This window comes from Microbispora sp. H10885, assembly GCF_014161415.1.
Taxonomy (GTDB): Bacteria; Actinomycetota; Actinomycetes; order Streptosporangiales; family Streptosporangiaceae; genus Microbispora; species Microbispora triticiradicis.
Map to the genome: position 1 here is coordinate 357,368 of NZ_JABBWY010000006.1, position 56,321 is coordinate 413,688.

Genomic DNA, 56,321 nt, shown 5'->3' on the forward strand with positions numbered 1-56,321 from the left:
GCCCTGCGGTTCCTTCCGGTCCTTCGGGACCTTCTGGTCCTTCGGGCCCCCGGGGGCCTTCAGGTCCGGGTGGCCCCTGCGGCCCTCGCTCGCCGGTCTCCCCCGCGGGTGCGGCCACGCCTCGCTCCCCGGACGAGCCGGACGGGGCGAACGGGACAAACGGACCGGACAGCCCGGGCGGCGCGGACGGCAACGGCCAGATGGCGCGGCCCGACTCGCGGGACCCGCCGTCGTCGTCCCACAGGGGCACGACTCCCGCGGGTCCGGCCGGCCGGACCGGCGCGGCGGCCCCACCCGAAGCCGCGGGCCGCGAAGCGGCCGCGGGGCCGTCTCCTCCGGCCGCGTCGTCCCAGGACCAGGGCGGCGCGGCGGTCCCGGCGCCGGCTCCTCCCCGCGCGCCTGCACCGTTCGTCGCGCGTGCGCCGCGCGGCGTGCACGGCCGCTTCCTCGCCTTCTTCACGCCGCGATCCGCCGGGCCGTGCGGACGCCCGGGGGCGCATTCCGTGTCCGTCTTCGGCCCTCGCGGGCCGTGGCTCGCGGACGCGGTCCCGCCCGCCGCGAAGCGCGCGACTCCCGCGCCGGCCGGGGCGGCCAGAGCGGCCGGGGCGACCGGCGCCACACCTCCGCCGGCGACCACGCCGGAGACCACCGTGGCGACCACGGTGGCTCCCACAGTGCCTCTCACGGTGGCTCCGACAGCGACTCCCACACCGGCGACGGCACGCCGCAGTGCGCCCGCCCCCATGGGCGACCGCGACGCCGCTCCACTTTCCCGATTCACGCGAACCCGTCCTTCCAGCGAGAAATCCAGCTTCTGACGCCCGCTCCCGGGCCGCCGCGAAATCCCGGCCAAATCTTTTCCCCGGGTAAACCGCGGCACGGGTGTTCCGGCGGCCGTGCGGCGGGAGGCGTGCCGATTCCACACCCGTTCCCTGTCCCGCTCTTCCACGGCGCTTTACCCGGGCCCGCGCCGGCGGCGCCCACCGGGCGCGCGAAATGCGAAACGGTGTCCGCCCTGCCGGGAACTCGCCGCTTCCGCGCATGCCGCCGGGCGATATTCGGTCCCCGCTAGCCTTCGCTAGCCGTCCTCGGCTTAAGGCGTTCCGCCGCGCGAACCAGAGGTTGTACATGCCAGGCGAATGGAAAACAATCGGCGCTGCCCGGAAAACAGGATTTCCCCGCACCGCGCGTATCTTCGGCACCATGCTGACGGCCGCGGCCGTTCTGCTCGCCACCGCCTGGGCTCCGGTGCCCGCCGAAGACCTGGACCAAGGTGACGTGAGGATCGTAAGCACGAGCCCCTCCGGCTCGCCGCAGGGCACGCCCACCCCCGACGCCAAGGTTTCCCCCGGTGGTTCCACAGGCGTTTCCACAGGTGCCGCCGGGGACGGTCACGCCCCGGCGACCCCCACCCCGCCCGGCACGCCCGGCGGTCCCGCCGGACCCGTGGCGCCCGATCCGCCCGGGACCGTGCAGTCCGCCGACGCGGCCGAGGCGATTCCCACGGCGGACGCGCGGGCCGCCCGCCTCGGCGGCTGGCGGCACCTGCGGCTCGGCCACCGCCGGGCGTCCCGTCAGACCTGCCCGCCGACGTCGATCATCTGCATCGAGAACAGCCTGCCGGGCAGTCCGCCCTCCGAGTGGGACGTGCCCGGTGCGGGCAGCCCGACGATCACCGGTTTCGCCACCCAGATGAGCGTCAACGCGGGGCAGACCCAGCAGTTCAAGGTGAACGCCCCCTCGATCACCTCCTACCGGATCGACATCTACCGGGTCGGCTACTACAGCGGCCTGGGCGCGCGGAAGATCGCGACCGTCAACCCCTCGGTGCCGCTGCCGCAGTCGCAGCCGGCCTGCCTCAACGACACGACGACGGGACTGGTCGACTGCGGCAACTGGAGCCTCTCGGCCTCCTGGGCGGTGCCGGCCGACGTCGTCTCCGGCGTCTACCTCGCGAACTTCGTCCGTACGGACGGCACCAGCGGCGTCAGCCAGAACATCTTCGTCGTCAGGAACGACGCACGTAACTCCGACATCCTCGTGCAGACCTCCGACGCGACCTGGCAGGCGTACAACACGTACGGAGGCAACAGCCTGTACAAGGGCCTGCCCGTGGGCCGCGCCTTCAAGGTCAGCTACAACCGCCCGGTCATCACCCGCGCCGGATGGCCGGAGACCTATTTCTTCAACGCCGAATACCCGATGATCAGGTGGCTGGAGTCCAACAGCTACGACGTGAGCTACAGCAGCAGCGTCGACACGGTGACCAGCGGCGCGCAACTTCTCAACCACAAGGTGTTCTTCTCCTCCGGCCACGACGAGTACTGGTCGCAGGAGTCGCGCGACAATGTCATCAACGCCAAGAACAAGGGCGTCAACATCGCCTTCTTCACCGGCAACGAGATGTTCTGGAAGACGAGGTGGGAGAGCAGCATCGACCCCTCGGCGACCCCGAACCGGACGATGGTCTGCTACAAGGAGACCGTCGCCAACATGAAGATCGATCCGAGTCCCACCTGGACCGGAAGCTGGCGGGACCCGCGTTTCGCCCAGCCGCCCAACGGCGGCTATCCGGAGAACGCCATGACCGGGACGCTCTTCATGATCAACGGCAACGTCAACAACGCGATCACCGTTCCGGCGGAGTACGCCCCGATGCGCCTGTGGCGCAACACCTCGGTCGCGAACCTGCAGCCCGGGCAGGTCGCCACCTTCCCCAACGGGACGCTCGGCTACGAATGGGACGAGGCGCCGGACAACCCTTTCACTCCGGCGGGGCTGGTGCTGTTCTCCAAGACCACCGTGGCCACCACCACCAAGTTCCTGCTCGACTTCGGCGCGACGTACGGCGCCGGGATCGGCACGCACAGCCTCGTCCTCTACCGCGACCCGAGCGGCGCGTACGTCTTCGGCGCGGGGACCATCCAGTGGTCGTGGGGGCTGGACGCGGTTCACGACCGGCCGGGCACGCCGACCGACATCCGGATGCAGCAGGCGACGGTCAACCTGCTCGCCGACATGCGGACGCAGCCGGCCACCCTGCAGGCGGGCCTGGTCCCGGCCACGCCGTCGACCGACACCGCTCCCCCGACCTCGACGATCACCACCCCGTCGAGCGGCGCCTCGGTGCCCGGCGGCACCACCGTGACGGTCGCCGGAACCGCCGCCGACACCGGGGGCGGCGTCGTGGCGGGGATCGAGGTGTCGGTCGACGGCGGCACCACGTGGCACCGGGCGACCGGCCGGACCGCCTGGCAGTTCGCCTGGACGACGACGAGCGGCCAGGGGCCGGTCACGATCATGTCCCGGGCCGTCGACGACATCGGCAACGTCCAGCGGACCCCGGCCGGCAGATCGGTGACCGTCAACGCGGGCTGCCCCTGCTCCATCTGGTCTCCCGACACCGTGCCCGCCAACGTCACCAAGGACGACAACAAGGCCGTCGAGGTCGGCGTCCGGTTCCGGGTGCGGAGCCCCGGCTACATCTCCGGGATCAGGTTCTACAAGGGCCCGCTGAACACCGGCACGCACGTCGGCAGCCTGTGGACCAACACCGGCCAGCTGCTGGCGCAGGCGACCTTCACCAGCGAGACGTCGACGGGCTGGCAGCAGGTGAACTTCTCGACGCCCGTGCCGGTGAACAACGGCGTCAGCTACGTCGCCTCCTACCACACCAACACCGGGTTCTACTCGGTCAACCGGGACTACTTCGTCACGCAGTACTCCAACGGCCTCATCACCGGGCTGGCGGACGGCGCGGACGGCGGCAACGGGCTCTACACCTACAGCAAGACGAGCACGTTCCCGACCAGCACCTACCGGGCCAGCAACGCCTGGGTCGACGTGGTCTACTCGCAGGCGACCACGCTGTGGGACGAGTCGGCGACGCCGGACGTCGTCGCCCAGCCCGACACCAAGGCGGTCACGCTCGGCGTCAAGTTCCAGTCCTCCGTCTCGGGCGCCATCCGGGGGATCCGGTTCTACAAGAGCACCCAGAACACGGGTGTCCACGTCGGCAGCCTGTGGACCGTCGACGGGCAGTTGCTGGCGAACGTGACGTTCACCAACGAGACGCCGTCCGGGTGGCAGCAGGCGCTCTTCTCCACACCCGTGAACATCACCCCGGGCACGACGTACATCGCGTCGTACTTCACGCCGACCGGGTTCTACGCGCTGGACCGGTTCTACTTCACCACGCAGTACAGCCGGGGCCCGCTCACCGCTCTGGCCGACGCCGCGTCCGGGGGCAACGGCGTCTACACCTACGCCGGGACGAACACGTTCCCGACCGCCACCTACCGCGCCTCCAACTACTGGGTGGACGTACTGTTCGACCCGGTCCAGACGCAGGCCGCCGCGCGCCGGGCCCTGCGCTTCGGGGCCGACCGGGCGTACGGGAACCCGGTGCCGCGCTCGCTTCCGGGGCGGCGGCCCGCGGCGCCGTACGCGCCGGCCCCGCTCGTGCGAGGGACCGGCCGGACGCAGCGCGCCGCCGCGCGGGCGCCGATGCTGGAGAGGTTCCCCTACCTGGCCCGGCCCCCGCGGTCCGCGGGGTTCCGCCCGGGCGGCCGGCACGCGCGGCATCCGGGCGGCGGTCGGCCGGGCTCCCGGCCGTGAGCGGTCAGCCGCGCGCGGTCGCGGGGCTGGACCGGGAGCCGCACGCCGGTTCACCGGCGCGGGCCGCCTCGTACCAGTCCTCGATGACGGCGGCCGTGCGCGGCCAGTCGAGACCCGAGACCGCCCGCCGCCCGCGCTCCGCCATCCGGGCGCGGGCGGCGCCGGCGCCGAGCGCCCACCGCAGGTGCGCCACCAGGTCCTCGGCCGACCCGCTGCGGAACACCCGGTAGGCGTCCCGGTCCGCTATCACCGGTCCGAGGGTGGCGTCGGAGGACACGACGACCGCCGTGCCCAGGGCGAGAGCCTCCAGGGCGGCCGTCGGGATCCCCTCACCGATGGACGCGAGCCTGCGGGAGGCGAGCACGAAGACCTCCGCCCGGCTCACCAGCGCGTGGACGTCGTCTCCGGACAGCTGCCCGGCGAACTCCACGCCCGCCCCGGCGAGCCGGCCGAGCCGGGCGCGCTCGGGCCCCTCCCCCGCGATGACGAGGCGCACCCCCGGGCGTACGGCCCGCAGCCGATGGAAGGCCTCGATCGTCAGGGCGTGGTTCTTCACCGGCACGAGGCTGCCCACGCTGACGATCAGGCCGGGTTCCACGACCGCCCGCGCCCTGATCGCGTCCAGGCGGGGCAGGTCCAGACCGCTCGACATCGTGCGGATCGCCTCGGCCGGGACACCGGCCGCGCGCAGGTCGGCCGCCGGCCGGGCGCCGATGGCGACGAACCCGGCGGCGTGGCGGAAGGCCCACGGCATCACCGGGCGCTGCCCCATCGCGAGCGCGCCGTGGACGGTGATCAGCAGCGGGACCCGCAGCCGCCGGGCGGCGGGGCCGAGGAAGAGCGCCTCGCGGTGGTCGCCGTGCAGGTTGACGACGTCCACCGGCCCCAGGCCGGGGAGCGCCGCCGCGCACTCCAGGGCGAAGGCGACCGTGCCGGACCTGCGGGCGGCGAGGCGGCCGAGGCGGGTCGGCGTGAGCGTCACGGCCTCCACCCCCGGCGGGACGTCGCCGCGCCGCCGCGCGACCAGCACCTCGTGCCCGCGCAGCACCTGCTCGCGCGCGAGACGCGCGATGTAGCGCTCCTTGCCTCCGGGGTCCGGGGGCAGCCGGTATCCGATGTGCAGAATTCTCACGTCATCCTCCCCGAGATCGATCTCTCCGCCCCGCGCGAGGCGTGCGGAGCGCCGCGCCGCCGCCGCAGCGCGGCGGCGGCCGCCCATCGGACGTCGCGGGCGCCGGGCAGCAGATCACGGGCGCCCAGCCCGGCCACCCGGGCGAACCATCCGAGTTCCACCACGGCCATGGCGCCGTAGCTCACGGTGGAGGCCAGCGCCGCCCCGGCCGGTCCCCACAACGGGATGGTCACGGCGTTCAGCGCGACGTTCGAGGCGAGGGCTCCGGCGGCGACCGCGGTCATCGCCATCGGGCGGCCCAGCCGCACCAGGTACTGCTCGACCGGCCGCAGCAGGGACCACGCGACGGTCCCCGGCGCGAGCGCGAGCAGCGGGAGCACGCTGCCCGTGAAGGCCGCGCCGTACAGTCCCGGGATCAGCAGCGGAGCGGCGCACGCGAGCACGCCGACGGCGGCCGACGAGAGCATCAGGTTGAGCCGGACGGCGTGCGCCGTGACCGCCCGGGCCCCGGACTCGTCCCGCACCGCCTGGCGGGACAGCACGATCTGCGCCAGCGCGTCGGTGGGCACCCTGGACAGCGACAGGAACGACGTCGCCACCGTGTAGAGGCCCGCCTCGGCCGGCGCCGCCCACGCGCTCAGCAGCAGGACGTCCACGGTCAGCAGCAGATGGAACGCCACCGTCCCCAGGTGATACCGGCCCGACAGCGCCAGTTGCCTGCGGGCGAGGACCGCCTCCCCGCGTACCGGCAGCCCGAGCGGGCGGGCGAACACCACGAACGGCAGGATCGTGGAGACGGCCCAGCAGGCGACCACCGAGGTGAGCGTGAGCCGGCCGGCCACCGCGAGCAGCAGGATCGGGACGTACAGCGCCACGGCGGACAGCACGACCGCCCGGTTGGCCAGCCCGACCCGCGATTCCAGCAGCGCGATCCCCCTGAGGTTGACCGCCGCGACGCCGAACGGAACGGCGAGCAGCGCCACGACCACCAGGTGGGTGGCGGCGGTCAGGGCCAGGGCGTGCACCGCACCCAGCGTCAGCAGGGCGGACGCGGCGCCGAGGACCAGCCCGAGAACGGCGGCGTTGCCGGCCAGGGACCGGTGACGCTCCAGGACCGGCCACAGCGCGATCTGCGACCTCCCGACCGACAGGTGGCCCGCCACGGTCGCGATCCCGGCCGTGGTGGTGATCGTCGCGTAGACCCCGCGCCCCTCCGGCTGCAGGCAGCGGGCGAGGAACACGCCCGCCACCGCGGCCAGGACCAGCGGAACCGCCTGGCTGGCCATGGTCTGCAGGAGGGTCCTGACGCCCGTCCTCATCGGGCCTACCTCCCCCGGCGAGCCGCGAGCAGCCGCCGGTACAGGCCGAGGTGCTCCTCGGTGACGGCCTCCATGTCGAGGTTCTTCCACGCCCACGCCCGCGCGGCCGCGCCCAGCGACGCGGCGAGCGCGGGGTCGTCGAGCAGCCGGGCGATGCCGTCGGCCAGCGCCTCCGGAGCCGCGGGCGGCACCAGGACGCCGCGGTCCTCAAGCAGCTCCGGGGTGCCGCCCACGGCCGTGGCGACGACCGGGCGGCCCGCCGCCATCGCCTCCATGACCGCGTTGCTCAGGCCCTCCTCCGTCGACGGGAGCGCCACCACGTCGGCGCGGGCCAGCAGTCCCGCGTTGTCCTGACGGAAGCCGAGGAACCGCACGTCGACCCCGGCCTCCTCGGCCTGCCGCTCCAGCCCGCCACGCTCGGGGCCGTCCCCGACGAGCACGAACGTGCAGGGCCGGCCCCGCCGGGCGAGCAGCGCCGCCGCCTCGACGAGGAACCGCTGCCCCTTGTTCCCGCTCAGCCGGGCCACGCACGCGACCACCGGCAGCGCGCCGCCGACCGGCTCGGGCCCGGCCCGGTCGAAGGCCGACGGCGCGAGCCCGTTGTAGATCACGCTCACCTTGCCGGCGGGCACGCCCTCGACCTCGCGCGTGCCCTGCGCGATGGCCGTGGAGTTGGCCACGACGTGGTCGGTCATCAGGTTCACCAGGTGCTCGAACGCGGCCGTCCAGGGCGCCTTCGGCCTCAGGTACCCCTGCGTGCGCCGGGCGGTGACGACCACCGGGACCCGGGCCAGCCGCGCGGCGGGCGTGCCCAGCAGGTAGCTCTCGTAGAGGAAGCCGTGCACGATCTCCGGCCGCAGCCGGCGCAGCGTCCGCACCAGGCGGGCGAACGCCAGGAGGTTGCCCGCCGGCGACCCGGCGCCCCGGGAGAAGCCGAGCCGGCGCACCGGGATCCCGGCCGCGCGCAGATCGTCCTCGTGCGGCCCGCCTCTGGACAGGACGAACACGTGGACCTCGACGCCGCGGTCACGGAGCCGTTCGGCGAGCAGGCACAGTTGCCGCTGCGCGCCCCCGAGTCCCAAATGCCCGATGAGGAGCACGACCCGCCGCACCTTGCACGCGTCCGTGCCGTCGTCCGCGATTGCCATACGAGGGACCTCAGGTTCTGTGTACGAGTGAGTCGGAGGGCCGGAGGCCGGCGGACCCGCCGCCCCGCGGCGTCCTGGTCCACGCGACCGCGGCCGGCAGGCTCGCGATCATCACGATCGGCATGCGCTGCCGGAAGATGAGACCGATGTTCGACATGGTCGTGGCGTACGCGAGGGAGCCGGGGACGACGAACAGCAGGATGATCAGGAGCATCCGCCGGTCGTGCCGCCAGAGCCGGCGCGCCCCGAGCACGGCGCAGCCCAGCAGCCAGTACCACAGGAGCGTGTCTATCTTCCCGAGCTGGAGCGCCAGACTCCCGCTCATCCACGGGAAGGGGGACAGCAGCGTGTAGACGAGCTTCGGTCCGAGGGCGTTCCAGGCGCTGCCCTCGTCGTCGAAGACGACGCCCGAGCCGCCCTCCGCGTTCGCGAGCCGGGTGTGCTCCGACTGCCCGCGGTCGAGCTGCTCCTGCACCGCGCCGAACGGCCCGCTCTGGTCGGCGCCCCCGTCGGCGCCCTGGTCGACGCCCTGCAGGAGCAGGAGGACCGGGATCAGCAGCGCGGCGAAGGCGACCAGGCCGCGGCCGGACAGCGCGCGCCTGATCCGGGCGACGCCGACCAGCAGCGGCAGGGCGCACATGAACACCATGTACGGCCGCACGTTCCACAGCGCCCACAGCAGCGGAGCCAGGGCGATCACCTTGCGCGGGTCGAAGCGTTGCATGTTCGACGCGCCGAGACCCAGGCAGGCCACCACGAGGAACGCGTTGAATCCGTCCTTGAAGGTGTCGGAGGTGTGCAGCAGGAAGCCGGGCAGGAACGCCGTGATGACCAGCAGCCGGAACGCCGCCCGGTCGTCGGCGCCGACGACCCGGGCGAACCGGTAGAGGACCACGCACGCGGCGCAGGCGACCAGCGCCACCACGGCGGTGCAGGCGAGCGTGGCCGGTCCCCCGCACAGGTACATGACGAGCGCGAAGACGTGACACGGCACCGCCACCCCGTAGACGGAGCCCAGCTCCTCGGAGGTGATGTAGTGGATCCCGCTGTGCCGCCACAGTTCGACGATGCCGAGCGCCCTGGCCTCGTAGGAGAGGTTGTCACCGCCGTACCCGAAGCCGCCCGAACGCAGGACGAGGACGTGGACGGCCAGCCGTAGCGCGAAGGCGGCGAGCAACACGGGCAGCGCGCGCCGCGCCACCGGCGGGGCCAGAGTCGTGTGCGTCATCACGACCAGCAGCACCGCGACGGTGATGACGACGATGTACTCCACCCGGGATCACCCGGGGTTTCCGGCGCACGCCTCGGCGTACAGCGCCTCGAACCACTCCGCGGCCCGCCCGATGTCCACCAGGCCGGCGCTCTCCCTCGCTCCCGCCCGGAGCCGGGCCAGCGTGCCGGGCCGCATCGCCCGCAGGATGCCCTCGGCGAGCGCCTCCGCGCTGCCGGGCGGGGTGAGGATGCCGTTACGCCCGTTCTCGACGAGGTCGGGCACGCCTCCGACGGCGGTGGACACCACGGGCACCCCGGCCGCGAGCGCCTCCATGACGACGACCGGCAGCCCCTCGTACGAGGAGCTGAGGACGAGCAGGTCGGCGGCGGCGATCAGCCGTCCCGCGTCGGGCACGTGGCCGGCGATCCGGACGGCGGCGCCGAGCCCGAGCGCGGCGACGCGGCGGCTCGTCGGCTCCAGTTCCGGGCCGGAACCGGCGAGCAGGAACACGGCGCGCGGATCGGCCGCCACGACCCTGGCGGCGGCGTCGACCAGCAGACCGTGGTTCTTCTGCGGCCGGAAGTTCGCGACGTTCACGATGAGGAAGGCGTCGCCGGGGACGCCCCACTCCCGACGGGTCTCGGCGGCCAGCGTGACCCGGTGCCGCTGCTCGGCCACGCGCACCCCGTGGACGCAGGTGTCCGGGGCGCGTCCGCGCCTGCCGGTGCGCGCCCGGGCGACCTGGGGCGAGACCGCCACGGTGCGGCTGTCCAGCCATCCGGTGAGCCGGTCCAGCAGCATGGTGAGCGGGCGGTAGCGCACGTTGTGCACCGTCGAGACCAGGGCCGGCCGGGGTGTCCAGAGCCGGGACACCGGCCGCAGCAGCGCCCCGGGCAGCGGCGAGTGCAGGTTGACGACGTCCGGCCGCAGCCGCCTGACCTCGCGGAGCAGGCGGGCGAGCCGCAGCGGCCGCGGGCAGGCGGTGAGGTCCACGACCTCGATCCCCGCCGACCGGAGCCGCCCGGTCAGCTCGCCGGTGGACGCGCTCAGGCACACCACCGTGTAGCGGTTCGCCGGTCGCGGCGTGGCCAGCAGGCGTTCGACGAGGAGCACCTCGGCCCCGCCGACGTCGAGCGTCTTGATCACTTCACAGACATGGACACCGCGCATCGCGCTCGATCCCCTCGAAAGGCGTTCCACGGGAGTGCTAGCGGCGCTCGACGGCCCGCAGCCCGGAGCCCGTGACGCCGATGTACTTGCCCTCGTAGGCGAAGACGCGGAAGAGCGGCTGCCGCTCCGCGTACTCCCGGAAGACCAGGTCGTCCTGGATGTCGTCCATGACCATGACCTGCCTGCCGGTCAGATGGGGCCGTGTCCGCCGGAGGAAGAACTCCCGCCCGGCCCTGGTCTTGTCCGAGTCGTAGTGGACGAGATCGACCATCGTGTCCGGAGACAGGAACTCCTCGAGATTGCGGCGGTCACCCTTGATCCGCAGGGACCACCGGCTTTTCAGGTCGTTAGGAACGACATATCCGATATAACGCTCCGGGTCGGCCAGCCGGAAGAACGGGAAATCACTGGACATCAATCGTCCGGTCCCGTTGGCCCGCATCGCGGCGAGAATCGCCGCGGTGGACCAGCCGGCCGCCACTCCCGTCTCCAGGGCGAGCGCGGGCCGGACGACCCTGGTCAGCAGGTAGAGCAGTTCCACGCCACCGGCCCCGCCGAGGTCCACCCCCGCGGCGGCGAGCGCCTCCATGCGCGGCCGGACGCGGTCCGCGAGGGACTCGGCGAACTCCCTGCCCTCCCGCCACAGGACCGGGTCGACGGCGTTCCCCCACGCGTTCATGTCCTCCGCGTGTTCGGCCGCCCAGGCGCGGGCGGCGGCCCGCTCCCGGTCGTGCCCGTGGCTCAGCCGCGACCATATTTTCCGCGTCATCACGGGGAGATAAGCGGGACGGGCGGCATTCCTGGCGACGACGCGAATATCCATAATCGAATGCTACGAGCGCCGTTCATTTCACCTCGGGAGCGCCACCGGAATATCTCGGAAAACGGAGCGGAGGAAAAATTCACCGAAGCCGGTAGACCGCGTAGTCGCCGGAGCGGTACACCGGCGCCGCGCCGGCCGGCGCGCCCGGGTCTCCCGGCCGCCGCTCGGACACCAGCCACCGCACGCCGTACCCGTCCCGCAGCAGCCGGGCCTCCGGAGAGGCGGGATCGCGGACCGCGGTGTCGTTGTCCCGCAGCAGCCGCCGGTCCCGGAACGGGATGTCCTGCACCCGCACGCCGGGGCGCCAGCGCGCCATGTTCGCCGAGGTGTACGTCCAGCCCTCGACCAGCACCCGCCGTTCGGCCAGCGCCGCCAGCCAGAAATGCCGGCTGTCGCACGGGCTCTCGTGGCCCCATCGGCAGTGGGCGTCGGTCGCGACCAGGTCGCCGGGGCTCGAATGGGCCCGCAACCATCTGGCCGTCTCCATCGTCCCCTCCGGGACCCTCCCCGCCGACTCCCCGGACTCCGCAGCCTCGGCGGCGGCCTCCCCCGCGCCGCCCGGGGGGGCGCCGCCGCTCGGGAGGGCCCTGGTGACCCACGCGGCGGGCAGGCCGAGGGCGCCGACCAGGAACACCGTGCAGGCCCACAGGCGCGCGCCGCGCCATCCCCTGAGCGTCAGGACGCCGACGACCAGGGCCACGGCCAGGGCCAGCACGCCGTACGGCAGGTAGAGCAGCGCCTCCGGCCGCCCGGCCTCCAGGGGAACCCGGACGCCGCACAGCCACCGCACCAGGACCTCGATCAGCACCCCGGCCACGACCGCGACACCCGCGGTGCGGTACGGCAGCCCCGCCCGGGCCCGGGCCGCGGACAGCCCGCGCGCCGCGACGACCGTCAGGTAGGGATAGGACCCGGCCAGGAAGTAGATCTGGCTCATCTGGCAGTGCCCGAGCAGGAGCACCGCGCCGAGGCCGGACCCGCCCATGCCGAGCATGAGGAGCGTGCCCGGCGGCGTCCGCGTGCCCGGCCGGCCCGCGAGCAGCCCGAGGACGCCGAACCAGATCAGCGCCCAGCACACCGCGTACAGGGCGGCGACCCCGAGCAGCGAGGCGGTCCCCGGACGCGCGCCGCTCCGGCCGGTCAGCTGGCCCCAGGTGACGCGCACCAGCGAGAGGGGATCCACGACGACGCCGTTGCGCGCGCCGCCGAACAGCACGAACTGCGCGTAGAGCAGGCACACCCCGGTCATCGCCGCCACGGCGAGCAGCGCCGGGGAGACCCGGCGGCGCCTGACCGCCCCGGCCGCGCCGACCGTCGCCAGCCCGGCGGCGAGCAGCGGCAACTGGGTGGCCTTGGCGCCCATCACCCCGACGAGGAGGACACCGAGCATGATCCACCGGCCCGCGCCGCCGCGCCCTTCCAGGAGGTCGGCCACGAGCAGGACGACGGGCGCGAACAGCAGCGCCCCGAACGTCTGGGACGGGCTCGTCCACGACTCGGCCCTCCAGGTGAACACGCCCGTGCCCGGCCCGAGGTAAAGGCTCGGCGCCACGACGAAGAACGTGCCCGCGACGGCCGCCAGCGCGCCGGCCCGGGAGCCCGCGCCGCGCCTGGCGACCATCCCCAGCAGGACGACGAGCGCGGCCAGCACGGGCAGCATGCCGAGCCGGAAGAGCAGCACCAGCGGCTCGACGCCGGTGATCCAGCTCGCCGCCGCGAGGTGGGCGTACACGAACCAGTGGTAGAGCAGCGGCTCGCCCGCGACCATCGGGGTCGCGGGCGGCATGTGGTGCCTCAGCTCCCCGACGAGCGCCAGGTGGTACGGCAGGTCGACGTTGACCGACGCCATCCCCGGCCAGGTCAGCGCCGTGTGCCGGAAGAAGGTCACGGCGCTCCAGGCGACCAGGCTCGCGACGGTCAGCGCCAGCGCCCACGACCACCACATCGGCGCCGGCGTGCGGAGCGCCCTCGATTCGCGTCCGCGCAGCCGGGGGACCACGGCGACGGCCGCGAACGTGGCGGCCGGCCACGCCAGGACGAGCAGCGGCGCCCCGGCGGCCCGGGCGGCGACGTAGACGACGACCTCCACGGCGTAGCCGAGCGCCACGCCCAGCGCGATCTCCTCGGCCAGCGTGCGGCGGCCCCGGTAGAGGGCCCGCACCAGAAGCGTCCCCGGCAGCGCCACGCAGACGGCGAGGTACACCGCGAACAGGGTGAGGTCCCTGACGGAGACGCCGTAGAACAGCGTCACGCCCACAGTGAACGCGGCGACCGACAACGCCGGCAGCCATCTCGGGAGAAGGGCCGGGGCGGGTCGGCCGGCCAGGCGGCGGGGCCCGCGCCCCTCGACCGGTCGCGGTGTGGTGAGAGCTGTCTCGGCCATGCGGCAAGCCTCGCGACCGCCGCCGGTCCGCCCGGGACGCGACGCCTGCCCCGGGGGGAGTCCTTGCCACTCCTTTGTCCGCGGGGCACGCCCCGGCCACGCGGAAAAGGCCGTGGAGACCGCGCGATCGCCGGCATTCCGCTTCCCGCCATTGCTTTACCTTTCCGTCCGGCCCGCGCCGATCGGCCTGAATCATGCCTCGGTAGGGAATGCGGAAAGGCTTCGCCGCCGCCGTGACGGTGTCGGCGAAAAGCTCAAATCGCGGGTTAGCTTCTCCGACGTGAACAGGCTCATCACCGAAGAGCCCGTGGTGAGACCGGACGGCCGAATTCGGGTCATGGAAATCATCGCGCGCATGAACATCGGCGGCCCGGCCACCCAGATCCTGGGGCTGTGCGAACGGCTGAACACCGAGGAGTTCGACCACCGCCTCTACACCGGGCAGGTGGAGGAGACCGAGGGCGACCGGCTCGGGGACACGGTGGCACGGTTGCACCGCGTCCCCGGCCTGGGCCGCTCGGTCCGGCCCGGCGACGACTGCCGCGCGCTGCTGCGGCTGGCCGCCGAGATGCGGGCCTTCCGGCCGCACATCGTGCACACCCGCACGGCCAAGGCGGGCGCGCTCGGCCGGGTGGCCGCCCGCCTCGCCCGGGTCGGTCCGGCGTGGGGCGGCGGGCGGACCGTGCACGTCTTCCACGGCCACCTGCTGCACGGCTACTTCTCGCCCACGAAACGCCGCCTCTACGTGGGGGCGGAGCGGCGGCTGGCCGCCATGACCGACCGGCTGGTGACGGTGGGCGCCAACGTGCGCGACGACCTGCTCGCGGCCGGGATCGGCCATCCCGGGCAGTACGTCGTGATTCCGCCGGGCGTGCGGCTGGGCGGGGTGCCCGGCCGCGAGGCCGCCCGCGCGGAGCTGGGGCTTCCTCCGGACGCGCCGGTCGTCGCCTTCGTCGGCAGGCTCACCGGGGTGAAGCGGCCCGACCGGTTCCTCGCGGCCGCGCGGGCCGTGCTCGCCCGCCTGCCCGCCTGCCGGTTCGTCGTCTGCGGCGGAGGCGAGCTCACGGGCGAGGTGGAGCGGGCCGCCGGCGCCGCACCGGGCGCCTTCCACCTGCTCGGGTGGCGGGCGGACGTCGAGACCGTCTACGCGGCGGCCGACGTCGTCCTGCTCACCTCCGACAACGAGGGCACGCCGCTGACGTTGATCGAGGCCGGCATGGCGGGCACTCCCGTCGTCGCCACCCGCGTGGGCAGCGTCGAGGAGGTCGTCAGGCACGGGGTCACCGGCCTGCTGGCCGCCCCGGACGCGGGCGAACTGGCCGAGCACGCCTTCCGGCTGCTGACCGACCCGGTGCTCGCCCGCCGCATGGGCGAGGCCGCCCGCCGCTGGACGACGGAGTCCTTCGCGGTGGAGCGCCTGGTGGCCGACACCGAGGCGCTCTACCGCTCGCTGTACGCCGCGTCCAGCCCGTCGTTCCCAAGGAGAATCGCATGAGAGTCCTGGTCACCGGAGGCGCCGGCTTCATCGGCGCCAACCTCTGCCGGGCGCTGACCACCCGGCCCGAGGTCGAGAGCGTCACCGTGCTGGACGACCTGAGCAGCGGGGACCCGGCCAACCTCGCCGACGTCGGGGCCGTCCTCGTGACCGGCAGCATCCTCGACCGGGACCTGCTGGCCGACCTCGTGCCCGGCGCGACGCACGTGATCCACCTGGCCGCGCGGCCCTCGGTGCCCCGGTCGGTGAAGGACCCGCTCGCCTCGCACGCCGTCAACGCGACGGGGACGCTGCACGTCCTGGAGGCGTGCCGGGCCACCCGGCCGCACGTGATCCTGGCGTCGTCCTCCTCGGTGTACGGCGACCACGCCGAGGCGTGCAAGCACGAGGACCTGCCGGCCCGGCCGCTGAGCCCGTACGGCGCGAGCAAGCTCGCCACCGAGGCGTACGCGCTGGCGTACGCCGCCAGCTACGGCCTCCCCGTGCTGCCGTTCCGCTTCTTCAACGTGTACGGCCCGCTCCAGCCGGCCGGGCACGCGTACGCCGCGGTGATCCCGGCGTTCGTCGGCGCCGCGCTGGCGGGACTGCCGGTCCCGATCCACGGCGACGGGCGCCAGGCGCGTGACTTCACCTACGTGGGCTCGGTGGTGGACGTCCTCACCGACGCCGCGGTCCGCCGGGTCACCGGCGGCACTCCGGTCAACCTGGCCTTCGGCACCCGCGTGTCCCTGCTCCAGCTCAAGGACGCCCTGGCCGCCGTCCTCGGCCGGCCGGTCGAGGCGGAGTTCCTGCCGCCCCGCGCGGGCGACATCCGCGAGTCGCAGGCGTCGGCCCGCCTGCTGCTCGACCGGTTTCCCGGCGTCCGGCCGGTGCCACTGGAGGAGGGGCTGCACCTCACCGTGACCTGGTTCGAGAAGACGTCCGGCGCCGGGAGCGCCTGACACACCACCTTCGCGCACGAAGTCCTATTGCGATCCTGTCAACCTCCACTTGCTGGGAGAAGGCCTTGACCACGTCAAGCGGGAACACCTATCTGATCACCGGCGGGAGCGGCTTCGTCGGATCCCACCTGACCGACGCCCTGCTCGCTCGCGGCGACTCCGTCGTCGTCCTGGACGACATGTCGACCGGCCGCCCGGCCAACCTCGCGCACCACGCGGGTGATCCACGGCTGCGCGTGGTCCGGGGCTCGGTCCTGGACGAGCTCGCGGTGGACCAACTCGTGCACGAGTGCGACGTGGTGGTCCACCTTGCCGCCGCCGTGGGGGTGAAGCTGATCGTCGAGCAGCCGCTGCGCTCGCTCACCACCAACATCCGCGGCTCGGAGATCGTCGTGGAGGCGGCGCACCGCTACCGGCGGAAGATCCTGGTGACCAGCACGAGCGAGATCTACGGGAAGAACTCGGCCGGTCCGCTCCCCGAGTGGTCCGACCGGATCCTCGGCAGTCCGGACGTCGTCCGGTGGGCCTACAGCACGGCCAAGGCGGTGGAGGAGATCCTGGCCAACGCCTACCACAGCGAACGCGGCCTGCCGACGGTCGTCGTCCGGCTGTTCAACACGGTGGGGCCGCGGCAGAGCCCCGCGTACGGCATGGTCATCCCCCGGCTCGTCCGGCAGGCGCTGGCCGGCGTGCCGCTCACCGTGCACGGCGACGGCACGCAGACCCGCTGCTTCGCGCACGTACGCGACGTCGTGCGGGCACTTCTCCTGCTGCTGGACGACGACCGCGCGGTCGGCGGGACGTTCAACGTCGGCTCCAGCGACGAGGTGAGCATCCTGGAGCTGGCCAAGCTGATCGTCGAGCTCGCCGGGAGCACGTCCGGCGTCGATCTCGTCCCGTACGCCGAGGCGTACGGCAAGGGCTTCGAGGACATGACACGCCGGGTTCCCGACACCGGCAGGCTGCGCGCGCTGACCGGGTGGACGCCGGCCCTGACGCTGGACGACATCCTGCTGGAGACCATCTCCGACGCCCGCGCCGAGCTCGCGGCCACGGGCCGGTGAACGGCGCCACCGCCCTGGTCATCGCGATCAGCGCCTTCGCCGGCTGCGCGGCGGCGACCCCCGTGATGCGGCGCCTGGCGCTGCGCTGGGGACTCACCGACAGGCCCGGCGGGCACAAGTCGCACCGGCGGCCGACACCCTATCTGGGCGGGATCGCCATCATGCTGTGCACCGTCGTCCCCCCGGTGGCGCTGGCCGGCGCGGCCGGCCAGCGGATCGCCGGCATCCTCGTCGGCGCCGTGGCCATGGCCCTGCTCGGGCTGATCGACGACATCGCGCCGCTCCCTCCGCCGACCCGGCTGGCCGTACAGGCGCTGGCGGCCGGGGTGGCCGTGACGAGCGGGGTCGTGGCGCCGGTGACCGGGGCCTGGCCGGACGCGCCGATCACCCTGTTGTGGATCGTCGTGGTGACCAACTCCTACAACCTGCTCGACAACATGGACGGCGCGCTGGGCGCCGTCACCGTGGTCAGCACCGCGCTCCTCGCCGCCGCCGCCTTCGTGTCCGGGCGTCCGGAGATCGGCCTGCTCCTGGCCGCCCTGTCCCCCGCCGCCCTGGGGTTCCTGCTGCACAACTGGGCGCCGGCGCGCATCTTCATGGGGGACGCCGGTTCGCTGTTCATCGGGTTCGTGCTGGCGTCCTCGGCGGCACTGGTGATCACCGGCACCGGGACCGGTACGGCGGTCGCGGGCCTGCTCCTGCCGACCTTCGTCGCGACCGTCGACACCGGGATCGTGCTGCTGTCGAGGCGCAGGGCGGGCCGGCCACTGCTGCAGGGCGGCTCCGACCACCTCTCGCACCGGCTGCACCGGCTCGGTCTCGGCAAGCGGCTCACGGCCCTCGCGCTCGCCGTGCTCGCGGCCGCCGCCGGCCTGGCCGACCTGGCGATGACGCTGGGCTGGATCGCGCCGGCCGCCGCGGCGATCGGCGGCGTCGCCGCCGCGTGCGTCGCCGTCGTGCTGCCGCAGCGCGTTCCGGTCTATGCGCCCTATGCGCCGACCCGTCCCCGGACCTCTATCCGTGTAAGGGGCTGACAACCATGGAACTGCTCTATTACGCGCGGCTGATGCGCAGACACTGGCCGCTCCTGCTGCTCTCGCTGCTGGCGGGAGCGGGAGTGGCCTTCGCCGTGACCACCCACGCCACGCCACGGTACGTCGCCGGGATCACCATGCTGGTCTCGGCGGACGACCGGGAGGGCAGCCTCTCGACCGCTCTCCAGGCGGGCGCGCTGTCCCAGCAGCGGGTGCAGTCGTACGCCGCCCTGCTGACCAGCCGCCGGGTGGTCGGCCGGGTCGCCGGCACCGAGGACGTCCGCGACCTGCAGGACGCCATCACCGCCGGCGCGATTCCCAACACCACCCTGCTCCGGGTCACCGTCGCCGACAGCGACCCCGTGCGCGCCGCCCACCGGGCGGACGCCCTGGGCGCGGCGTTCACCCGTCTGATCGACGAGATCGAGCGGCCCACACCGAAGAGCCCGCCCACGGTCCGCGTCACCGTGGTCGACCCGGCGGAGGTCCCGCAGACGCCGGAGTCCCCCCGGCCTCCGGTCGACGTCGCGCTCGGCGCGCTGATCGCGCTGCTCGCGGCCGTCACGGGCCTCGTCCTGCGCGACCGCCTCGACACCACCGTCAAGACCGCCGAGACGCTGCAGAAGGTCGCCGGGAGTTCGATCCTCGGAGTCATCGGCTACGAACGGGACGCCAAGCGGCATCCGCTGATCCTGCGCGACCAGGGCCGGTCGTCGCGCTCGGAGGCGTTCCGGTCGCTGCGGACGAACCTCCAGTTCATCGGGGTGGACAGGCAGCCCAAGTCGCTCGTCGTGACCAGTTGCCTGCCGGGCGAGGGCAAGTCGTCCACGTCGGCCAACCTCGCGATCACCATGGCCCAGGCGGGCTGGCGGGTGGTCCTGGTCGACGCCGACCTGCGGCGCCCCAGCGTCCCCCGCTACCTCGGCATCGAGGGCGGAACCGGGCTCACCGACGTGCTCATCGAGCGGGCGCGGCTGCACGACGTCATCCAGACGTGGGGGCAGCAGGGCCTCTCCGTGCTGCCCAGCGGCCGGATCCCGCCGAACCCCAGCGAGCTGCTCGGGTCGCGGGGCATGCGCTCGGTGCTGGCCCAGCTCACCGAGGAGTACGACATGGTGATCATCGACGCGCCGCCGCTGCTGCCCGTCACCGACGCCGCCGCCCTCGGCGCGATCTGCGACGGCGCGCTGCTCGTGGTGCGGCACGGCAAGACCCGGCGCGAGCAGGTGCTCCGGGCCGGTGAGCTGCTGTCGTCGATCAACGCCCGCCTCGTCGGCACCGTGCTGAACTTCGTGCCGGCCAAGCACGGCTCCTACTACGGCTACGGGTACGGATACGGGTACGACGCGGCCGTCCAGGAGGCCCCGCCGGAGGCGCCGCAGCCGCAGGCGCCCATACCGGTGTAGCGGTACGGCGAGAGCAGGTGCGTGGGGCCGCGTCGGGTGACGCGGCCCCACGCGTTCGCTTGCGGCGAGCGGAGGACCGCCGGGTCAGGCAGTCGCGTGTGTCAGCAGGCGGATCGGGGCGGCGAGCGCGTCCGCGATGCGGCGGGCCGCGTCCCGGTAGGCCCTGCGGGGGCCTCCGTAGGGGTCGGCGATGTCGGGCCGCTCCACCCGCACCAGCCCGCGCAGTGCCCCGGTCTCCTCCAGCAGGGCCCGCGCCCGGCGTACGGGATCCTCGTGGCCCGGCACCCGCCCGGCGGGGACCGCGCGGACCAGCGCGCCGAACTCGACGATGGTGAACGCGCGCGCGGCCGCGACGGGATGCAGGGCCACCGCCGCGGCGCGATGCTCGGACGAGGCCGCCAGCACGAGATCGGCGCCGGCCACCGCCGCGGCGGTGAGCGGGCGTGAGGCGAACCCTCCGGGATCGCCGCCGAGCCGCAGCAGCGCCCCGCACGCCCGCTCGGCCATCGGAAGTCCCGGCCTGGCGTGGGTGCCCGCGCTGCCCACGAGGATCGGCGAGCCCGGCCCGAGCGCGGCCAGGGTGAGCCGCTCGGCCATGGCCGACCTGCAGATGTTGCCCGTGCACACGAACAGGATGCGGAAGGTCTCCGCGCCCTCCGGCGGATGCGTACGCTCCATGGGCGGGACGCTAGGCCGGGCCCGGCGCGCCGCCCCTCGCGGCGCGCCGGGCTTTAACGGTTCCTGCCGGTCACCTCAGGAGGGGCCGCAGCCCCTGGCGTCGGCCGTCACCAGCGTGCGCTGCGGGCGGACGAGCGGCTGCACCGGGACCACGGGGGCCGCCGCCGAGTACGGTTCGAGCAGGTCGAACTCCAGCGTCCTCGACTGGCCGGGCGCGAACTCCAGCACCTTGGAGTAGACGGGATGGGACCGCTCGGTCTCGGAGTAGAACGAGATCGGCCGGCCGTCGAGCCGGACCCCCGTCGCCTTCGCCCCGATTCCCGCGTACAGCGACACCCACAGCACGTTGGAGCCGGCGGCGTGGGGACGCCGCGGGTCGTCGAGCCGGCCGGTGACGTAGGCGGGCAGCGGCCCGCGCGGCACGTCGTTGGTGAGCCGGACCCGCACCCGCGAGGTGCGCAGCCCGTCCGGACGGCACGGGCCGAGCTCGTAGGTGAGCGAGCGGTCCAGGTAGTAGTCGAGCTTGGTGCCGGCCGAGTTGTTCACGACGAGCCCGGCGTACGGCTCGCGCCGCTCGGGCAGCACCCCGCCTACCGGGGTCGACGCGAGACGGCGCTGCTCGTCCCCGGCCCGGCTCCAGACCGTGAGCCGGCTCTCGCCCACCATGCGCGCGAAGGCGGGCAGCAGCCGCGTGGGCTCCCCCAGCCGGCCGGTCAGCGCCTCGCTGACCGCTCCGGCGATCCTGACCAGGTACTTCTTGCGCTCGGCGGGGTCCGGATAGCGGGCGTAGGCCTCCCGCTCCGTCAGGTCGACGACGTTGCCCGCCGTCACCGTCCCACCGCCGCCGGGAAGCCTCACCGGCCCGATGGCGCCCAGGATGTAGGAGAGGCCGACGGGGTCGGTCGCGATGGCCCCGTCCAGCTCCTGGCCGGTCTGGCGGCGCCAGAGTCCGGTCCAGGTGGCCGCGGCGTAGGGGAAGTGCGGGGACAGGTTCGACACCGACAGCGTCGTGGTCGCGCCCCGCCCGTAGCGGGAGGCGAAGGCGGAGCCGAGGTCGGCGACGGGCTCGGCGCTGGCCGCCATGCCGGTGTTGGCGGACAGCCGGGTGACGGACACCCTGCCGCCGTCGGCCTTCAGCACGCCGAAGGCGCCGACGAGGCCGCCGGTCCCGCGGGCCTCGGCGTTCGTCTCGAACGCCAGGAAGTAGCGGCGGGGACCGTCGCGGCCCAGCATGGGCGGCAGGAGGGCGGCGGCCTCCGCCCCCTGGCTCAGCATGCCGTGCAGCCGGCCCGCCTCGCGGAGCGCCGTGTCGCGCGCCCCGTCCAGGGCGGCCAGGCCCGTCGACGCCGGGGTGCCCGCCACCCGCGATCTCGCCGCGGCCACGCGGGCGGCGCCGTCGCGCAGCACCGGCGCCATCGCGTCGAGGGCGGCCAGCGCGCGCCGCAGGTCCCCCGGCGCCCGCGCGCCCGCGGACAGCAACGGCGCGGCCGCGCGCTCCACGCGGGTCAGTACGTCGGTGATGTCCGCGACGGACGCGGCCAGTCCCCGGGTCGTGGCCGCGCCGTCGCCCACCACCGGAAGGTGGGTGAGCAGCGCCCAGTCGGGGCCGCCGGTCAGCCGCCGCGCCTCCGCCGCGTGACCGCGGGCCTCGGCGAGCGTCGTGGCGACGGAGCGGGCCGGCCCCACGGCGCCCGGCCGCAGCCGGAGCAGGGCGGCCCGCGTCGCCTCCAGATGGTCACGCACGCTCAGCCCGAGGTGGGCCGCCCAGCCCCCGGCCAGCACGAGGCCGAGGGCCAGCGACGGCAGGCCGGCGACGACCAGCCTGCGAGTTCTTCCAGGTGTCACCGGGCCGCTGCGCCCCGGACCGCAGGCCACCTGCTTCTATTCGGCATCGCCGGACCGCCGACGCCGCGCGGACAACAGGGTGCAGCCGAGTGCGACGGCCAGCAGGCCCGCCCCCGCGACGGCCACGCCCGCGGGCGCGCCCGTGAACGGCAGGCGGCCGCCTCCCGAGGCCTGCGCGGGAACACCGCCGGTCGGCGCCTCTCCGGCGGCCGGCCCGCTCTCGAAGGACCCCTCGGACTCCTCCTCGCCGGGCATGTCCTCGTTCTCGTCGGCGCGCTCCTCCTCAGCCTCCTCCCCCGGCACCTCCTCGGACTCGTCCTCGGCCTCCGTCTCCTCGGGCGCGACGGCCTGCGCGGGCTCCCCCTGCGCCTGCTGCCCGGCGTTCTGCACCGGTGCGATCCCGCCCGCGCCGGCGGGCGCGACGATGGGCTGCGCGTTCCCGTTGTTGGTGTCGTTGGTCGTGGAGACCTGCGGCCAGCTCCAGCCCTGCCAGTTGTTGTTGGGCCACCAGAAACCGTTGTTGTTGTTGGTGGTGTGGACGGGCTGCACCGCGGCCGGCTCGTTCTCCTGCACGGCCGGCGTCACGACCCGCGGGTCCACCACGGTCTCCACGCTGATGGGCCTGGGCGGGTAGACGCCGTCGCCCGACGGCAGCACCGTGAACCCGACGGACTCCGCGGCCGCGACCCCGGGGATCCCGAGGGTCAGGCCGCCGGCGACCATTGTCGCCAGAAAAATTGGTCTTTTAGTTTTACGCGCCACTTGGACTCCCGATAACGGCCATTATGCCGATTGAGCATTTGCCCGGATTGCCAGCGACATGTCGCTGCTCGACTGTTATATGCGTCCGGTTAACGGCCGCTCCGCCCCGGCGCACGGCGCTTACCGAACGATCGCGCAGGGTTCTCGCTTCGTTGACCGGCCTCCCCGCCACACCTGCCGCGCGTCCCCCGCCGCCGCGCCCCCTGCCACGGCCCCGCGAGCACCGGTGCTACCCGGCGTCTGCTACCCGGCGCCGGTGGAGCGCCGCCGCCGGGCGGTGGCGAGGGTGCAGCCGAGCGCGACGGCCAGCAGGCCCGCGCCGGCGGCGGCCACGCTCACCGGCGCGCCGGTGAACGGGAGCCGAGCGCCGCCCGCCGGGCCCGCCGCCGGGCCGGCCGCGGCGACCGGCGCGGGGCCGGCCATCTCCTCGGGGGCCACGCCGGCCGGCGCCTCGTCCGCCTCGTCCGCCTCGTCTTCGTCGGCCTCGTCGGCCTCGCCGGTCTCCGCCTCGTCGGTGGTGTCCTTCTCGGGGGACTCCTCGTCCGTCTCCTCCCCGGGGAGTCCCTCCTCATCGGTGGTCTCCCCGGGCAGCTCCTCCGGCTCCCCCTCGACGGCCGAGGCCTTGCCGGCTCCCACCGGCGCCTCCGCCGGCCCCTCCGCAGGCCACTGCTCCGCGCTTTGCGTCGCGTTCTGCAGCGGTGCCATGTCAGCGCCGCCCGCACCGGTGCCCGGTCCGATGGCCGGACCGACGCCGGTGACGCTCGGGCCGGCGCCGCGACCGGTGCCCGCGCCCGCGGGCGCGGCGATGGGCTGCGCGTTGATCGTCTTGGTGTCGCTGTAGGTGTAGGCCAGCGGATAGCTCCAGCCGCCGGCGTTCCGGTTCCAGACCCCGCCGTTGTTGTTGGTGGTGGTGTGGACGGGCTGCTGCGCGGCCGTCCCCGGCCCGCTCTCCTGCACGACCGGGCTCGCGTCCACGTTCTCGCCCGGCTCCTCGGCGTTCTCCGCCGTGACGGGCTCCGGCGAGAGGGCCGTACCGTCCCCCGCCGGGGCGACCGGTGACATGACGGTCCCCGCGGCCGCGGCCACGGGGATCCCGAGCGTCAGGCCGCCCGCGACCGTCACCGCCAGAAGAATGGGTAGGGTGTTTTTTCGCGCCACTTTGGACTCCCGATAACGGCATTCACGTAAACGAGCATCTGCGACCGTTGTAAGCGGCCGGTGAAGATCGGCTCGAATACGGCGCACGGCGCTTACCGAACGATCGGCCAGGGTTCTCGGTCCGTTGACCGCGACCCGCTCGCCGCTTCGCGCGCGGCCGCGACCCGGGTGCCAAAGAATTCACCAACGCCCTCGCGCGACGGCCGCGGATCGTCACCGGAAGGCGATACTCGGTCCGTGCGCGGAGACGACGGCGGAGCCGTGACGGCGACCGTACGGGTGATCGGCGAGCTGTGCCTGCCCGCCGGTCTGGTCCTGCTGCTGTTCTACGCGTACCTGCTCTGGGGCACCGGCGCGGAGACCGAACGGGAGCAGCGCGTCCTGCAGCGGCGGCTGGGAGAGGTCTTCCTGCGGCATGAGGGGCGCGCGGGCCCGGCCGCGGTGCGGCCCGGCGACGCCCTGGCGCTGCTGCGCATCCCGCGCCTGGGAGCCGGGTACCGGTTCGCCGTCGTCGAGGGCGTGGGCCCGGACGCACTGCGCAGAGGCCCCGGTCACTACCCCGGCACCGCCCTGCCCGGTCAGGTCGGCAATTTCGTGCTCTCGGGACACCGCACCACCTACGCGGCGCCGTTCAACCGGATCGACCGGCTACAGCGCGGCGACGACATCATGGTGGACGCGTGGGACGCCCGCTACACCTACCAGGTGACGCGCAAGGAGGTCGTGGATCCCGGCGAGGTCGACGTCGTCGATCCCGTCCCCGGCCACCCGGGGCAGCGGCCCACCACCGCGTTCATGACCATGACCACCTGCCACCCCAAGTTCTCCGCGGCGCAGCGCCTGGTCGTCCAGAGCGTGCTCGTCCGCCGTGAGGAACGCCGGGACTGACCGAGGGAGATCCGGCGTGTACAAATTCCTCTGGCGCCTGCTGCCCGGCGGCGCCGCGCTCCGGCTGACGATCGCCGTGCTGCTGACCGGAGGCGCGGTGGCCGCGCTGTGGTACGTCGTGTTCCCCTGGCTGGCGCCGCGCCTGCCGATCGGTTGAGCCGGCCGCCGGGCTCACGGCACCGCCCGGCGGCCGCGCCCGGTCAGAGGGCGACGCCGAGCAGCGCGTCGGCGACGTCGCGGACCAGCGCGGGCGAGGACGTGTCGTCGCCCTCCCCGGCCGCCCAGGCGTCGATCGCGGCGAGCGCGCCGGGCGCGTCGAGGTCGTCGGCGACCCGCTCGCGGACCGCGGCGAGCACGGGCTCGCCCGCGGGCCCCGCCGGACGCGCCACCGCCGCCCGCCACCGCGCCAGCCGGGCCTCGGTCTCCGCGAGCTGGTCCCCCGTCCACTCCCAGTCGGTGCGGTAGTGGTGCGCCAGCAGGGCGAGCCGTACGGCCATGGGGTCGGTCGTGCGCCGCAGCCGGGAGACGAACACGAGGTTGCCCTTGGACTTCGACATCTTCTCGCCGTCCAGGCCGACCATGCCGGCGTGCACGTACGCACGGGCGAACGGCCACTCGCCGGTGGCGACGTGGCCCTCGCAGGCGCCCATCTCGTGGTGGGGGAAGATCAGGTCGGAGCCGCCGCCGGCGACGTCGAACCCGGTGCCGAGGTTGCGCAGGGCGATGGCCGTGCACTCGACGTGCCATCCCGGCCGGCCCCGGCCGAACGGCGAGTCCCAGGAGGGCTCGCCCGGCCGCTCGGCCCGCCATAGCAGCCAGTCGAGCGGGTGACGCTTGCCCGCCCTGCCGGGGTCGCCGCCGCGCTCGGCGAACAGCGCCAGCATCGTCTCCTCGGAGTAGCCCGAGACCGCGCCGAACTTCGGCGCCGCGGTGACGGAGAAGTAGACGTCGCCGTCGACGTCGTAGGCCGCGCCGCGCTCCGACAGCCGGCTGATCACCCCGGTGATCTCCTCGACCGTCTCGGTGACCCCCACGTACTCGCGGGGCGGCAGGATCCGCAGCGCCTCCATGTCGGAGCGGAACAGCTCGATCTCCCGCTCGCCGAGGGACCGCCAGTCGGTGCCGGTCGCCGCCGCCCGCTCCAGCAGCGGGTCGTCCACGTCGGTGGCGTTCTGCGTGTAGTGCACGTCGTGGCCCGCGTCCCGCCAGGCCCGGTTCACGAGGTCGAAGGCGAGGTAGGTGTTGGCGTGCCCGAGATGCGTGGCGTCGTACGGCGTGATGCCGCAGACGTACATCCGGGCCTCGCCCGTGGGGGCCGTCTCCCGCACCTCTCGGGCGGCGGTGTCGTACAAACGGAGCGGAAGGCCCGGACCAGGCAGCCTGGGGACATTCGGAGCAGACCACGATCGCATGGTGTGCAGCCTATCCGCGCGCCCGACGGCTCAGGCCGGGCGGTCCGCCCCGGGACGTGTCGATCTCGTGCCAGGTGGAGGGGTCGTCCGGCTGGGGACAGAAGTCGTAGCGCAGCCCCTCCGGGGCCAGGGCGACCAGCGTCACCGACAGGCTCGCGAAGATCCGCCCGTCCGGGAGACGCCGCTGCACGATCAGTGCCCGGGGGTCGTCCCAGGCCACCGCGCCCCCCACCGTGCCCTCCGCCGTGCCCTCCGCCGTGCCGCCCATCCCGGCGCCGGAGGCCGGGTCCAGCCACTCGCCCCAGAAACGCTCCGTGGAGCCGCCGTCGGTCCACTCCGGCCGGGCGGCGCGGGTGAACCGGGGCCGGAACCAGGCCGTCCGCGGGTCTCGGCCGGACCGGTCCCAGCCCGTGTTGACGATCATGTGCACGCCCCCGGGCAGCTTCTCCTCGGCGAGCCGCCCGCCGTCCCAGCTCCACAGCCGTACGCCGTCGAGACCGCCGAGGACGAGATGGAAGGGGTCGTAGCGGAACAGGTCGACCGGCGGCAGCTCCCCCGCCTCGGCGGCCAGCAGCGGCAGCTCGCCGCGGGACCGCCGCCCGGCCGCCGGAGCCGCGGTGCCCTCGCCGTTGAGCAGCGCGGCCACGCGCCGCTCCGCCGGGTCGGCGGCCAGCCAGGTGCCGCCCGCCTCCAGGTCGCGGCCCCCGATCAGTCCGGGGTGGTCGGGCCAGTGACGGTCGGGTGACATCCACGGCCGCGTGACGAACTCGTCACGCACGCCCACCAGGAGCACCGGTGTGCCGGCCTCCGGGTCGACACTCACGATGACCGTACACACTGCGTGTTCCCTCCAGAAACGGTAGAGACCCCTGCAGAGTGCACAATACGTACGTTCTGCGCAAGCTTCGGGCGGACCATCAGATCGGCGGCCATGGGATGGCGGGCCAGTCGTCGGAGGGGTGCGGGTGGACGCCGGTGGCCAGCAGCCTCTTGACCCGCTCCCAGGTCGCCTCCACCTCGGCCTGGGTGAGCAGCTCGCGCAGCCGCCGCCCGAGACGGCCCCGCTCGATCTCGCGTTCCAGCCGCTCCAGCACGTTGACCGCCTCGCGCGGCAGCGTCCTGCCGCGCCACTGCCACAGCACCGTACGCAGCTTGTCGTCCACGGAGAAGCACACTCCGTGGTCGACGCCGTACACATGGCCGTCCGGCAGCGGGAGCAGGTGGCCGCCCTTGCGGTCGGCGTTGTTCACCACCGCGTCGAAGACGGCCATGCGGCGCAGGGCGGGGTTGCGGCTGCGCATCACGGTCATCAGGTCGGCGTCGGGATCGGCGTCGATCCACAGCTGCACCATGCCGGGGCCGAAGGGGCCGTCCCGGAGGACCGTCGGCGGCACGATGCGCCAGCCGGTGACCGCCGCCACCTCGTAGGCGGCCACCTCCCGGGCCGCGAGCGTGCCGTCGGGGAAGTCCCACAGAGGCCGCTCACCCCGCACCGGCTTGTACACGCACGCCGCCGCGTGCTCGCCGGTGGCGACGGAGCAGTAGAGCGTCATGTTCGTGGCCTCGACGAGTCGCCCGGCCACTTCTAAGGTGCCCTCCCGCAGCAGGCGCATCGCCGCCGCGTCGTCCAGTCCCGCCCCGTCGGGTCCCGCTCTGTCCACGCCGCCGATGCTCGCCTCGTCCTCAGCCGTCATCCGGATCCTCGCCACGCCGCGCGTACCGCCCTGCCCCTCACGCGGACAGCCCTCCGGGATGGTGGCCGTTGAGCCGCACGCAGATGTGGCCCTCCGGGTCGAGGGGCCGCCCGCACAACGGGCACGGAGGCCGGCCCGCGGCCACCACCTCCAGGGCCCTGCGGCTGAACGCGCGGGCGGCGGCGGCGCTGATCCGCACCCTGAGGACGGCGGGCTCGGGCCGGTCGTCGGCCGGCGGCTCGTCCTCCTCGTCACCCTCGCCCGCCTCCTGCGCCTCGATGACCACCTGGGAGGTCTCCGGGTCCCAAGCGAGCGCCATCGTCCCCACTCGGAAGTCCTCGTCGAGCGGCAGCTCCAGCGGCCCCTCGTCGGTCAGATCGGCCGGGGCGACGGCCGGGACCGGTGCGCGTCCGCCGCTGCGCCGCAGCACCTCGTCGAGCAGCTCGTCGAGGCGGTCGGCCAGCACGGCGACCTGGAACTTCTCGAGCGCCACGGTGGTGATCCTGCCGTGGCCGCGCGCCTGCAGGAAGAAGGCTCGTGCGCCCGGTTGCCCAACGGCACCGGCCACGAACCTGTCAGGCGGATCGTAATCGAAGACCGGCATAGCCCGACCTTATGTGGTCCCTGCTCCGCCGCCGACGGCGGCGTCGCTTCCGGTGGTGGTTTCTCCCCCGTCTTCCCGCGACGGAACCTCGGGCGGGGGCACCAGGTTGGCCACTCCCCCGCCCACGTCGTTGGCCCTCAGCAGGAAGGGGCGCAGCGGTGTGTAACGGATCACGGTGACGGAGGCGGGGTCGGCCGTGATGCGCTGGAACTGGTCCAGGTGCAGCCCCAGCGCGTCGGCCACGATCGCCTTGATGACGTCCCCGTGACTGCAGACGAGATAGGTGGCCTTCTCGCCGAGCCGCTCGTTCCAGTCCCGCACGGCCCGCACGGCCCGGCTCTGCACCTCCGCCATGGCCTCGCCGCCCGGGAAGACCGCCGCGCTGGGATGGGCCTGCACGACCCGCCACAGCGGCTCCTCGGCGAGCTCCTTCAGCGGCCTGCCGGTCCAGTCGCCGTAGCCGCACTCGCCGAACCTGTCGTCGGTCTGCACGGTGACCGGGCGGCCCTGGGCGATGGCGGCGGCGGTCTCCTGACACCGGTCCAGCGGGCTCGACACGATCGCGTCCAGCTCCAGCGGCGCGAGCCGCTCGGCCACCGCGCGCGCCTGCTCCCGGCCGCGCTCGTCCAGGTGGACGCCGGGCGTCCAGCCCGCCAGCACCGGGCCGGTCAGGTCGGTCAGGCCGTGCCGTACGAGAAGGACGGTCGTCATGACTCGAGCACCCCCAGGTAGAGGAGGGTGAGGAGGAACGTTCCGGCGAAGACGCGGTAGACGACGAAGACGATCGTGGAGTGCCGCGCCACGTAACGCAGCAGCCAGGCGATCGAGGCGTACCCGACCACGAACGAGACGACGGTCGCGATCAGGGTCGGCACGAGCGGCGGACCGCCGCCGTCGCCGACGTCGCGCAGCTCGAACAGGCCCGACAGCACCACGGCCGGGATGGACAGCAGGAAGGAGTAGCGGGCCGCCGCCTCGCGCGTGTAGCCGAGGAACATCGCGCCGGTCATGGTGGAGCCCGAGCGGGACGCGCCGGGGATCAGCGGCGCCATCTGCCACAGCCCCACGATCAGGCCGTCGCGCATGGTGAGGTCGGCGACCTCCTTCTTCTTCCTGCCCAACTGCTCGGCCGCGAGCAGCAGCAGGCCGAACGCGATCAGCATGGTGGCGTTGAGCCAGAGATTGCGGGCCGGGCCCTCGATCGCGTCCTTGAACAGCAGGCCGGCCACGCCGATCGGGATCGTGCCGAGCCCGATGTACCACCCCATGCGGGCGTCGAGGTCGCCCCGCAGCTCCGGCGTCCACAGGCTGCGCAGCCAGGTCCAGAGGATCCGGACGATGTCGCGCCAGAAGTAGAGCAGCACGGCCAGCATGGTGCCGAGCTGGATCACCGCGGTGAAGGCGGCGCCGGGGTCGCCCCAGCCGGCCAGCTTGGGCACGATCAGCAGGTGGGCGGAGCTGGAGATGGGCAGGAACTCGGTGAGACCCTGCACGACTCCCAGCACGATGGCCTGTAGTACGTCCATGGTGCGGACAGCCTATCGGCTAGTCTGTCCGCACAATGGACCAGCGACTTGTCGGGCGCAGCGGTCTCTCGGTGTCCCGGATCGGGCTCGGCACGATGACCTGGGCCCGCGACACCTCCGCCGAGGAGGCGACCGCTCAGCTCACCGCGTTCGCCGAGGCCGGCGGCACGCTGATCGACACGGCCGACGTGTACGGCGGGGGCGACGCGGAGCGGCTGATCGGCCGGCTCATCCGCGACGTGGTGCCGCGCTCGGAGCTGGTGATCGCGACCAAGGCGGTCCTCATGCCCGGCGGCGAGCGGGACGCCTCCCGCCGTCATCTCATCCGCGCACTCGACGCGTCCCTGGCCCGTCTCGGGCTGGAGGAGGTCGACCTCTGGCAGCTCCACGCGTTCGACGACCGGGTGCCGCTCGACGAGACGCTCGCGGCCGTCGACTTCGCCGTCTCGACCGGCCGTACGGCCTACGCCGGGGTGTGCGACTACACGGGCTGGCAGCTGGCCGCCGCCGCGACCTGGCAGCGGTGTGGCGACGCGCGCGCCCCCCTCGTCGCGGCGCAGGCGGAGTACTCCCTGCTGGCCAGGGAGCCGGAGGAGGAGCTGATCCCGGCCGCCGCGCACGTGGGCGCCGGGCTGCTCGCCTGGTCGCCGCTGGGACGCGGCGTGCTGACCGGGAAGTACCGCACCGGGATCCCCGCCGACTCGCGCGCCGCCACCCCGCACTTCGCCGAGTTCGTACGGCCCTATCTGGACGAGCGGTGCCGCCGGATCGTGGAGTCGGTGACCACGGCGGCCGAGGGGCTCGGCGTGTCGCCGCTCGCCGTGGCGCTCGCCTGGGTGCGCGACCGCCCGGGCGTGTCGTCGGCGATCGTCGGCGCCCGCACCCACGCGCAGCTCCTCGGGGTGTTACAGGCCGAGGAGCTGACCCTTCCGTGGGAGATCCGGGAGGCCCTGGACGACGTGTCGGACGTCTCCGACCCCTGACCCGCCGAGGGGCGAACGAGAATCGTCTTCACGTATCACACATCGATACCGAATTGCAACTTTCTACTGCATAACCCCGCGCTCTGGCGAAGAGTGGCGGGTATGTCGGGGGATTGACCAGACGACCGCGGAAGGGAACACATGGGCACCGCACGCAAGGCCTCCGCCATCTCCGCCGGGGCTCTCGCGATCGCCCTGGGCGGTGGGCTCCCCCTCACCGCGTCCCCGGCATGGGCCGACTGCACCACCGGCGGCGGGCTCGTCTCGGGAATCACCGGTGGCGTCTGCAACCTGGTGGACGGCGTGGGCCGCGCGGCGGACGGCGTCACCGACGTCGCGGACAAGGCGACCGGAGGGGTGACGGAGCCGGTCACCAAGGCCGTGGACGACACCGTGCAGACGGTGACCGGCACCGCCGGCACCGCTGTCGACGACATCGGGAAGACGGTGGACGACACCGTGAAGACGGCCACCGGCGCGGCCGGGACGGCGTCGGACGCGGTGGGCTCGGCGGGCGGCGGCGTGACCGGAGGCGGCTCGGGAGGCTCCTCCGCCGGGAGTGCTCCCACTCCCGTGCAGGATCTCACCGACGGGCTGAGCCGGACGATCCAGGACACCTGCCTGCCCCTGGTGGCCGGCGAGCGCTGCGCGTCCGGCGACGAGACGGGCACCGGCGCCGGCGGGAGCGGCCGGAAGCACCGCCCGTCCGCGACCGCCGGCCGTCCGGCGCGTCCGAAGCCCTCGCACGCGCCCGAGGGCGCCCTCCCGGTGGAGCCGTACCGGCCGGGGCCGGCCGCGCAGAGCGGCGGGGCACCCGCCGCACCCTCTCACCCCGTCGTGGACCCGGACGCGGACGGCCTGATCCCGCTCCTGTGGCCGGGTCAGAAGATGCCCGAGTTTCCGGGTCTGCGCGGCAGGGTCACCGGCGTGCCCCTGCGGGACCAGCGGCCGTACGACGCCGTGGGGACGGCCCTCACGGCGGCGCTGCTGCTGTCGGCGGTGCTCGCCACCCGGGTGGTCTCGGCGCGGCGGGCCCGCGCCGGGCAGCAGGAACCGCAGGAGTCGATCCCGTTCGAGGGTGGCCTGCGGCTGCCCGACCGGTCGGGCCGCCACCGGCTCGCCTGAGCGCGCCGTCTTCCGTGATGTCGTGCGAGGTCACGGATTGATGCGCGGCGCCGCCGGACGGACGGGTTGATGCGCGTTGTCTCCACTCCCCGTGCGGCCGTCGCCGCCGTCCCCCACGTTGGCTTCGATGCCTGTCGTGGCACCCGCGAAGGGCCGGGTGCCGGCAGGAGAGGAGGAGCCCATGACGAGATGGAGCATCGTCCTGAGGACGCTCGCCGTGCCGGCGGTCACCGCGGCCGTGCTCGCGGCGGCCCCGGCGGCGTCGGCCGGATCGGGAGGCGGATCGGGGCCGGGACCGGGGCAGGGGCGGGCCGTGGGGCCGGAGCCGTCGGGTGCGGCGCACTCCCGGCACCGCTCGGGGACGTTCTGCGCCCTGAGCCCGGGCCGCCGGTTGTGCGACGGCACCGACCCGGTGGACTCGGCGTGCTCGTCCGGCGCGTACACCGTGCGCAGCTCCCGGCTCTGGTACCGCGACGGCCGCGGGCCTGCGGGCGCCACGGCCGAGTTGCGGTACTCGCCCCGGTGCGGGACGAACTGGTCCAGGGTCACGTTCGACGGGGGCCGGACGGGCCCGGTGACGGTCATGGTCTGCCGGGGCGACGGCTACGGCGACTGCACGGAGGCGTACCGCACGCGCGGCGGCTCGGCCTACTCCGACCAGCTGTACGCCAGGGACGTGCCCGCGACGGCGTACGCCTGGTGCTGCGGCGCCGGACCCGGCTCGGCCGGCGCGTGGGCGAGGGGCTGAGCCCTGCCCGGCGACGACGTGGAGGGCGGGCGCGTCAGCGGGCACAACGGGTCGCGGCGTGCGGGCCCTCCCCCCGCTCGGTGACCACCCAGCCCTCCACCCACACGCACCCCCGTGCCAGGGAGAGCATGTCGCCGTAGCTGCCCGGCGGCGTGTTGTTGGACCACTGCGAGCGGACCTGGGCGTTGTCCGCCGGGCGGTGCGCGGCGAGCCACACCGTGTACAGACGGGGATTGTCGTAGTGCGCGGACGCCCATGCCGTGTCGCAGACCGGGCTGCGCCGCAGCCGCAGCGTCCCGAAGCGGGCGCCGCCCGGCAGGAGGAGCGGGACGGCGTCGAGCGTTTCGAGCGTGTCCGGGTCGGGTCCGCATCCCCGGGCGCGGGGGTCGTCGCCGTCCATGTCCTCGGCCAGGCTCGCGTCGGTCGTCCGGTCGGTGAGGTGCTGGTTGCGCGACGTCCAGCCGGGCGCGAGCAGCGGGCCGCTTCCGGCGGCGCCGAACGCCACCGCGCCGGCGGTCACGAGTGCGGCCAGCGGCACGAGCAGGCGCCCGCGTTCGCGTGCCCGGCCCGCGAGGCCGCCGGACGCCCCGCCGCGCGCGGCGGACGGGACGTCCTCTTCCGCGTCCGGCGCCGGAGACGGCGGTTCCCCACCGGACGTCTCTGGGGCATCGGCGATCTCCGCGCTGACGCGGTGCCAGCGCCGCGTCCATTCGTCCTCGTCGCCGCCGCAGGCCCTGACGAAGGCGAGGGTGACCTCCAGGCTGGGCAGGACCCGCCCGCCCGCCGCCCGCGACAGCACCGTGGCGGAGTAGTGGGCCCGCTCGGCGAGGGCACGGTAGGTGGGTGTCCCGGCCTCCTCACGCAGCCGCCGCAACGCCACGGCGAACGCCTGGACGGGACCCTCCTCGGGGCTCAGGTCGCGCTCTGGTCGTCCCATCGTCCCCATCCACGGCCGCCGGGCGGCCAGGACCTCGCGGGCTCACCGGGTCACGCCCGCTCGGGCGGGCGGACCCCACGCACGTCCCGATGGTAGGCGCGGCGACGGCAGGCGGCAAGATCGCCAGGGCCGCGGGGGCCCGCGGCGGGACCGCCGCCGTCAGGCGCCCATCGCGTGCACGCCGCCGTCGACGTGGACGATCTCGCCGGTGGTGGCGGGGAACCAGTCGGACAGCAGCGCGAGGCACGCCCGGGCGGCGGGGGCGGTGTCGGTCAGGTCCCAGCCGAGCGGCGCGCGCTCCGGCCAGGAGTCCTCGAACTCCTGGAAGCCGGGGATGTTCTTGGCCGCCATCGTGCGGAGCGGACCGGCGGCGACGAGGTTGACCCGGATGCCGTGCCTGCCCAGGTCGCGCGCCAGGTAGCGGGAGCACGACTCCAGCCCGGCCTTGGCGACGCCCATCCAGTCGTAGACCGGCCACGCCTTGGTCGCGTCGAAGTCGAGGCCGACGACCGCGCCGCCCTCCTTCATCAGGGGCAGGCAGGCGACGGCGAGCGACTTGAACGAGAACGTCGAGACGTGCACCGCCGTGGCGACGTCCTCCCACGAGGTGTTGAGGAAGTTGCCGCCCAGGCAGGACTGCGGGGCGAAGCCGATGGAGTGGACGACCCCGTCCAGCCCGTCGAGGTGCTCGCCGACGCGGTCGGCGAGCGTGTCGAGGTGGTCGGTGTCCTGCACGTCCAGTTCGATCACCGGCGGCGGCTCGGGCAGCCGCTTGGCGATGCGCTCGACCAGGCTGAGACGGCCGTAGCCGGTCAGCACGACCCGCGCGCCCTCCTCCTGGGCCAGCTTGGCGACGTTGAAGGCGATCGACGAGTCGGTGAGGACTCCCGTGACCAGCAGTCGCTTACCGTCCAGCAAACCCATGTCCAGCTCCGCTCAGTCAGTGCTCAGTGGCCCGGTGATTCAGTGGCTCAGTGGCCCATGCCGAGGCCGCCGTCGACGGGGATGACCGCCCCGGTGATGTAGGAGGCGTCGTCGCTCGCCAGGAACCTGACGACCCGCGCGATCTCCTCCGCGTGCGCCTGCCGTCCGAGCGGGATGCTCTTGCGGATCTGCTCCTGCGTCGCCTCGTCGAGCACCGCGGTCATGTCGGTCTCCACGAACCCGGGCGCGACGACGTTGACCGTGATGCCGCGCGAGCCGAGCTCGCGGGCGAGCGAGCGGCCGAAGCCGACCAGCCCGGCCTTGGAGGCGGCGTAGTTCGTCTGGCCGGCCGAGCCGGACAGGCCGACGACGGAGGAGATCAGGATGACGCGCCCGCGCCGCATCCGCAGCATGGGCCGCACGGCCCGTTTGGCGACGCGGTAGGCGCCGGTCAGGTTCGTGTCGATGACGTCGGTGAAGGTCTCTTCCTTCATCATCGGCAGCAGGGTGTCCTTGGTGATCCCGGCGTTGGCGACGACCACCTCGACCGGGCCGTGCTCGGCCTCGGCCTTCTCGAAGGCGGCGTCGACGTCGGCGGCTCTCGTCACGTCGCAGCGGACCCCGAACAGGCCCTCCGGGGGCTCTCCGGAACGGTAGGTGACGGCGACGGCGTCTCCCGCGGCGGCGAGCTCACGGGCGATCGCGAGGCCGATACCGCGGTTTCCACCGGTGACGAGAACAGAGCGAACCATGCAACCGACCGTATCGGCTACCCGACGGTAACCGCTTGTCCGCAGGACACAAGATCACAGGGCTAGGATCGTGGACATGCGCCAGATCGACCCGGACTTCCTCGCCCTGCCACTGCGGCGGCTGGCGGACGCGGCCCTGCAGCGCGCCCGTGACCTGGGCGCCGAGCACGCCTCCTTCCGCCTCGAGCGGGTGCGCGCCGAGACCCTGCGCCTGTTCGACGCCCGCCTGGAAGGGTCATCCGACGCCGACGACCTCGGGTTCGCCGTACGGGTGATCAAGGACGGCACCTGGGGGTTCGCGTCCGGCATCGAGCTGACCGCGGAGGCGGCGGCGCGCGCCGCCGAGGAGGCCGTGCGGGTGGCGGCCGTCAGCGCGCCGATCAACCGCGAGCCGGTCGGGCTCGCCCCCGAGCCGGTGTACGACGACGTGACCTGGGTGTCGGCCTACGACGTCGACCCGTTCGACGTGCCGCTGGCGGACAAGACGGCACTGCTTGCGGAGTGGTCGTCCGGCCTGCTCGGCCGGACCGACCACGTCTCCGCCTCGCTCATGCAGGTCAAGGAGCAGAAGTTCTACGCCGACTCGGCGGGCACGGTGACCACCCAGCAGCGGGTCCGGCTGCATCCCGTGGTGACGGCGATGAGGACCGACGGCGACCGGTTCGACGACATGCGCACGCTCGCGCCGCCGGTCGGCCGGGGGTACGAGTACCTCACCGGCGCCGGCTGGGACTTCCCCGCCGAGCTGGCCGAGCTGCCCGACCTGCTGGACGAGAAGCTGAAGGCGCCCTCGGTGGAGGCCGGGCGGTACGACCTGGTCGTCGACCCGTCCAACCTGTGGCTGACCATCCACGAGTCGATCGGGCACGCGACCGAGCTCGACCGGGCGCTCGGATACGAGGCGGCCTACGCCGGCACCTCGTTCGCCACGTTCGACCAGCTCGGCAGCCTGCACTACGGCTCGCCCGTGATGAACGTGACGGGCGACCGCACGGTCGAGCACGGCCTCGCCACCGTCGGCTGGGACGACGAGGGCGTCGCGGGCCAGTCGTTCGACATCGTCCGGGAGGGCACGCTGGTGGGCTACCAGCTCGACCGCCGGATGACGCTGCTGAAGGGCCTCGGCAGGTCGAACGGCTGCGCCTTCGCCGACTCCCCCGGGCACGTGCCGATCCAGCGGATGGCGAACGTCTCGCTCCAGCCGGCGCCGGACGGCCCGTCCAGCGAGGAGCTGATCTCCCGGGTGGAGCGCGGCGTCTACATCCTGGGCGACAAGAGCTGGTCGATCGACATGCAGAGATACAACTTCCAGTTCACCGGGCAGCGGTTCTACCGCATCGAGAACGGCCGGCTTGCCGGGCAGCTCCGCGACGTGGCCTACCAGGCGACCACCACGGACTTCTGGCGTTCCATGGAGGCCGTCGGCGGCCCCGGGACGTACGTGCTCGGCGGGGCGTTCAACTGCGGCAAGGGCCAGCCGGGCCAGGTCGCGCCGGTCAGCCACGGCGCCCCGGCGGCGCTGTTCCGCGGCGTACGGATCCTCAACACCGTCCAGGAGGGTGGCAAGTGAGCGACCATTTGAGCGGCGGGGTGAGCAGTGGGGTGAGCGGCGGGCTGGTCACACCGCAGGAGACGGTGGAGCGGGCGCTCGCGCTGAGCGAGGCCGACGGCTGTGTCGTCATCGTGGACGAGGGCTCGACCGCCAACCTGCGCTTCGCCGGCAACACGCTGACGACCAACGGCGTCGCCCGCTCCTCGCGGCTCACCGTGATCTCCGTGGTGGGCGCGGGGGTCGGGGTCGTGTCGCGCTCCGCCGTACGGGACGGGCAGCTCGCCGACGTGGTGGCCGCGGCCGACCGCGCCGCCCGCGCGGCCCGCCCGTCGGAGGACGCGCGGCCTCTGGTGGGCATGGACGGGGTGGACACGGAAGCGGCGAACACGGCGGCGGGCTGGGACCGGCCGGTGGAGCCGACGTCCATCGACGTCTTCGGCGGGTTCGCCCCCGCGCTCGGCGAGGCGTTCGCCGCCGCCGACGCCTCGGGACGCAGGCTGTACGGCTTCGCCGAGCACATCGTGACCTCCACCTTCGTCGGCTCGTCCACCGGCCTGCGGCTGCGCCACGACCAGCCGACCGGCCGGCTGGAGCTGAACGCCAAGTCGGCCGACCTGTCGCGTTCGGCCTGGACGGGCGTCGCCACCCGCGACTTCGCCGACGTGGACGTGGCCGCGCTCGACGCCACGCTCAGCCGGCGGCTCGACTGGGCCAAGCGGCGGATCGACCTGGAGCCGGGTCGTTACGAGACGATCCTTCCGCCGACGGCGGTCTCCGACCTGATGATCTACCTGTACTGGTCGTCCGGCGCGCGCGACGCCGCCGACGGGCGCACGGTGTTCTCCCGGCCGGGCGGCGGCACGCGGGTCGGCGAGCGGCTCTCGCCGCATCCGATCTCGCTGTACAGCGACCCCGCCCACCCCGGGATCGCGTGCGCGCCTTTCGTCGTCGCGCACGCCTCCGGCCGCGAGCAGTCGGTCTTCGACAACGGCCTGCCCCTCGGCCGCACCGAGTGGATCAGCGACGGCACTCTGGCCAACCTGGTGCAGACCCGGCACTCGGCGGAGCTGACCGGCCTGGCCGCGACCCCGCAGATCGACAACCTGGTGATGGAGGGCCCGGCGGGCGGGCGCTCGCTGGAGGAGATGGTCGCCTCGACCGAGCGGGGACTGCTGCTGACCTGCCTGTGGTACATCCGGGAGGTCGACCCGCAGTCACTGCTGCTGACCGGGCTCACCAGAGACGGGGTGTACCTGGTCGAGAACGGCGAGGTCGTCGGCGAGGTCAACAACTTCCGGTTCAACGAGTCGCCGGTGGACCTGCTGGGCCGCCTGACCGAGGTCGGCGCGAGCGTGCCCACCCTGCCCCGCGAGTGGGGCGACTGGTTCAACCGCGCCGTCATGCCGCCGGTCCGCGTGCCCGACTTCAACATGTCGACGGTCAGCCAGGCGAGCTGAGCCCGCCCGGCCGTCCTGTGCGGCCGTCCTATTCGGCGTCCTCGAGGCGGAAGCCCACTTTCATGCCGACCTGGAAGTGGGCCACCTCGCCGTCCACGATGTGGCCGCGCACCTCGGTCACCTCGAACCAGTCCAGGTGCCGCAGGGTCCGGGCGGCCCGCCGGACGCCGTTGCGGATGGCCTGGTCGACGCTCTCCTCCGAGGTGCCCACTATCTCGGTCACCCGATAGGTGCGATCCGACATCACGTCCTCCTGCCTGTGCCTGTCCGCGTGATCGTAACCCCCCCGCGGACGTCCCCCCGCTCCCTCCGGGGTCTACCGTGGAAAACGTGAATCCATGGCGCAGGTTCAGAAAAGACCGCCCGGTCGTTCACCAGGTGACAGACGCCCAGCCGTCGCTGTCCAACGACATCCGCAAGCGTGAGATCAGTTATCTCATCAAGATGGGCATCCGGATCGTCTGCCTCATCCTGGCCGTCGCGGTGCCCTCCCCCTGGCCTGTCAAGGCCCTCTTCGTCGCCGGGGCGGTTCTTTTGCCGTACGTTGCCGTTCTCGGGGCCAATCAGAGAGGTCACACGCCTCCTCCGCGCATGGACTTGACCTCGCCTAACCAAACCGAGATACCACGGCATCGACGCGAGATCGGGTCGTGACAAAGTCTTGACGCAACCCATGGGTTGGAGGTGTACAGTTTAGCCAAGCGCTCTGGTCCCCCGTCGGAGCGCTAGTGCCGGCGTTCCGGGCCCCCGTCGGAACGCCGATGAAGCGACGCCGGGTGGTTTGCCCCCGTAACCACCCGGCGTCGCCCTTTTTACGGGATCTTTCGCCTTCGAACTTTGCGCGGCCAAACGTTTGGTATGTGCATCATTTCCGCCGCTCGCCGGAAAACGCCCGTTTCCTGATGATCCGGGGGATCAGGTGTCGCCCGGGGTCTCGGTGCTCGGGGTCTCGGTGCTCACGGTCTCGGCGGTCTCCGCCGCCCAGTCCTTCGCCATGCGTGAGAGCCGACCGGCGGCGTCCGGCCCGGCGGTACCGGCTCCCTGCGCGAGCCCGAGCAGGTAGGCGGTCAGCGGCGCGGCCGGCCGCGCCACGCCGTGCGCGACATCCCTGGTCAGGTCGAGCACCAGGGTCCGGTCCACCTGGGCGGGGTCGATGCCGAGTTCGCGGCAGACCCGCGCCGTCCACTCCTCCAGCACGTTCACGCGCGCTCCCTTCGTTCACCGGCCCGGGCGCGGGCCGCGTGGAGATCCTCGATGCTGTCGCAGTCGAACCACGGCGGCGTCGCCCCCGCCGCCAGACGCACCGGCACCGGCGCGAGCGGGCCGAGCAGTCCCCGCAGCGACCGGCCCTCGTACGCGCCGAGCGCGGCCCGCAACGCGGCCGTGCGCCACACCCCGGCGAGCCACTGCTCCCGGCCCGTGTCGTCGACGAGCACCGCCCCCGCAGCGCCGCCCGCCGTGCCGCCTTCAGTGTCGTTCTCGGGCAGCGCGGCCAGCAGCGCGGCGACGTGGGCGGCCCGGAGGAAGGGCAGGTCGGCGGCGAGCAGGACGACCGACGGAGACGTCACCTGGGCGAGCCCGGCGCGCAGCGCGGGGACCGGGCCGCCGCCCGGCGGGTCCTCCCTGGTGAAGACCACCCCGGGCAGGTCCCTGGGCGGGCCCACCACGATCACGGCACGGGCCGCGCGGACCGCCGCCGCCACCAGCTCGACGAGCGGCACCCCGCCGACCAGCGCGCCCGGTTTGTCCGCGCCGCCGAGCCGCTCGGCCCGGCCGCCCGCCAGGATCACCGCGTCGTACGGCGGGTCGCCGCCCGCCTCGCCGGTGCCGTGAAGAGCGCACATGGAAGCCCCGGTCAACCCCGGTCAGCCGCCGATGGCGGACATCGGCCGGGCCGGCTGGAGGAAGGCGGAGTCGTCGATGCCGTGCCCGGCCTTCTTGCCCCGCACCGCCGCCACCCAGCGCGCCGCCAGGTCGTCGTCCGAGGCGCCCGAGCGCAGCGCCGTACGCAGGTCGGACTCCTCGGTGGCGAACAGGCAGTTGCGCACCTGGCCGTCCGCGGTGATCCGCACGCGGTCGCAGGCGCCGCAGAACGGGCGGGTGACCGAGCCGATCACGCCGACCCTCCCGGGCCCTCCGTCCACCAGGAACAGCTCGGCGGGGGCGCTGCCGCGCTCGCGGGGGTCGTCCTCGGTGAGGTCGAAGGAGCCCTTGAGCAGCCCGAGGATCTCGTCGGCCGTCACCATGTCGTCGCGGCGCCAGCCGTGCTGGGCGTCGAGCGGCATCTGCTCGATGAAGCGCAGTTCGTATCCCTGGTCGAGGCAGTGGCGCAGCAGCGGCACGGCGTCGTGCTCGTTGATCCCCCGCATCAGCACCGCGTTGACCTTGACCGGCGTGAGCCCGGCGGCGGCCGCCGCCGCGAGACCGTCCAGCACGTCGTGCAGACGGTCGCGGTGGGCGAGCCGGACGAACACCTCCCGGTCGAGCGTGTCGAGGGAGATGTTGACGCGGTCGAGTCCCGCCTTCGCGAGCGGCTCGGCGAGCCGGGCCAGGCCGATGCCGTTCGAGGTCAGCGACAGTTGCGGACGCGGGCGCAGCGCGGCGGCGGCGGAGACGATCTCCACGAGTTCGCGTCTGAGCAGCGGTTCGCCGCCGGTGAAGCGGACCTCCCGGATGCCCAGCCGCTCCACCCCGATCCGCACCAGGCGGACGACCTCCTCGCCGGTGAGCAGATCGGGCTTGGGCAGCCAGTCGAGGCCCTCGGGCGGCATGCAGTACGCGCACCGCAGGTTGCACCGGTCGGTCAGCGACACGCGCAGGTCGGTCGCGACCCGGCCGAAGGAGTCAACCAGCACAAAGGACCTCCATCATCAGAGCCACCAGCCTAAGCCCTGCCGTCAAGACGACCACAACCTCCGTCCCGCCGCCGGGATTCCCGCAGGTACGCGTCCGTCGGCCGCTCCGCGTGGGTGACGCGTCCGCCTGCGCGGTCACCGGTCGCGGCGGCGCTCGATCCGCTTGCGGTGGGCGACCTCGCGGCGCCGCTCCGCCAGCGCGCGCTCGCGCTCGCGCCGGTCCACGCGCGCCTGGCTCTTGGTGCTCTCCAGTTCGAGCCGCAGCGCCTCCTGAGCGGCCGTGCCGCGCCGCGTGACCCGGGCCGCCGCGCGGGCGGCCAGCTTGGCCGCGCGCTTGGGGTTGACCGGCCGCTCCCCGCGCTCCCCGCGCTCCTCCACGGGTACGGAGGGGGCCGCCTCCGCGCGTTCGAGCAGGGCGACCCCGTGCCGCATGAGGAACTCGTACAACTCGGGGTCAGTGGGCTCCGCGCCGAGGACGAACCGGGTCGCGCGGAGCTCGCCGCCCTCGACGATCTCCAGGACGCCCACCCAGAACGGGCTCTCGAAGTAGACGGACAGGGAAACCACGATGCCTCCAGGTATGCCGACAGGCGGCTTGGCGAAGCCGCTTTCCGGCACACCGGACATCCTCCGAGGTTCCCCGAGGGGACACGAGAGGCGGATACGAGACCGCCGGCACCGGTTCGACACTGGTTCGACACTGGTTCAACACTGGGGCCGACGGGTGCCCGGGCTACCGACCGGGACCGCGTTTTCGTGTGCGCGGCCAGTTTAACGGCCGTCCCCCCTCGCGGCGATCACCTTTCCGGGGCACCGCACGAGGCAGACTGGCGGGCATGGAGCCGATCTCTCTCGACGTGCGGGCCAGGGAACTGCTCGACCGCGCCGCCGCCACGTCCAGCGGGCGCGCGGCCGACACCGTGCACGGCGGCCACGGGCACGGCGGCCACGAGCAGGCGCTGCGCCAGACGCTGCTTGCCCTCACCGCCGGGACCGGCCTCGCCGAGCACGAGAGCCCGGGTGAGGCGACCCTGCTGGTGCTGCGCGGTCATGTACGGCTGAGCAGCGGCGACGCCTCCTGGGAAGGGCGGGCCGGTGATCTGCTGGCCATCCCCGGCACACGGCACGCGCTCGACGCCGTCGAGGACAGCGCGGTCCTCCTCACCGTCGTCAGACGCCCCTGACCGCACCCCACGCGATCGGGCGTCAAACGGCCTGGAGGACGCAGCCCAGGGCGAGCAGCGCCAGGACCTTCACGGCCTCCAGCGCCACGTAGTAGAGGTGGGCCCTCGACCGCGTCCGCGCGGGGTCCTCGCCCGCGAGGACCCGGTCGGACCTGCGGTTCAACGGGGGGCGTACGAGCACGAGCTGCACCACCAGGACGGCCGCCGCGACGGCGGTGAGCACCACCACGGCGACGGCGGGTGATCCGGTCGCGACCGCCGCGATCACGACGACCGCCAGCACCGCCTCGGCGGCGTTGAGCGCGCGGAAGACGAGGCGGCCGATGCCGAGGCCGATCGGGACTGTCACGCCCGGCGCGCGGAACTTCAGCGGCGCCTCCAGGAACGAGATCGCCAGCACCATCCCCAGCCAGACGAAGGCCGCGGCCGCCGCCACGGCCGCCGACGTGTGGTTCATCGTGCGCCTTCCCCTCGCCCGGCCGCGGGGCCGGAAGTCGTCCCCCCGCTGCATGATCCGGCCCGGAGGGGTAGGGCGGCAAGCGACTTTCGGCGCCGATAAATCGGTTGGGATACCCGCGTGACGCCCGGCACAGTTGATCTCGACGGGGATCTCGACAGGGGATCTCGATCAAGAAGGGGAACCACGATGCCGAAGCACATCGCCCCCAAGGTGCTGTCCTGGGCGAGCGAGATCGACGACGGGACGGCCGTGCAGGCCGCCCGCGCGGCGCGCCTGCCGTTCGTGCCCGGGCACGTCGCGCTCATGCCGGACGCGCACGTGGGCATCGGCGCGACGGTCGGCTCCGTCATCCCCACCGAGGGCGCGATCATCCCTTCCGCCGTCGGGGTGGACATCGGCTGCGGCATGGTCGCGACCGAGACCACGCTGACCGCCGCCGACCTGCCCGACTCGCTCGACGCGCTGATGCGGCTGGTGGAGCGGCGCATCCCGGCCGGAGTGGGCAAGGGGCACGCCGACCGCGCGGTGGACCGCGCGCTCGGCGAGCTCGGCCGGCCGCACACCGGTCTCACGCCCAAGCAGGAGACCACCGTGGCCTGCCAGTTCGGGACCCTCGGATCGGGCAACCACTTCGTGGAGGTCTGCCTCGACGAGCGCGACCGGGTGTGGACGGTGCTCCACTCGGGCTCGCGCGGCATCGGGAACCAGCTCGCGACCGCGCACATCAAGGGCGCGAAGCAGCTCATGCGGAGCATGGCGATCGGCCTGGAGGACCCCGACCTCGCCTACTTCACGCAGGGCACCCCGGAGTTCACGGCGTACGTCGAGGACATGCTGTGGGCGCAGCGGTACGCGATGGCGTCGCGGGCGCGGATGGACCGGGTGCTGGGCGAGGCGCTGTTCCGCGTCGTCGGCTCGGGCTCCCGGGTCCGGACCATCAACTGCCACCACAACTTCACCCAGATGGAGACCCACGACGGCAAGGACCTGTGGATCACCCGCAAGGGGGCGATCAAGGCCGACACCGGGGACGAGGGCGTGATCCCGGGCTCGATGGGCACCCGCTCGTACATCGTCCGCGGGCGCGGCAACCCGCTGTCGTACAACTCCTGCTCCCACGGCGCGGGGCGCCGGATGTCGCGGTCCCGGGCCAAGCGCGAACTGTCGGCGGCGTCGCTGCGGGAGGCGATGCGCGGCCGGACCTGGAACGCCGACCGGGCCGCCGCCCTGGTCGACGAGCACCCCGAGGCGTACAAGCCCATCGACCAGGTCATGGCGGACCAGAAGGACCTCGTGGAGGTCCGGCACACGCTGCGCCAGGTGTTCAACTACAAGGGGTGAACCTGTGGGCGTGGCCGTGACACCACCGGCTCGTGGTGGACGGCCGCGCCCACGGGCCGCAGCACGAAGCCGTCTGCCACCCTGGCCGGAATCCGGTACGGCGAGACGGTGAGGTCCTGCGGAGGCAGGGTGTAGTCCAGCCGGGCCAGCCGGGGCGCGAGCGCCCCCAGCAGGCCCACGGCGACCGGCTCCCCCGGGCATCGGTGCCCGGTCGCCGGATCGCCCCCGCCCTGCGGGATCAGGTCGTACGGCCCGATCTCCCGCCCGATGAACCGCTGGGGGTCGAACGAGCACGGGTTCGGCCAGAGGGCGGGGTCGTGGTTCTGCCCCCAGACGTCGAGCAGCACGAGCCAGTCGGCCAGGATCGGCTCGCCCTTCCAGGTGAGGTCCTTGGCCGCCTTGCCCGCGACGAACGGGGCGAAGGGATAGAAGCGCCGCACCTCGTGCGCGAACGCCTCGGCATAGGCGCCGTCCACGTCGTCGTTCAGGCGGACCCGGGTGACCGGCCAGTTGTGCATGGCGTGCGCGGCGAACGTGAGGAACCAGGCCACGGCGACGGTGGGACGCACCAGGTTGAGCAGTTCGACCGCCGCGAGCCGGGCCGCGAGCGGCTGCCCGTCGGGCTCCCGGTGCGCGGCGACCACGCCCAGCGCCGACGTGGGCGGCACCCGCGAACCGCCGCGCCGCACGTCCTCGACCATCTCCGCGAGCCACGCCTCCCGCCGGACCCGGGCGCCGCGGGCCCGCCAGTGCCGGGCACCGGGCGAGCCGAAGCCGTCGACCATCGCGACCAGGTCCGCGGCGAGCGGGCCGGCCTCCTCCTCGTCGAGGGGGATGCCTGCCCAGCGGCACACCCCTGTGGTCAGGACGCGGGCGGCCTCGTCGAAGAGCACGACCTCTCCCCTGCCGGGCCAGGTCGCCACCGTCTCGTCCCAGGCCGCGGTGGTCTCCCGTACGAGGGAGGCGACGCTCTCGGGGGTCATGAGCCCCATGAACATGGCCTTGCGCGCCCGGTGCGCGCCCTGGTCGAGACCGTGCACGGCCCCATGGCCGAACAGCGTGCTCTTGATCGGCTCGGGCAGCGCTGGGGCGCGCTGGACGTGGTTGTCGTCGTAGAAGAAGCGGGCGGCGTCGGGCCCGCGCAGCACGACCGCGCGCTGGCCGAGCAGCCGCGTGCGGATCATCTCCCCCTGGGCCTCCCGCCATCGGGACGGCAGCCAGGCATAGCCCTCTAGCAGCAGAAGAAGCGTGGTGTCAAACAGCGGCATATGTCCTGACTGCCCGCACCCGTCCCGGAGAAACGGTCCCACCGTACGACCCTGCGGCAGGGCCGTACGGCGGGCAGGTGACGGTCAGCTCTTCACGCAGGTGCCGTGGTTCAGCGTGAACGCGGCCGGATCGGGGTTGGCCCCCGTCTGCTTCCGGTTCCAGGGCAGGTTCACAGCGGTGACGTCCTTACCCGACTGCGACCAGGTGGCGGCCCTGCTGCGGAGCCGCGTTCCCCGCCGGCACGGCGACGGTGGCCGCCGGCACGGGTCGTACCTCACCATGGCGACCGGACGAGCCCCTGCAGCAGCAGGCCCGTCAGCACCTGCGCGGCGAGCAGGCGGCGGTCCGGCGCGCGCCCGGCCGCAGCGATGATCCACAGGGCGTACGGCAGCCAGATGCGCTCCACCTCGCCCCGGGTGACGCCGCTGAGGTCGAGGGCCAGCACCGCGACGAGCGCGGCCACGGGCAGGATCCGCCCCGCCGCCGGCCCCGCCGGCAGCCGGGGTGCGGCGAGCCCGGCGGTGGCGGCGGGTCCCGTGACCAGGGCGAGCACGGCCAGGTTGGCGAACAGGAAGTACAGGTACGGCCGGGCCGCGCCGGGATCGGCCGCCCACTCGGCGTGCGTGGCGGCGACCCCGTCGGGCCACCAGAAGCCTCCGGCGGCGAACAGCGCGCTCACCGCCGCCATCCCGGCCAGGCAGGCGAGCACGGCCGCCCTCGCCGCCCTCGCCGCACCGGCCCCCGCGTCCCGCAGCGCGACGACCGCACCGACGAGAGGGATGAGCAGGTACGGCACCAGGCCGTAGCTCAGGTACGGCAACGCGCCCAGCGCCACCCCCGCGGCACCTCCGCGCCACAGGCCGGCCGCGACCCGGCCCGCCCGCCCGCGTGCCCCGGGTCCGTCGCCGCCCGGCAGCGCGAGCAGCAGCAGGGCCGTCCCCCACGCCCCCACTCCCGCGAAGAACGCGTCCATCGTCGTCGCGATCCACACCGCCGCGGGCGACAGGGCGAGGTACGGCAGCGCGCGCCGGGCCGCCTCCTCACCCGAGACGCGCCGCACCGCCAGTCCGATCGCGACCGTGGCCGAGCATCCGACGACGACGGCGAGGACGGCGGCCCAGAACGGTCCCGGCAGCCCGGCGGCGGCCAGTGCCCACAGCACCAGCACCGGCAGCGGCGGGTGTCCCCGCACGTGCGTGGGGTAGGCGGGCAGATCGCGGGTGAACCCGGCCAGCCAGCCGAGCGGGTCGTCGCCCACCGCCCCCAGCACGGCCAGGTACTCCTGGGGATGGGTGAACGGCCACGCCAGCCCCTCCCCCGACACCGCCAGCAGGACGGTCCACGCGAGCGACACGCCGAAGGCCGCCGCGAGCGCCGCCCGCAGGGGCAGGTTCGCGGTCAGCCGGGGCAGCACGGGCACCGCGGCGGCGGCGAGCACGGCCGCGGGCACGAGCGCGGCCGTGCCCGCCACCGTGGGCAGCCGGGCGAGCGCGTGCAGCGGCGGCAGATGGTCGATGGGCAGCGCCCCCCGCGCGTGCAGCACCCCGCCCACCGCGAACGCTCCCGCCACCAGGCCGGCCCACGCCGCCGGCAGGCCTCGTCGTGTGATCACGACGCACAGGCTAGGCACACCGGAGCCGTCGGCCCTTGTCACGTAGTCACTTCGTAAGAACTGAGCGGCCCGGGCGGCCCTACCGTCGGCGGCATGAAGATCGATGTGGTGCTTCCCTGCCTCGACGAGGCGGAGGCCCTGCCCTGGGTGCTCGGCCGGATGCCGGACGGCTGCCGGGCCATCGTGGTCGACAACGGGTCCACCGACGGGTCGGCCGAGGTCGCCGCCCGGCACGGCGCGCTCGTCGTGACCGAGTCCGTTCCGGGGTTCGGCGCCGCCTGCCACGCGGGTCTCACGGCCGCGACCGCGCCCGTCGTCTGCTTCATGGACGCGGACGCCTCGCTCGACCCGCGCCAGTTGCCGCACGTCGCGGAGGGCGTGCTGGACGGCACCGCCGACCTGGTGCTGGGCCGCCGCCGGCCCGCCGCCCGGGGGGCCTGGCCCGCGCACGCCCGGCTGGGCAACCGGCTGCTGGCCTGGCGGCTGCGCCACCGCACCGGCGCCGCGCTGCACGACCTCGGCCCGATGCGCGCGGCCCGCCGTACGGCGCTGCTCGGCCTGGGCCTGCGGGACCGCCGGTTCGGCTACCCGCTGGAGATGGTGCTCCGGGCGAGCGAGGCGGGCTGGCGCATCGGGGAGGTCGAGGTCGACTACCTGCCGCGTGTGGGCCGGTCCAAGGTCACCGGCACCGTTCTCGGCACCGTGCGGACGGTCCGCGACATGTGGCGGGCGGCGGCGTGACGCCCGTCCTCCCGCAGAGCCCACCGCAGTTCATCGTCATCGCCAAGGAGCCCAGGCCGGGGAGGGTCAAGACGCGGCTCACCCCGCCGTACACGCCCTGCCAGGCCGCCGCGCTCGCGGAGGCGGCGCTGCGCGACACGCTGGCGGCCGTCGCCGCCGCCCCGGCCGCGCGCCGGGTGCTGGCCCTGCTCGGCGAGCCCGGCCCCTGGCTGCCCGCCGGTTACGACGTGGTCCCGCAGCGGGGGAACGGCCTCGCGGAGCGGCTGGCACACGCGTTCGACGACGCCCTGGCGGCCTGCCCGGCGCCGGCGGTGCTGATCGGCATGGACACACCGCAGGTCACCCCGGGCCTGCTGGCCGAGGCGGGATGGCTGCTGGGCGAGCACGACGTCGTGGTCGGCCCGGCCGCCGACGGCGGGTTCTGGCTGCTCGGGCACCGCGGGCCCGATCCCGCCCCGCTCTCCGGGCTGCTCGCCGGGGTGCCGATGTCGCGCTCCGACACCGGGGCGCTGCTGCTGCGCCGGATCCGTGAGGCGGGCCTGCGGGCCGCCCTGCTGCCCGAACTGACCGACGTGGACACCGCCGCCGACGCCCGCGCGGTGGCCGCGCGGGCCCCCTCCTCGCGGTTCGCGGCGGCACTGGCGGCCCTCGGCGCGGACGTCCCGGCGTGATCGGCCCCCTCTACGCCGAGTCGCTGGACGGCGCGCGGGTCGACGTCGAGGCGGCCGACGGCAGGACGTGGCCGCTGGAGTCGTGGCGCTGGCTCGACGGCGCCGAAGGGGACGAGGCGATGCTGGCCCGCTGCGGCGACCCCACGCTCGACGTCGGCTCCGGACCCGGGCGACTCACGGTGGCGCTGACCAGGCGCGGGGTGCGGGCCCTCGGCATCGACGTCACGCCGCGGGCCGTCCGCCTCACCCGCCTGGCCGGGGGCCGGGCCCTGTGCCGGGACGTGTTCGGCCACGTGCCGGGCGACGGCCGCTGGGCGACCGTGCTGCTGGCCGACGGCAACATCGGCATCGGCGGGGACCCCGAGGCCCTGCTGCGGCGGGCCCGCGAACTGCTGCGGCCCGGTGGCGAGGTGGTCGCCGAACTCGGCCCTCCCGGCACCGCCACCCGGTCGGAGCGGGTCAGGCTGCGCCGGGACGACACGGTCACCGGCTGGTTCGCGTGGGCCCGCGTCGGGGCGGACGGCATCGGCCCGCTCGCCCGGCGTACGGGATTCCGCCGCGCGGAGGTGTGGACCGAGGCGGGACGCTGGTTCGGCGTGCTCGGCTGAGTCCGGCGGCAGGCCGGACCGTTGACCACAGCTTTGGCCACAGCGTTGACCACAGCTTTGGCCACGCGTTGCGGGAAACGCGAACCGGCTCCGCCCGCCCCTGGGGCGCGCCTCGATAGCCTCCCGGAGGAATGTCGGGGAGCGCATGGCCGTCGCCCGCGGCGCGGCGCCGGGACCTCGCCGCCGTCGCGGCCCTCACCGCCGCGGCGGCGGTCGCCTACGCGATCCACTCCTGCGTACGGCTGACGCGTTTCCGGGCGGGCGCGTACGACCTGGTGATATTCGACCAGGCGGTCCGCGCGTACTCCCGCTTCGAGGCGCCCGTCTCGATGGTGAAGGGCGTCCACAACGGGTTCGGGCCGGGGTTCTGCGTGCTCGGCGACCACTGGTCTCCGGCGCTGGCGCTGCTGGCGCCGCTCTACTGGATCCACGACGGGCCCGCGACGCTGCTCGTCGCGCAGGCCGTCCTGCTCGCCCTGTCCATTCCGTTCGTGTGGGCGTACGCCTTCCGTGCCGCCTCCCGGTCCGGGGCCGGAGGCGGCCGCGTCGCCCATCCCGTCGCGGCCGCCTACGCGCTGTCGTGGCCGATCGCCGAGACCGTCGCCTTCGACTTCCACGAGGCGGCGTTCGCGCCGCTGCTCACGGCGGTGGCGCTGGAGCGGTACCAGGCCGGGCGCGGCCGGGCCGCGCTCCTCACCGCGCTCGCTCTGCTCCTGGTCAAGGAGGACATGGGCCTGCTGCTGGCCGGATTCGGGCTGTTCCTGCTCACCCGGCGGCGTGACCGGTGGCCCGGCGCGCTGCTCGTCGCCGGCGGCGTCGCGGCGACCCTGGTGGCGACGTCGGTCCTCGTCCCCCGCTTCGGCGGCAGGACCGGCTACTACTGGGCCTACTGGACGCTGGGCCCCGACCTCCCGCGGGCCGCGCTCCACGCCGTCACCCGGCCCGGCGACGTCCTCGCGCTGCTCGCCGACCCGCCGCTGAAGCTGCGTACGGCGACGCTGACGCTGGCGCCCGTGCTGTTCACCGCGCTGCTCTCCCCGGCGGCGCTCGCCCTGGTCCCGCCGCTGCTGGAACGCCTGCTCGCCAGCACCTACCCGAACTGGTGGACGCCGAGGTACCACTACACCGCATTCGTCGTCGCGCCGGTCTTCGCCGCCGGGGTCGACGGCGCGCTGCGCGCCGCCGCCCTCATGACCGGGAAAGCCTGTCCCCGGCGGGCGGCACGGCTCGTCCGCGGGTGGGCGGTGCTGGTGCTCGCGACCGCGGTCGCCCTCGTGCCCTTCTTCTCGTTCGGCGCGTCGCTCACGCCCGCCTTCTACGCGGAGACCGCGCGGACCCGCGCGGCGCAGCGCGCCGTCGCCGCCGTCCCCGACGGCGCGCTGGTCGAGGCGGCCGACTCCCTGGCCCCCGCGCTGTCCCCGCGTACGCGCACGCTGCTGTGGGACAGGACGCCCCGATGGGCGCCGTGGGTCGTCGCCGACGTGGGCGTCCGGACGTTCCCCTTCGCCGGCCTCCGGCAGCAGGTCGAACGCGTGGCGCGGCTGCGCGGGCACGGCTACCGCGTGGTGTTCGAGCAGGCCGGCTACGTGGTGCTCACCACGACGCCGGCGCCCGTGGCCGCGAGGAGCAGGATGTCGATCCCGGCGGCGGCGACCGCGGCGGCGAAGGGCGCCTTGGGCAGGCGGCGGCCGAGCGACAGACCGGCCACCGCGCACAAGGCCACTCCCGCGAGGGCGAGCCACTCCGCCGGGCCGGGCGGGCCCGGCGGCGCCACGGCGAGCAGCAGGGACGCCGCCAGCGGCGGCACCGGCATCAGGGCCCTGACCCGGGCGGTGCCGAGCCGCTGGGGCCAGCCCCGCACGCCGGTCGCCAGGTCCGTCTCGATGTCGGGCAGCACGTTGCCGAGGTGCGCGCCGCAGCCGAGCAGCGCCGCCGCCGCCACGGCCCACCACGCGGGCAGCGGCGGGCCCTCATGCTGGGCCGGTATGCCCGCCGCGACGAACACCGGCACGGCGCCGAAACCGACCGCGTACGGCGCCCACGACGCGGCAGTGCCCTTCAGCCACAGGTTGTAGGCCCAGGCCGCGGCGACGGCGAGCAGGTGCGCCGCGGCCGGCAGCGGCCCGCAGGCCAGCGAGAGCGGCACGCACGCCGCCAGCGCCGTGAAGGCCGCGGCGCGCACCGTGCCCGCGGTCACCAGGCCCGCGACGACGGGCTTGCCGATCCGCCCGGCCGCGGCGTCCCTGGCGGCGTCCACGGCGTCGTTGCACCAGCCCACCGAGAGCTGGCCGGTCAGCACGGCGAGCGCCACCGGCACCGCCCCGGGGAGGCCGCGCCCGGCGAGCACCACGAGCGCCGTGACCAGGACCGTCACCGCGACGGCCGGGCCCGGATGGCACGCGCGGGCCAGCCCGGCCAGCTGCCGCGGCATGTCGCCGGGGAGTGCTCTGGAGCAGGTCATCGTCACGAGCGTAACCGGATGATCCGGGTTGGTAGGTATGTGAGCCGCCTGGACGGGCAAGAGTGCAGGTAGCTTCCTCCGCCAGCCAGTGGGATGTGAGATGACCCGGATCGCGGCCGTCCATGGTGTCCTTCCTCCCCATCGCCACTCGCAGAAGGAGATCACGGACACGCTGGCGAGGGTCTGCCTCCCCCCGGGCGCCGACCGCCGGCTCCTCGACAGGCTGCACACGAGCGCGCGGGTGGAGCACCGCAACCTCGTGCAGCCGCTCGACCGGTACGGCAAGCTCGACGGCTTCGGCATGGCCAACGACCTGTTCATCGAGGCCGCCCTCGACCTGGGCGCGGAGGCCGTGACCGGCGCGCTCGACGCCGCCGGCCTCACTCCGGCGGACGTGGACATGATCATGTGTACGTCGGTCACCGGCGTCGCCGCGCCGTCCCTGGACGCCCGGCTGGCCAACCGGATCGGGCTGCGTCCCGACGTGAAGCGGGTGCCGGTGTTCGGACTCGGCTGCGTGGCGGGGGCGGCGGGCATCGCCCGGCTGCACGACTACCTGCGCGGGTGGCCGGGCCATGTCGCGGTGCTGCTCTCGGTCGAGCTGTGCTCCCTCACCCTGCAGCGCGACGACTCCTCCACGGCCAACCTCGTGGCGGGCGCGCTGTTCGGGGACGGCGCCGCCGCCGTGGTCGCGTACGGCGACGACCGTGAGATCCCCGGCCGTGAGATCCCCGGGGGGCGGCCGGGCCCGGCCGTCGTCGCGACCCGCAGCCGCCTCTACCCCGGCTCGGAACGGGTGATGGGGTGGGACGTGCGCGACAGCGGGTTCCGGGTCGTCCTGGACGCCGGGGTGCCCGACGTGGTGCGCACCCACCTCGCCGGGGACGTGGGCGGGTTCCTCGGCGACCACGGCCTGGACATCGGCGACATCACCGCGTGGGTCTGTCATCCCGGCGGCCCGAAGGTGCTGGAGGCGGTCGCGGAGACGCTCGCGCTGCCGGAGGGCGCGCTCGACCTCACCTGGCGCTCGCTGGCCGCCATCGGCAACCTGTCGTCCGCGTCCGTGCTGCACGTGCTGCGGGACACCCTGGCCCTGCGGCCACCGCCGCCGGGCACCCCGGGGGTGCTCCTCGCGATGGGCCCGGGATTCTGCTCCGAGCTCGTCCTGCTGCGCTGGTGAAGGGGAGCCGGCGGGAGCCGGCCGGGAGGGATGGAGGGGACCGATGTCGCCCTGGTACGCGGTGCTCGTCGCGCTCGTCGGCGTGGAACGCCTCGCGGAGCTGTTCGTCGCGCGCCGCAACGCCCGCTGGAGCATGGGCCGCGGCGGGGTGCTGTACGGCGCCGGGCACTACCCCTGGATGGTAGCCCTGCACACCGGCCTGCTCGCCGGGTGCCTGCTGGAGGCGGCGCTGGCGGACCGGCCGTTCGTCCCGGCCCTGGGCTGGCCGATGCTGGCGCTCGTCGTGGCCGCGCAGGCGCTGCGCTGGTGGTGTGTCACGAGCCTCGGCCCCCAGTGGAACACCCAGGTCATCGTCGTGCCGGGCCTGCCGCTCGTGACGCGGGGGCCGTACCGGTTCGGGTGGCTGCGTCACCCCAACTACGTCGCCGTGGCGGTGGAGGGCGCGGCCCTGCCGCTCGTGCACTCCGCGTGGCTGACCGCACTGGCCTTCACCCTGCTCAACGTGCCGCTCATGGTCGTCCGCCTGCGGTGCGAGAACGCCGCCCTCGCGACCGCCGCCCCCGCCGCGCCCGGTTCCCTGCGGCCCGCCCGGTGATCGACGTGCTGGTGGCCGGGGGCGGGCCCGCGGGGCTGGCCACGGCCATCCACGCGGCGCTGGCCGGCCTGGAGACGGTCGTGGTCGAGCCGAGGGCCGTCCCGGTCGACAAGGCGTGCGGGGAGGGCCTGATGCCCACCGGCGTCGCCGCCCTCGCCGGCCTGGGCATCGACCTGGGGATCGCGCTGCCGGAGAGCAGGCCGTTCCTGGGCATCCGCTACGTCGACGGACGGCACCGGGTGCAGGCGGAGTTCCGGGACGGCGCCGGGCTCGGCGTGCGGCGCACCGCGCTGCACGCGGCCCTGGCCCGGCGCGCGCGGGAGGCCGGAGTCCGGACGGTCTCCGGGCGGGTCGCCGGCGTGCGCGCCGGCGACGCCGACGTGCACGCGCGGGTGCTGCCCTCCGGCGGGGTCCCGGACGGGTCCGGTCTGCGGGCGCGCTGGCTGGTCGCGGCGGACGGCCTGCACTCGCCGATCAGGGCGTCCCTCGGGCTGGACCTGCCCGCGGGCGGCCCCCGCCGGTACGGCCTGCGCCGCCACTACCGGGTGGCGCCGTGGACCGACTTCGTGGAGGTGCACTGGGCGCCGGGCGGCGAGGCGTACGTCACGCCGGTGGGCGACGACCTCGTCGGCGTGGCCGTGCTGAGCGGCGAGCGGCGGGGATACCACGAGCACCTGGCGGCGTTCCCGGACCTGCTCGCCCGGCTGGACGGGCCGCCCGCCACCCCGGTGCGCGGAGCCGGGCCGCTGCGCCAGCGGGTCCGCCGGCGCGTGGCCGGGCGGGTCCTGCTCGTGGGCGACGCGGCGGGCTACGTGGACGCGCTCACCGGCGAGGGCCTCTCGCTCGCGCTGCTGTCGGCCCGCGCGCTGGTCGGCTGCTTGCGCGCGGGCCGCCCCGAGGAGTACGAGGCCGCCTGGCGGCGCCTGTCACGGCGGTCGCGGCTGCTCACCGCCACGCTGCTGGAGGCCCGGCGGCACCCCCCGGCGGCGCGGATGATCGTGCCGGCCGCCCGGCGGCTGCCCGTGCTGTTCCGCGCGGCGGTCCGATCGCTCGCCTGAGCGGCCCGTGAAAGCGGCCCAGGGGCTGAATCCGGACATGGTCTAATTTATCCATGACCGGAATTCACAGTTCGCGAACGCCCGTTTTTAGGAGCCGCCGCACAGCGTTATATCCCCCGACGTTAGAACTTACTTCGAGATGAACGAAGTGGCCATCTTTTGTGACAGGTATGCAAGGATACAGCGCATGTACCGAAAGGCGAGGCCGATGTTACGGCGAGGATGACTGGAGGGTCGTCACTTGCCTGACTTCGCGATACTCGCCCTGCTCACGCTGCTCGGCGCGCTCCCCCTCACCGCGCTGGCGGTCCTGGCCCTCCGGCTGCGCCGGCTGCGCACCATGCAGGCCGAGGCCGTCCGCCAGGCCGCGGCCGAGGCCCGGGAGCAGTTCGGCCGGGACGTGCACGACCTCGTGAGCAGCCGGCTGTGGCTGGCCACCCTGCGCAGCGAACTCGCCTACCGCCTCGCCGAGGACGACAACCCGCTGCGCCCGGCCCTCGCCGACGTGGTGCAGGCGATCCGCCACGCCGCCGCGGACATCCGCAACGTGACCCGCTCGTTCCAGGACGTCTCACTGCCCTCGGAGCTGGCCAACGCGCGTGCCGTGCTCCGCGCGTACGGGACCGACTGCAAGATCGAGACCACCGACGCGGAGCTCTCGGACCAGATCAGCGCCACCCTCGCCATCATGGTGCGGGAGGCCGTGACCAACGTCGTGCGGCACAGCAGGGCGACCCTGTGCGTCATCGAGATCGCCCTGCGCGCCGGCACTGTGACGCTGACCGTGACCAACGACGGCGTCGACCCCTCCGCTCCGTCCGGCACCGGCAGCGGCCTGGACAACCTCCGCACCCGCGCGGCCGCGCTCGACGGCGTCGTGGGAACGGTCCTCGACCCGGACGGCTGGTTCCGCCTGGTCGCCGAGATCCCCAGCAGGGGCAAAGACCGCCGCTGACCGGTCGCCGGCCGGACGGACCGCTCCAAGGACTCCACGCGCGTCCGACATCACGTCCGCGCACTTGACCTGCCGGTTGACAGAGAACCTCACCGCCGGCCTCACCAAGGCCTCCGGGCGACCGTGAAGAGCGTCACCCTATGCCCGTGACCGCGTCATGGTTTGTTATGTGCAGATTTCACATGACGCAGTTGACGGGCGTAACTTGGCCCATCCCCGCAATTCCGGAATTCTTACTTGTGACCGGCCTAAGGGGACATCTGGTGATTAGTAAGTACGAGATTTACTGCCTCGCAGATCCCTTGTTCTACGACACGCTCGACAGCAAGCGCGCGGAGCACCCGGATTTCTCCGTGGCCGCGCGGCCCACCCCCGAGGGATGGGCGCACCTGGCTACCGGAACGTGGCTGCACTACGCGCCGGCCGGCGCCACGTTGCCCACCCAGGGATGGAAGATCCACATCTCCTCCTCCGTGCGGGAGGCGGAGCGGGTGATCGCGGCGGCGTGGGACTACTGCGTGCCCCGCGGGCTGGCCTTCAA

Annotated in this window: 53 protein-coding genes and 1 pseudogene (1 of these 54 cut by a window edge); 25 read left to right on the forward strand and 29 right to left on the reverse strand. The window is 74.0% G+C overall.

Translation table 11 applies throughout. From position 1 onward, the window contains the following. The first annotated feature begins 1,203 nt into the window (after positions 1-1,203). Positions 1,204-4,617 (forward strand): DUF4082 domain-containing protein, encoded by a 3,414-nt coding sequence (locus HHX37_RS18265; protein ID WP_220502947.1) that lies wholly within the window; start codon positions 1,204-1,206, stop codon positions 4,615-4,617. Positions 4,618-4,621: 4 nt separating this feature from the next. On the opposite strand, the gene HHX37_RS18270 is transcribed toward HHX37_RS18265, so the two are convergent. The 7 genes from HHX37_RS18270 to HHX37_RS18300 form a co-directional block, all read right to left on the reverse strand. Beyond that, a complete protein-coding gene (locus HHX37_RS18270; protein WP_182886170.1) occupies positions 4,622-5,749 on the reverse strand; it encodes a glycosyltransferase family 4 protein in 1,128 nt (375 codons plus the stop codon). Beyond that, entirely contained in the window at positions 5,746-7,068 is a 1,323-nt protein-coding gene (locus HHX37_RS18275; RefSeq protein ID WP_182886171.1) for a lipopolysaccharide biosynthesis protein, read from the reverse strand. Before HHX37_RS18275 ends, HHX37_RS18270 begins: the two co-directional genes overlap by 4 nt. Before the next feature lie 5 nt (positions 7,069-7,073). Beyond that, the gene (locus HHX37_RS18280) at positions 7,074-8,216 is read right to left on the reverse strand and encodes a glycosyltransferase (RefSeq protein ID WP_182886172.1); all 1,143 of its coding nucleotides are present in this window, start codon (positions 8,214-8,216) and stop codon (positions 7,074-7,076) included. Positions 8,217-8,226: 10 nt separating this feature from the next. After that, a complete protein-coding gene (locus tag HHX37_RS18285; protein WP_182886173.1) occupies positions 8,227-9,489 on the reverse strand; it encodes a hypothetical protein in 1,263 nt (420 codons plus the stop codon). Between the two features lie 6 nt (positions 9,490-9,495). Beyond that, a complete protein-coding gene (locus HHX37_RS18290; RefSeq protein ID WP_182886174.1) occupies positions 9,496-10,599 on the reverse strand; it encodes a glycosyltransferase in 1,104 nt (367 codons plus the stop codon). A gap of 37 nt (positions 10,600-10,636) precedes the next feature. Then, a complete protein-coding gene (locus HHX37_RS18295; RefSeq protein WP_182886175.1) occupies positions 10,637-11,368 on the reverse strand; it encodes a class I SAM-dependent methyltransferase in 732 nt (243 codons plus the stop codon). A 133-nt stretch (positions 11,369-11,501) separates the two neighbouring features. Continuing rightward, positions 11,502-13,805, reverse strand: a complete 2,304-nt coding sequence (locus HHX37_RS18300; protein ID WP_182886176.1) for a hypothetical protein — start codon at positions 13,803-13,805, stop codon at positions 11,502-11,504. Positions 13,806-14,142: 337 nt separating this feature from the next. Here HHX37_RS18300 and HHX37_RS18305 point away from each other — a divergent pair, with 337 nt between their 5' ends. The 5 genes from HHX37_RS18305 (at position 14,143) to HHX37_RS18325 (ending at position 19,745) form a co-directional block, all read left to right on the forward strand. Further along, positions 14,143-15,300, forward strand: coding sequence for a glycosyltransferase (locus tag HHX37_RS18305; protein ID WP_220502948.1), 1,158 nt, complete (start codon positions 14,143-14,145; stop codon positions 15,298-15,300). Next, complete coding sequence (locus HHX37_RS18310; RefSeq protein WP_182886177.1) at positions 15,297-16,241, forward strand: NAD-dependent epimerase/dehydratase family protein; 945 nt, start codon at positions 15,297-15,299, stop codon at positions 16,239-16,241. Before HHX37_RS18305 ends, HHX37_RS18310 begins: the two co-directional genes overlap by 4 nt. A gap of 65 nt (positions 16,242-16,306) precedes the next feature. Then, positions 16,307-17,305, forward strand: coding sequence for an NAD-dependent epimerase/dehydratase family protein (locus HHX37_RS18315; RefSeq protein ID WP_182880728.1), 999 nt, complete (start codon positions 16,307-16,309; stop codon positions 17,303-17,305). Next, positions 17,302-18,339, forward strand: a complete 1,038-nt coding sequence (locus HHX37_RS18320) for a glycosyltransferase family 4 protein (RefSeq protein ID WP_182886178.1) — start codon at positions 17,302-17,304, stop codon at positions 18,337-18,339. The genes HHX37_RS18315 and HHX37_RS18320 overlap by 4 nt, the downstream gene beginning before the upstream one ends. Positions 18,340-18,344: 5 nt before the next feature. Next, positions 18,345-19,745: a polysaccharide biosynthesis tyrosine autokinase gene (locus HHX37_RS18325; RefSeq protein ID WP_182886179.1), complete on the forward strand. Its 1,401-nt coding sequence runs from the start codon at positions 18,345-18,347 to the stop codon at positions 19,743-19,745. 84 nt (positions 19,746-19,829) lie between these two features. On the opposite strand, the gene HHX37_RS18330 is transcribed toward HHX37_RS18325, so the two are convergent. The 4 genes from HHX37_RS18330 to HHX37_RS18345 all read right to left on the reverse strand — a co-directional run bounded on the left by HHX37_RS18330 (position 19,830) and on the right by HHX37_RS18345 (position 24,152). Continuing rightward, on the reverse strand, positions 19,830-20,423 hold the full coding sequence (locus HHX37_RS18330) for a low molecular weight phosphatase family protein (RefSeq protein WP_182886180.1): 594 nt from the start codon (positions 20,421-20,423) through the stop codon (positions 19,830-19,832). A gap of 75 nt (positions 20,424-20,498) precedes the next feature. Beyond that, positions 20,499-22,268 (reverse strand): DUF4012 domain-containing protein, encoded by a 1,770-nt coding sequence (locus HHX37_RS18335; RefSeq protein WP_182886181.1) that lies wholly within the window; start codon positions 22,266-22,268, stop codon positions 20,499-20,501. 36 nt (positions 22,269-22,304) lie between these two features. Beyond that, entirely contained in the window at positions 22,305-22,991 is a 687-nt protein-coding gene (locus tag HHX37_RS18340) for a hypothetical protein (RefSeq protein ID WP_182886182.1), read from the reverse strand. 282 nt (positions 22,992-23,273) lie between these two features. Continuing rightward, positions 23,274-24,152: a hypothetical protein gene (locus HHX37_RS18345; protein WP_182886183.1), complete on the reverse strand. Its 879-nt coding sequence runs from the start codon at positions 24,150-24,152 to the stop codon at positions 23,274-23,276. A gap of 273 nt (positions 24,153-24,425) precedes the next feature. Between HHX37_RS18345 and HHX37_RS18350 the strand changes: the two genes are divergently transcribed. After that, a complete protein-coding gene (locus HHX37_RS18350) occupies positions 24,426-25,076 on the forward strand; it encodes a class E sortase (protein WP_310740428.1) in 651 nt (216 codons plus the stop codon). Positions 25,077-25,092: 16 nt separating this feature from the next. Beyond that, positions 25,093-25,233 carry a hypothetical protein gene (locus HHX37_RS18355; protein WP_182886184.1) on the forward strand — a complete coding sequence of 47 codons (141 nt, stop codon included), beginning with the start codon at positions 25,093-25,095 and terminating at the stop codon, positions 25,231-25,233. A 43-nt stretch (positions 25,234-25,276) separates the two neighbouring features. On the opposite strand, the gene mshC is transcribed toward HHX37_RS18355, so the two are convergent. The 6 genes from mshC to HHX37_RS18385 form a co-directional block, all read right to left on the reverse strand. Next, positions 25,277-26,488 (reverse strand): cysteine--1-D-myo-inosityl 2-amino-2-deoxy-alpha-D-glucopyranoside ligase, encoded by a 1,212-nt coding sequence (gene mshC, locus HHX37_RS18360; RefSeq protein ID WP_182886185.1) that lies wholly within the window; start codon positions 26,486-26,488, stop codon positions 25,277-25,279. A 10-nt stretch (positions 26,489-26,498) separates the two neighbouring features. After that, positions 26,499-27,311 (reverse strand): NRDE family protein, encoded by an 813-nt coding sequence (locus HHX37_RS18365; RefSeq protein ID WP_310740429.1) that lies wholly within the window; start codon positions 27,309-27,311, stop codon positions 26,499-26,501. Positions 27,312-27,405: 94 nt separating this feature from the next. Continuing rightward, a complete protein-coding gene (locus tag HHX37_RS18370; protein WP_117409433.1) occupies positions 27,406-28,182 on the reverse strand; it encodes an SCO1664 family protein in 777 nt (258 codons plus the stop codon). A 37-nt stretch (positions 28,183-28,219) separates the two neighbouring features. Continuing rightward, positions 28,220-28,786 carry a DUF3090 domain-containing protein gene (locus HHX37_RS18375; RefSeq protein WP_117409432.1) on the reverse strand — a complete coding sequence of 189 codons (567 nt, stop codon included), beginning with the start codon at positions 28,784-28,786 and terminating at the stop codon, positions 28,220-28,222. 9 nt (positions 28,787-28,795) lie between these two features. Further along, positions 28,796-29,497 carry a histidine phosphatase family protein gene (locus HHX37_RS18380; RefSeq protein ID WP_117409431.1) on the reverse strand — a complete coding sequence of 234 codons (702 nt, stop codon included), beginning with the start codon at positions 29,495-29,497 and terminating at the stop codon, positions 28,796-28,798. Beyond that, entirely contained in the window at positions 29,494-30,312 is an 819-nt protein-coding gene (locus tag HHX37_RS18385) for an undecaprenyl-diphosphate phosphatase (RefSeq protein ID WP_182886187.1), read from the reverse strand. The genes HHX37_RS18380 and HHX37_RS18385 overlap by 4 nt, the downstream gene beginning before the upstream one ends. A gap of 35 nt (positions 30,313-30,347) precedes the next feature. On the opposite strand from HHX37_RS18385, the gene HHX37_RS18390 reads away from it, so the two are divergent. The 3 genes from HHX37_RS18390 (at position 30,348) to HHX37_RS18400 (ending at position 33,168) form a co-directional block, all read left to right on the forward strand. Then, a complete protein-coding gene (locus HHX37_RS18390; RefSeq protein ID WP_150934697.1) occupies positions 30,348-31,295 on the forward strand; it encodes an aldo/keto reductase in 948 nt (315 codons plus the stop codon). A 141-nt stretch (positions 31,296-31,436) separates the two neighbouring features. After that, positions 31,437-32,420 carry a hypothetical protein gene (locus tag HHX37_RS18395; RefSeq protein WP_182886188.1) on the forward strand — a complete coding sequence of 328 codons (984 nt, stop codon included), beginning with the start codon at positions 31,437-31,439 and terminating at the stop codon, positions 32,418-32,420. A 181-nt stretch (positions 32,421-32,601) separates the two neighbouring features. Beyond that, on the forward strand, positions 32,602-33,168 hold the full coding sequence (locus HHX37_RS18400) for a DUF2690 domain-containing protein (RefSeq protein WP_182886189.1): 567 nt from the start codon (positions 32,602-32,604) through the stop codon (positions 33,166-33,168). 34 nt (positions 33,169-33,202) lie between these two features. On the opposite strand, the gene HHX37_RS18405 is transcribed toward HHX37_RS18400, so the two are convergent. The 3 genes from HHX37_RS18405 to HHX37_RS18415 form a co-directional block, all read right to left on the reverse strand. After that, entirely contained in the window at positions 33,203-34,105 is a 903-nt protein-coding gene (locus tag HHX37_RS18405; protein WP_182880742.1) for a helix-turn-helix domain-containing protein, read from the reverse strand. Positions 34,106-34,264: 159 nt separating this feature from the next. Beyond that, positions 34,265-35,029 (reverse strand): enoyl-ACP reductase FabI, encoded by a 765-nt coding sequence (gene fabI / locus HHX37_RS18410; RefSeq protein ID WP_117409426.1) that lies wholly within the window; start codon positions 35,027-35,029, stop codon positions 34,265-34,267. A 47-nt stretch (positions 35,030-35,076) separates the two neighbouring features. Continuing rightward, complete coding sequence (locus HHX37_RS18415) at positions 35,077-35,781, reverse strand: beta-ketoacyl-ACP reductase (RefSeq protein ID WP_117409425.1); 705 nt, start codon at positions 35,779-35,781, stop codon at positions 35,077-35,079. A 76-nt stretch (positions 35,782-35,857) separates the two neighbouring features. Here HHX37_RS18415 and HHX37_RS18420 point away from each other — a divergent pair, with 76 nt between their 5' ends. Both HHX37_RS18420 and HHX37_RS18425 read left to right on the forward strand, forming a co-directional pair. Then, positions 35,858-37,351 (forward strand): TldD/PmbA family protein, encoded by a 1,494-nt coding sequence (locus tag HHX37_RS18420; RefSeq protein ID WP_182886190.1) that lies wholly within the window; start codon positions 35,858-35,860, stop codon positions 37,349-37,351. Continuing rightward, positions 37,348-38,790 (forward strand): metallopeptidase TldD-related protein, encoded by a 1,443-nt coding sequence (locus HHX37_RS18425; protein WP_310740430.1) that lies wholly within the window; start codon positions 37,348-37,350, stop codon positions 38,788-38,790. Before HHX37_RS18420 ends, HHX37_RS18425 begins: the two co-directional genes overlap by 4 nt. A 28-nt stretch (positions 38,791-38,818) precedes the next feature. Here the strand turns inward: HHX37_RS18425 and HHX37_RS18430 are convergent, their stop codons facing one another. After that, the gene (locus HHX37_RS18430) at positions 38,819-39,034 is read right to left on the reverse strand and encodes a dodecin (protein ID WP_117409424.1); all 216 of its coding nucleotides are present in this window, start codon (positions 39,032-39,034) and stop codon (positions 38,819-38,821) included. 86 nt (positions 39,035-39,120) lie between these two features. Here HHX37_RS18430 and HHX37_RS18435 point away from each other — a divergent pair, with 86 nt between their 5' ends. Next, entirely contained in the window at positions 39,121-39,444 is a 324-nt protein-coding gene (locus HHX37_RS18435; RefSeq protein ID WP_244301982.1) for a DUF3099 domain-containing protein, read from the forward strand. Between the two features lie 261 nt (positions 39,445-39,705). On the opposite strand, the gene HHX37_RS18440 is transcribed toward HHX37_RS18435, so the two are convergent. The 4 genes from HHX37_RS18440 to HHX37_RS18455 all read right to left on the reverse strand — a co-directional run bounded on the left by HHX37_RS18440 (position 39,706) and on the right by HHX37_RS18455 (position 42,212). After that, positions 39,706-39,993 carry a DUF6457 domain-containing protein gene (locus tag HHX37_RS18440; RefSeq protein WP_182886191.1) on the reverse strand — a complete coding sequence of 96 codons (288 nt, stop codon included), beginning with the start codon at positions 39,991-39,993 and terminating at the stop codon, positions 39,706-39,708. Continuing rightward, positions 39,990-40,634, reverse strand: a complete 645-nt coding sequence (locus tag HHX37_RS18445; protein ID WP_182886192.1) for a molybdenum cofactor guanylyltransferase — start codon at positions 40,632-40,634, stop codon at positions 39,990-39,992. Before HHX37_RS18445 ends, HHX37_RS18440 begins: the two co-directional genes overlap by 4 nt. 21 nt (positions 40,635-40,655) lie before the next feature. Next, positions 40,656-41,645: a GTP 3',8-cyclase MoaA gene (moaA, locus tag HHX37_RS18450; protein WP_182886193.1), complete on the reverse strand. Its 990-nt coding sequence runs from the start codon at positions 41,643-41,645 to the stop codon at positions 40,656-40,658. 135 nt (positions 41,646-41,780) lie between these two features. Beyond that, the gene (locus tag HHX37_RS18455; protein WP_182886194.1) at positions 41,781-42,212 is read right to left on the reverse strand and encodes a YjdF family protein; all 432 of its coding nucleotides are present in this window, start codon (positions 42,210-42,212) and stop codon (positions 41,781-41,783) included. A 269-nt stretch (positions 42,213-42,481) separates the two neighbouring features. Here HHX37_RS18455 and HHX37_RS18460 point away from each other — a divergent pair, with 269 nt between their 5' ends. Further along, positions 42,482-42,829 carry a cupin domain-containing protein gene (locus HHX37_RS18460; RefSeq protein WP_182886195.1) on the forward strand — a complete coding sequence of 116 codons (348 nt, stop codon included), beginning with the start codon at positions 42,482-42,484 and terminating at the stop codon, positions 42,827-42,829. A gap of 22 nt (positions 42,830-42,851) precedes the next feature. On the opposite strand, the gene HHX37_RS18465 is transcribed toward HHX37_RS18460, so the two are convergent. Beyond that, complete coding sequence (locus HHX37_RS18465; RefSeq protein WP_182880748.1) at positions 42,852-43,286, reverse strand: hypothetical protein; 435 nt, start codon at positions 43,284-43,286, stop codon at positions 42,852-42,854. Positions 43,287-43,475: 189 nt separating this feature from the next. On the opposite strand from HHX37_RS18465, the gene HHX37_RS18470 reads away from it, so the two are divergent. Continuing rightward, positions 43,476-44,630, forward strand: coding sequence for an RtcB family protein (locus tag HHX37_RS18470; RefSeq protein WP_117409417.1), 1,155 nt, complete (start codon positions 43,476-43,478; stop codon positions 44,628-44,630). On the opposite strand, the gene HHX37_RS18475 is transcribed toward HHX37_RS18470, so the two are convergent. Then, a complete protein-coding gene (locus HHX37_RS18475) occupies positions 44,618-45,898 on the reverse strand; it encodes a cytochrome P450 (protein WP_182886196.1) in 1,281 nt (426 codons plus the stop codon). The genes HHX37_RS18470 and HHX37_RS18475 overlap by 13 nt on opposite strands. 275 nt (positions 45,899-46,173) lie before the next feature. After that, a complete protein-coding gene (locus HHX37_RS18480) occupies positions 46,174-47,511 on the reverse strand; it encodes a hypothetical protein (protein WP_182886197.1) in 1,338 nt (445 codons plus the stop codon). A gap of 93 nt (positions 47,512-47,604) precedes the next feature. Between HHX37_RS18480 and HHX37_RS18485 the strand changes: the two genes are divergently transcribed. The 4 genes and pseudogenes from HHX37_RS18485 to HHX37_RS36835 all read left to right on the forward strand — a co-directional run. Beyond that, a complete protein-coding gene (locus HHX37_RS18485) occupies positions 47,605-48,252 on the forward strand; it encodes a glycosyltransferase family 2 protein (protein ID WP_182874523.1) in 648 nt (215 codons plus the stop codon). Further along, complete coding sequence (locus HHX37_RS18490) at positions 48,249-48,923, forward strand: TIGR04282 family arsenosugar biosynthesis glycosyltransferase (protein ID WP_310740431.1); 675 nt, start codon at positions 48,249-48,251, stop codon at positions 48,921-48,923. The genes HHX37_RS18485 and HHX37_RS18490 overlap by 4 nt, the downstream gene beginning before the upstream one ends. Beyond that, on the forward strand, positions 48,920-49,531 hold the full coding sequence (locus HHX37_RS18495) for a methyltransferase domain-containing protein (RefSeq protein ID WP_310740432.1): 612 nt from the start codon (positions 48,920-48,922) through the stop codon (positions 49,529-49,531). Before HHX37_RS18490 ends, HHX37_RS18495 begins: the two co-directional genes overlap by 4 nt. Positions 49,532-49,662: 131 nt before the next feature. Further along, positions 49,663-51,000 (forward strand): annotated as a pseudogene (locus HHX37_RS36835) (DUF2079 domain-containing protein); the annotation flags it as partial. 113 nt (positions 51,001-51,113) lie between these two features. Here the strand turns inward: HHX37_RS36835 and HHX37_RS18500 are convergent. Then, positions 51,114-51,992: a UbiA family prenyltransferase gene (locus HHX37_RS18500; protein ID WP_182886198.1), complete on the reverse strand. Its 879-nt coding sequence runs from the start codon at positions 51,990-51,992 to the stop codon at positions 51,114-51,116. Between the two features lie 100 nt (positions 51,993-52,092). Between HHX37_RS18500 and HHX37_RS18505 the strand changes: the two genes are divergently transcribed. The 5 genes from HHX37_RS18505 to lanKC form a co-directional block, all read left to right on the forward strand. Continuing rightward, positions 52,093-53,172, forward strand: coding sequence for a type III polyketide synthase (locus HHX37_RS18505; RefSeq protein WP_182886199.1), 1,080 nt, complete (start codon positions 52,093-52,095; stop codon positions 53,170-53,172). Positions 53,173-53,215: 43 nt separating this feature from the next. Next, positions 53,216-53,767, forward strand: coding sequence for an isoprenylcysteine carboxyl methyltransferase family protein (locus HHX37_RS18510; RefSeq protein WP_138461170.1), 552 nt, complete (start codon positions 53,216-53,218; stop codon positions 53,765-53,767). Next, positions 53,764-54,825: an NAD(P)/FAD-dependent oxidoreductase gene (locus HHX37_RS18515; RefSeq protein WP_182886200.1), complete on the forward strand. Its 1,062-nt coding sequence runs from the start codon at positions 53,764-53,766 to the stop codon at positions 54,823-54,825. Before HHX37_RS18510 ends, HHX37_RS18515 begins: the two co-directional genes overlap by 4 nt. 241 nt (positions 54,826-55,066) lie before the next feature. Continuing rightward, the gene (locus tag HHX37_RS18520; protein ID WP_182886201.1) at positions 55,067-55,780 is read left to right on the forward strand and encodes a sensor histidine kinase; all 714 of its coding nucleotides are present in this window, start codon (positions 55,067-55,069) and stop codon (positions 55,778-55,780) included. A 263-nt stretch (positions 55,781-56,043) separates the two neighbouring features. After that, on the forward strand, positions 56,044-56,321 hold the beginning of the coding sequence (gene lanKC, locus HHX37_RS18525) for a class III lanthionine synthetase LanKC (protein WP_310740433.1). It continues 2,344 nt past the right edge of the window; 278 of the gene's 2,622 nt are visible here — the first part of the coding sequence; it begins with the start codon at positions 56,044-56,046; its stop codon lies beyond the right edge, outside the window.

Bases quoted from the DNA above. Each gene is read 5' to 3' on its own strand.
- HHX37_RS18460 (WP_182886195.1), top strand. From the start codon at position 42,482: ATGGAGCCGATCTCTCTCGACGTGCGGGCCAGGGAACTGCTCGACCGC.
- HHX37_RS18400 (WP_182886189.1), top strand. From the start codon at position 32,602: ATGACGAGATGGAGCATCGTCCTGAGGACGCTCGCCGTGCCGGCGGTC.
- HHX37_RS18295 (WP_182886175.1), bottom strand. From the start codon at position 11,368: ATGACGCGGAAAATATGGTCGCGGCTGAGCCACGGGCACGACCGGGAG.
- HHX37_RS18510 (WP_138461170.1), top strand. From the start codon at position 53,216: ATGTCGCCCTGGTACGCGGTGCTCGTCGCGCTCGTCGGCGTGGAACGC.
- HHX37_RS18420 (WP_182886190.1), top strand. From the start codon at position 35,858: ATGCGCCAGATCGACCCGGACTTCCTCGCCCTGCCACTGCGGCGGCTG.
- HHX37_RS18470 (WP_117409417.1), top strand. From the start codon at position 43,476: ATGCCGAAGCACATCGCCCCCAAGGTGCTGTCCTGGGCGAGCGAGATC.
- HHX37_RS18430 (WP_117409424.1), bottom strand. From the start codon at position 39,034: ATGTCGGATCGCACCTATCGGGTGACCGAGATAGTGGGCACCTCGGAG.
- HHX37_RS18275 (WP_182886171.1), bottom strand. From the start codon at position 7,068: ATGAGGACGGGCGTCAGGACCCTCCTGCAGACCATGGCCAGCCAGGCG.
- HHX37_RS18370 (WP_117409433.1), bottom strand. From the start codon at position 28,182: ATGACGGCTGAGGACGAGGCGAGCATCGGCGGCGTGGACAGAGCGGGA.
- HHX37_RS18300 (WP_182886176.1), bottom strand. From the start codon at position 13,805: ATGGCCGAGACAGCTCTCACCACACCGCGACCGGTCGAGGGGCGCGGG.
- HHX37_RS18280 (WP_182886172.1), bottom strand. From the start codon at position 8,216: ATGGCAATCGCGGACGACGGCACGGACGCGTGCAAGGTGCGGCGGGTC.
- HHX37_RS18505 (WP_182886199.1), top strand. From the start codon at position 52,093: ATGACCCGGATCGCGGCCGTCCATGGTGTCCTTCCTCCCCATCGCCAC.
- HHX37_RS18465 (WP_182880748.1), bottom strand. From the start codon at position 43,286: ATGAACCACACGTCGGCGGCCGTGGCGGCGGCCGCGGCCTTCGTCTGG.
- HHX37_RS18500 (WP_182886198.1), bottom strand. From the start codon at position 51,992: ATGACCTGCTCCAGAGCACTCCCCGGCGACATGCCGCGGCAGCTGGCC.
- HHX37_RS18380 (WP_117409431.1), bottom strand. From the start codon at position 29,497: ATGACGACCGTCCTTCTCGTACGGCACGGCCTGACCGACCTGACCGGC.
- HHX37_RS18305 (WP_220502948.1), top strand. From the start codon at position 14,143: ATGGAAATCATCGCGCGCATGAACATCGGCGGCCCGGCCACCCAGATC.
- HHX37_RS18485 (WP_182874523.1), top strand. From the start codon at position 47,605: ATGAAGATCGATGTGGTGCTTCCCTGCCTCGACGAGGCGGAGGCCCTG.
- HHX37_RS18385 (WP_182886187.1), bottom strand. From the start codon at position 30,312: ATGGACGTACTACAGGCCATCGTGCTGGGAGTCGTGCAGGGTCTCACC.
- HHX37_RS18340 (WP_182886182.1), bottom strand. From the start codon at position 22,991: ATGGTCGCCGGCGGCCTGACCCTCGGGATCCCCGGGGTCGCGGCCGCG.
- HHX37_RS18390 (WP_150934697.1), top strand. From the start codon at position 30,348: ATGGACCAGCGACTTGTCGGGCGCAGCGGTCTCTCGGTGTCCCGGATC.
- HHX37_RS18310 (WP_182886177.1), top strand. From the start codon at position 15,297: ATGAGAGTCCTGGTCACCGGAGGCGCCGGCTTCATCGGCGCCAACCTC.
- fabI (WP_117409426.1), bottom strand. From the start codon at position 35,029: ATGGGTTTGCTGGACGGTAAGCGACTGCTGGTCACGGGAGTCCTCACC.
- HHX37_RS18395 (WP_182886188.1), top strand. From the start codon at position 31,437: ATGGGCACCGCACGCAAGGCCTCCGCCATCTCCGCCGGGGCTCTCGCG.
- HHX37_RS18325 (WP_182886179.1), top strand. From the start codon at position 18,345: ATGGAACTGCTCTATTACGCGCGGCTGATGCGCAGACACTGGCCGCTC.
- mshC (WP_182886185.1), bottom strand. From the start codon at position 26,488: ATGCGATCGTGGTCTGCTCCGAATGTCCCCAGGCTGCCTGGTCCGGGC.
- HHX37_RS18475 (WP_182886196.1), bottom strand. From the start codon at position 45,898: ATGCCGCTGTTTGACACCACGCTTCTTCTGCTGCTAGAGGGCTATGCC.
- HHX37_RS18375 (WP_117409432.1), bottom strand. From the start codon at position 28,786: ATGCCGGTCTTCGATTACGATCCGCCTGACAGGTTCGTGGCCGGTGCC.
- HHX37_RS18265 (WP_220502947.1), top strand. From the start codon at position 1,204: ATGCTGACGGCCGCGGCCGTTCTGCTCGCCACCGCCTGGGCTCCGGTG.
- HHX37_RS18330 (WP_182886180.1), bottom strand. From the start codon at position 20,423: ATGGAGCGTACGCATCCGCCGGAGGGCGCGGAGACCTTCCGCATCCTG.
- HHX37_RS18445 (WP_182886192.1), bottom strand. From the start codon at position 40,634: ATGTGCGCTCTTCACGGCACCGGCGAGGCGGGCGGCGACCCGCCGTAC.
- HHX37_RS18290 (WP_182886174.1), bottom strand. From the start codon at position 10,599: ATGCGCGGTGTCCATGTCTGTGAAGTGATCAAGACGCTCGACGTCGGC.
- HHX37_RS18405 (WP_182880742.1), bottom strand. From the start codon at position 34,105: ATGGGACGACCAGAGCGCGACCTGAGCCCCGAGGAGGGTCCCGTCCAG.
- HHX37_RS18415 (WP_117409425.1), bottom strand. From the start codon at position 35,781: ATGGTTCGCTCTGTTCTCGTCACCGGTGGAAACCGCGGTATCGGCCTC.